Origin of the sequence: Mesorhizobium sp. (genome assembly GCF_004962925.1) — a bacterium.
Taxonomy (GTDB): domain Bacteria; phylum Pseudomonadota; class Alphaproteobacteria; order Rhizobiales; family Rhizobiaceae; genus Mesorhizobium.
Map to the genome: position 1 here is coordinate 7,031 of NZ_SUEO01000006.1, position 49,900 is coordinate 56,930.

Here is a 49,900-nt window from a genome sequence, read left to right on the forward strand (position 1 = left end):
TTGGAGCGCGGTGCCCAACACCGCTCATCTCCACGAGGGAAAACTCGTCGGCAATGGCGGCGTCCACGCCAGTTCCTTTGTCGGTCATCCGGCTCTCAAATGGCCGTCCGACTGGATTGCCGCCCATTCGCACCACCATCACCGGTTCGACGACAACCAAGTGGGTTTCGGAGCCGAGGTCGAGGCGTCCCGCGGCTGCCCCTACAATTGCAGCTTCTGCGCCAAGATCGATTTCCGCGACGCCTACCGCCGCAGGAACCACGATGCGGTCATGACGGAAATCGACCGCCTGATCGGACAGGGCGCCGGCTACATCTACTTCATCGACGAAATCTTCCTGCCGCAGAAGGCGCTGCTGGAGGGATTGGTCGATCGCGACGTCAAGTTCGGCGTGCAGACCCGCATCGATCTTTGGAAGCCGGAGCTCCTCGAATTGCTGGGTGCCGCCGGCTGTGTTTCGATCGAGGCCGGCCTCGAAAGCCTGACCGTGGAGGGCCGGGCCATGCTGGCGAAGCGTTGCCGGCTCGGCACCGAGGAACTGGCCGCGCTGCTGGTCAATGCACGCCGTCACGTCCCGTTCGTCCAGGCCAATCTGATCGGCGTGGTCGAGGATGATCCCGCTCTGGTCGATTACTGGCGCAAGCACCTCATTGACCGTGGTGTGTGGGCCAATGAACCGGTGCCGCTCTATCCCTACCCCAGTTCGCCCAGCTATCGCCAGATTTGGGGCGAGCCGGACGATCTCGCCTGGGAGCGCGCCCACGAGCATTATCTGGCTTCGTTTCGGACATTCAGCGACATCCAGGAGAAGCGTCCGCGTGCGCTGGCCGAGTTGGAGGCTACATGTTGCAATCACTGATCCGGCGTTCGCGGCGAATCCTGATGACCGTCGATGCCGTCGGCGGCGTCTGGCGCTACGCGCTTGATCTGGCGCGGGAGCTGGCTCAGGGCGGCGACAGCATCGTGCTCGCCGGATTAGGCCCGGGGCCGTCCCAGGAGCAAGCGAAGGAGGCGCAGGCTTTCGCAGCCCTGGCGTGGCTCAAGACACCGCCGGACTGGATGACCAGGAATGAGGACGATCTGGACGTGTTGCCGCAGGAACTAGCGCCACTTGTTCGTGATTATGCGATCGACCTGGTCCATCTCAATGCGCCGACGCAGGCGGTGGGACTTGATGTGCCGTGCCCGGTCGTGGCGGTCTCGCATTCATGCGTTGTGACGTGGCTCCACGCCGTCAGGGGACAGCCTGTGGACGGCGAATGGGGCTGGCAGAAAGACCGCAACAGACGCGGTTTCGATTGGGCAAATGCGGTAGTCGCGCCCAGCCGCAGCCATGCCGATATGCTCGAGGCCTGCTATGGGTCGATCGCCCGCCTGAGCGTTGTCAGCAACGGCACGCGGCCGGGTCCAAAGGCAGAGAGGCGGGAATCAGTGGTTCTCGCCGCCGCGCGCTGGTGGGACGAAGGAAAGAATGCAGCTACGCTGGACCAGGCGGCATCGCTGACGAAATGGCCAGTCTTTGCTGCCGGGTCGCTGCAGGGCGCCGATGGGCAACGCGCCAGTTTCAGCAACGTCATCCCTCTGGGTTCTGTCTACCACGACGAGGTGCGTCTGTTGATGGCGCGGGCCGGCATCTTCGTGTCGCCGTCCGTCTACGAGCCCTTCGGCCTTGCCGTGCTGGAGGCAGCCACATCCGCAACACCTCTGGTGCTTGCCGACATCACGACCTATCGCGAATTGTGGGACGGTGCGGCCATCTTCTACGACGCCCACGATCCACGCGATCTCGCCAAATGTATCGATTGTCTCTCATACGACGCCCAGTATAGGCGCCGGCTCGGCGAAGCCGCCGCACGCCGAGCGCGCAAGTTTTCACCGGAAAGACAAGCGGCCGCCATGCACGACATCTACGATCGGGCCGCCCTGGCCGTTGCGGAACGCTGACGATGCGGTTTGTGTTCTATACCCACTCCGTCGTTTCCGACTGGAATCACGGCAACGCACATTTCCTGCGCGGCATCATGCGAGAGCTCGTTGCACGCGGGCACCAGGCGATCGCGCTGGAGCCGGCGGACGGCTGGAGCCGTTCGAACCTGCTGGCAGACAAAGGACCCTACGCGGTCGAGCGCTTCAGGAAGGATTTTCCGGAGCTGATGCCGGTAACCTACGACGCCTCCTTCGACCATGAAATCTGGATTGCCGACGCCGATGTGGTGATCATCCACGAATGGACCGACCCGGACCTTGTCGCGCGCATCGGCAGGGCCAAGGCGAACGGAGGCGGTTTCACGCTTCTGTTCCATGACACCCACCATCGCGCCGTCTCGGCGACGCAGGCGATCTCGGCTCTGCGGCTGGAGCATTATGACGGCGTGCTCGCCTTCGGCGAAGCGTTGCGGGAAAGCTATCTTCGCGCCGGCTGGGGCAAACGTGCCTTCACCTGGCACGAGGCGGCGGATGTGTGCCTGTTCAAGCCGCACCCCGAAATCGACCCTACATCCGACGTCATCTGGATTGGCAACTGGGGCGACGACGAGCGCAGTGCCGAAATCAAGGAATTCCTGATCGATCCGGTGGAAGAACTGTGCCTGAGAGGCACTGTTCATGGCGTGCGCTATCCGTGCGAAGCGCTCGCCGATCTTGCCGCCGCCGGCCTGGGCTACGAAGGCTGGATCGCCAATGCCGACGTGCCTAAGGCATTCGCGGCACATCGCGTTACCGTCCACATCCCGCGGCGACCATATCGGGAGAGTCTGCCCGGAATTCCGACGATCCGCATGTTCGAGGCGCTCGCCTGCGGCATTCCGCTCGTTTCTGCGCCTTGGGCCGATGTCGAACAACTCTTCAGGCCAGGCATCGACTTCCTTTTCGCGCGAGACGGATCCGAGATGTGCCGTCATCTTCGCAACGTGCTGGACGATGCTGACCTGGCCGCCTCTCTGGTGAAATCCGGCCTCGAAACCATCCGGACGCGACACACGTGCCGGCACCGGGCGGACGAGTTGTTCGATGTGCTCGCCGAATGCGGCAACCGCCAAGCCATCGATTCTATCGCCATAGAGGAGACAGTCGCATGAAGATTGCATTTTATGGATCGAGCCTGCTGTCGTCCTATTGGAACGGCGCGGCGACCTATTACCGCGGACTGCTCAAGGCTCTTTCCCAGCTCGGCTACGAGATCACATTCTATGAACCGGACGTCTACGACAGACAGAAGAACCGCGATATGGAGGCACCAGACTGGTGCAACGTCGTCGTCTATGAGGCGACCCCGCATGCGCTGATGCAGGTGGCAGCAAGCGCCGGCGAAGCCGACATCGTCGTCAAGGCGAGCGGAGTAGGTTTCGAGGACGAGGCGCTGCTGCGCGCGGTGCTCGACCACGCCCGCGCCGATGCGCTGACGGTATTCTGGGATGTCGACGCACCAGCCACTCTGGGCCAATTGCGCGACGAGCCGGACCACCCCCTGCACCGCGCGTTGCGGGAGATCGACCTTGTCCTCACCTATGGCGGCGGCGATCCGGTCGTTTGGGCCTATCGGGCGCTGGGAGCGGCCGAGTGCGTGCCGATCTACAATGCGCTCGATCCCGAAACGCATCATCCGGTCGCGAAGGACAAGCGTTTCGCCTGCGACCTCGCCTTTCTCGGCAACCGCCTGCCGGACCGCGAAGCGCGCGTCGAAGCCTTCTTCCTCGATCCGGCCAGCCGTTCGGACGATCAGCGTTTCCTGCTCGGCGGATCGGGTTGGGGCGACAAGCAGCTTCCGGCGAATGTCGCCTGGCTCGGCCACGTCGGCACGCGCGACCACAATGCGTTCAACGTCACACCCAAGGCGGTGCTGAACATCAGCCGCGACAGCATGGCCGCCAATGGTTTTTCACCTGCCACACGCGTCTTCGAGGCTGCGGGGGCCGGCGCATGCCTCATCACCGACGCCTGGCTCGGCGTCGAATTGTTCCTGGTCCCCGGCGAAGAGATCCTGGTGGCGCGCGACGGCGACGATGTCGCCGAAATCATGCGGACCCTCACACCCCAGCGGGCTAAGGCGATCGGCGCATCTGCGCTTCGGCGTGTTCTCGCCGAGCATACCTATGCATTAAGGGCAGCTGTGGCCGACGCTGTCTTCAGGCGTCATTTCGAGCGCCCCACCGTGGAGGCAGCGGAATGACCAAGCGGCTCGATATCGTCTTTCTAGGCCTGTCTTTGTCCTCTTCATGGGGAAACGGCCACGCCACGACCTTTCGGGGGTTGCTGAAGGGTTTGCACGAACTCGGCCATCGCGTCACGTTCCTCGAGCGCGACGTGCCGTGGTACGCAAGCCATCGCGATCTGCGCGACCCGGATTTCTGCAAGTTGCGCTACTACGAAACGACGAACGATCTTCGTCGCACCTATGCTCGCTGCCTGCAGCAGGCCGATATCGTGGTGGTTGGGTCCTTCGTCCCGGAAGGGCGAGCAGTCATCGACATCGTGGCGTCCCTGTGCACGGGCCAGTTCTGCTTTTACGACATCGACACACCGGTCACGCTGGCAAAGCTCGCCGCGGATGATTGCGACTATATATGCCGACGGCAGACTCCGTATTTCGACGTCTATTTCTCATTCACCGGCGGGCCAACGCTCGCCCGTTTGGCGGCGGACTTCGATGCACGGCGCGCCGAGCCGCTCTACTGCTCGGTCGACCCTGAGCGGCATCGCGGAACGGCCGATCCGATCTGCTGGGATCTTGGCTACCTCGGCACCTACAGCTCGGACCGACAGGCGACGCTGGATGCACTCCTGCTTGAACCGGCAAGACGCATGCCGGACCGCCGCTTCGTCGTGGCCGGTTCGCAATTCCCACCCGAAACCGTCTGGCCGAGCAATGTCGATCGGATCGAGCATTTGCCGCCGGCGGACCACGCCGCTTTCTACAGCCGCCAGCGCTACACTTTGAACGTCACACGCAGCTCCATGATAGCGGCTGGATGGTCTCCCAGCGTACGTCTCTTCGAGGCGGCTGCCTGTGGCACGGCGATCATCAGCGATCGCTGGACAGGTCTGGACAGCTTCTTTCCGACAGCCACGATCAACACGGCCGGTCAAGCCGAAGACGTGATCGATATCCTGTCCAGGCAATCCGACCGCGTCAGGCTGGCTATGGCCAAGCGGGCGCGCGGAACGATCCTGGCAACACATACTGGCGCCGCGAGAGCCCGCGAATTCGTTTCGCTGCTGGCGCGGCCAAGATCGGCACGTTCGGCCCTCGATCTGGGCATCGAAAGTGCAGCATGACTGGCAGACAGGAGAAAATAGAGATGCGGCAATCAAGAAGGACGCAACGGACCAAGACGGCGCTTGTCGCCGGCGGCGCGGGTTTCCTCGGTTCGCATCTTTGCGAAACACTGCTTCAGGCCGGGTACCGTGTGATCTGTGTGGACAATTTCCTTACCGGTCGGATGGAAAACATCATCTCGATCGTGGACCGTCCTCGTTTCCGCTTGATCGAGCAGGATGTCTGCCGACCATTGGACCTTACTGAGCCTGTGGACCGCATTTTCAACCTGGCGTGCGCCGCGTCACCGCCGCGCTACCAAGCCGATCCGATTCACACCACGCGAACCTGCGTGATCGGAACGCTAAATCTGCTTGAGCTCGCCGCCCGAAACAGTGCGCGCTTCCTGCAGGCATCGACAAGCGAAGTGTATGGCGATCCCGAACAGCACCCGCAAAGGGAAGACTATGTCGGTCACGTGAACTGCACCGGTCCGCGCGCCTGTTATGATGAGGGCAAGCGAACCGCAGAAACCTTGTGCTTCGACTGTTTGAGAACCGAAATGGCCGACATCCGGGTCGCCCGCATCTTCAACACCTATGGTCCGAGGATGGATCCTGCCGACGGCCGGATCGTCTCGAACCTGGTGATGCAGGCCCTCGAGAGGAGACCACTGACGATATTCGGCGACGGGCTGCAGACCAGGTCGTTCTGCTACGTCTCCGACCTGGTTGACGGTCTGGTCCGCCTTATGGATATCGATCCCAATCCGCGCCAACCGGTCAATTTGGGCAATCCCGGGGAATTCACCGTCCTTCAACTGGCCGGATTGGTGAGAGATATGACCCATAGCAAGTCGGCCTTCAAATTCCTGCCACTGCCGCAAGACGACCCTCGCCGGCGGCAACCGGACATTTCCCGAGCAAAAACCCTTCTCAATTGGTCGCCAAAGGTACCGCTCAGGCAAGGCCTGATGCAGACGATCAGCTATTTTACAGAGCTGGAAGCCAGCCGTAACGAGGCTCGAATTTCCCCAATTGCGACAAGCGTGAGGTCCGCTTCAGGCCGATTGCAAAACCTGCCGGCCTAAGGTCTGGGAGAGCTGTGCGCTCGGGCATGGTCATGCGAGATCATGACGTCCGAACGCACGCGCTCGTTAAGGGATTATGGGAACATCCAGCCGCGCTCGCCGTTTGGGCCATGATACCGGCATGGAGAACGGGCAAGTGCATCGAAAGCGCTCCACCAAGGATATCGAGCAAATGGCCGCAGGGGAAACGGCTGCCTTTCTGCGCCGCGCCTCGATCACCTACCTTGAATGCTGTGTGAGCCTGATGATGACGCATCTTGAGCGCGAGGAAGTGGCCACCATTCTGGAAAAAGAAGCGGATATGCTGCGAAGGCTCGACTGAGGCTTGCAGCGCTCAGGCGTCGATCGGCTCAGACAGCGTCAAACACAGCGCGCAGCTTTCATCCCGCCGTGGAGTTCGTGATTTTTCCAAGTCGCAAGGAACATTCCTGGCAACTGGCAGTTCGGCGCGAGGAACTTACCTTCAACAGCGATGGCGGCAGTTTCGTGGGATCGAAAAAGGTACGGATTGGAATAGCCGGCGTCGGCAATTGCGCGTCTTCCCTTGTCCAGGGCCTCTCATATTATCGGGACGCCAGAGGTAATGAGCCGATACCGGGACTGATGCATGCCGATCTCGGCGGCTATCACGTCGATGACATCGAAGTGGTCTGTGCTTTCGACGTCGCCAAGGGCAAAGTTGGGCGAGATGTGGCGGAAGCCATATACAATCCACCCAACAACACCTTCCGCTTTGCCGATGTCGCAGCAACCGGCGTTCGTGTCGAGCGAGGACCAACGCTCGACGGCATCGGCAAATATCTGCGCGATGAGATCGAGGAGGCAGAAGAGCCGGTCGCGAATATCAGCGCGCTGCTTCGGGAAAGCGGCGCTGACGTATTGGTCTCATATCTGCCGGTCGGCTCGGAAGAGGCTACGCGTTTTTATGCCGAGTGCGCGCTCGAGGCCGGCTGCGCCTTCGTCAACTGCATACCGGTTTTTATCGCGTCGCGGCCGGAATGGCGCCAACTCTTCGAACAACGTGGCCTGCCATTGATCGGCGACGACATCAAAAGCCAGGTCGGCGCGACAATTGTGCACCGGTTGCTCGCCAATCTGTTCCGCGAGCGCGGCGTCCGCATCGACCGCACCTACCAGCTGAATTTCGGCGGCAACACCGATTTCCTCAACATGCTGGAACGCGAGCGGCTGGAATCGAAGAAAATCTCGAAGACACAATCCGTAACCAGCCAGCTCGACGTTCCCCTGCAGGCCGGCAACATCCATGTCGGCCCCAGCGACCATGTGCCTTGGCTCACCGATCGAAAATGGGCCTACATCCGCGTCGAAGGCACGACGTTCGGAGGCGTGCCGCTGAATGCAGAGCTCAAGCTGGAAGTATGGGATTCGCCCAACTCGGCCGGAGTCGTGATCGACGCTGTGCGCTGCGCCAAGCTGGCGCTTGACCGCGGCATTGCGGGGGCGCTGACCGGTCCCTGCAGCTATTTCATGAAGTCGCCGCCCGAGCAATTCACCGATGCCGAGGCACGCCTGCGCACGCTCTCTTTCATCGCCGGAAGGGACGAGCCGATGCTCGATGCCGCCGAATGACGACGACGTTCTTCTTGATCCGCCATGCGGCGCACGACAATGTCGGCGACTATCTTGCCGGACGTATGGCCGGAGTTTGCCTTGGCGAAACCGGCAGGGCACAAGCCTCGCGCCTGGCCAGCCACATGGCGTCGGAGCCATTAGCCACCATCTGTTGCAGTCCGCGTGAACGAACACTGGAAACCGCAAAACCGATCGCAATCGCCTGTAGTCCCGACAAGATCACAATCTGCCAAGAACTCGATGAGATCGACTTCGGTGCGTGGTCGGGAAAGACCTTCGAAGAGCTGAACCAGGACGCCGATTGGCGGGTGTGGAACAGCCGACGTCAGCAGGCGAGGACGCCGGGCGGCGAGACCATGCTGGACGTCCAGCAACGTGTCATCTCGCTGATGCAGCAGCTTCGCAAACGTTACCAGAACCAGTCCGTGGCGCTGGTCAGCCATGCCGACGTGATCAAGGCCGCCGTCTGCAAGGTGCTCGGCTTGCCGCTGGGAGACTGTTTTCGCTTCGACATCGACCCCGCTTCGATCACCACGATCGTATCCGGTGACTGGGGCTCCAAGCTGATCCGATTAAACGAAGCCGCCTGACGAGGACTGCCGGATGCGAATGGTCATTTTCGGTCTCACCGTCACCTCCTCGTGGGGAAACGGACACGCGACGCTGTGGCGCGGGCTTATCCGGGCGCTCGGCGGGTTGGGCTGGTCCGTCACCTTCTTCGAACGCAACACTCCCTATTATGCCGGGGCGCGCGACCTTGACCATCTCGATGGCGGCAATGTCGTTCTCTATCCGGACTGGGAAGACATCCGCAATGTCGCGGAACAGGCGATCGGGCAATCGGACGTCGTCATCGTCACATCTTATTGCCCCGACGCCGTGGAGGCATCGCGCCTGGCGCAGCAGGCCTCTCGCGGACTGAAGGTTTTCTACGATCTTGACACCCCGGTCACACTCGCGCGGATCGAACAAGGTCAACGGCCGGCATATTACGGGCCCGAAGGCCTTCGCGATTTCGATCTTGTCCTGAGCTATACCGGAGGAACCGCAATCGACGCGCTCAAAACACTGCTGGGTGCCCGCCGTGTCCTGCCTCTCTACGGGCATGTCGATCCCGAGCGACACCAGCCGGCAGAGCCCCGGGCCGAATTTGCCGGAGATTTATCCTATCTCGGAACCTATGCCGCAGATCGCCAGGCCGACGTCGAAAAGCTGCTGGTGCGCACGGCAGCGCGCCTGCCGGACCATCGCTTCGTCATCGGCGGCGCCCAATATCCGCACGAATTTCCGTGGGGCGAAAACATCTTTTTTGTCAGGCACCTTCCGCCTGCGGATCATCCGGCTTTCTTCTCCTCGTCGCGTCTGACGCTGAACGTGACCCGCGAGGCGATGGCCAAGAGGGGCTGGTGTCCTTCGGGCAGGCTGTTCGAGGCGGCAGCGTGCGGCGCAGCGATCGTGAGCGACACCTGGCCCGGGCTGAGCAGTTTTTTCCAACCCGGCAGCGAGATCATCCTGGCGGACACCACCGACGACGTGGTTGCGGCAGTCTGCTTGTCCGACAGCGAAGTTGACGCAATCCGGCGCCGTGCGCGCGAGCGGGTGTTGGACGAGCACACCTCTGCGCAGCGCGCCAGGGAACTGGACCGCCTCCTGTCAGATTCATTGCAGACGGCGGGCGAGCCGTTGAAGGAAGCAATCTGATGTTGGGCATCGTGCCTGCTGCCGGCCGCGGCAGCCGCATTCAGCCACTCGGCTTCTCGAAGGAACTTCTGCCGGTCGGCAGCCGCATCGACGGCCAAACCGAGCGTCCCTGCGCGGTGAGCGAATATCTGGTGCGTCGCATGGTGCGCAACGGCGTCGACAAGATCTGCTTCGTCATCGGATCGGGAAAATCGGACATCCTCGAATATTATGCCGCCGGCTATGGCGATGCCGCCGCACTGTTTGTCGTGCAGCCCACCCCTGTCGGTCTTTGCGATGCGATCTTCCGCGCCGCGCCGCTCGTCGCGCCGGATGAGACGGTCCTGATCGGCCTGCCCGATACGATCTGGCTTCCCGAAGACGGTTTCTGCGCCCTGCGGAACGATTGCCTGTCTTTCCTGCTGTTCCCCGTCGACCGTCCGGAATTTTTCGATGCCGTCATTCTCGACAACGACAGCCGGGTGAAGGAAATCCAGGTCAAGCAACAAGACGCCGGATCGAACTGGATTTGGGGTGCATTCAAGATGCCTGGCCGCATCTTTCATCAGCTTGCGATGCTCTGGCGCGAGCGGGATCGCCATGACGAATACGTCGGCACGCTAATCAACGCCTATCTGGCGGCCGGCGGCGAGGCTTACGGCGTCAAGGCAGGCACAGCCTATGTCGACGTCGGCACGTTCAACGGCTACCGCACCGCACTTCGGCTGCTTGAGAACAACAACCCCACGTTGGAGGCTCCGAAAGACCTCCTGTTCGTGCTGCAAGGGCAGTCGCAGATACCAAGCCATCCAGGCGAAGGAGGCTAGCGATGCTGCATTCCAACGCCGAAATCCGCCGCCGCATCGATGCCCTTGGCCCGTGGTTCCACAATATGGAGTTGGCGGGCGTCGAAACCGCCCCTGACCATTTCCTCGGCAATTACCCGCTGATCAAATGGCGCAAGTTCGCCGACGCCATTCCGGCCGATCTGTCCGGCAAGGCCGTGCTCGACATAGGCTGCAACGCTGGCTTCTACTCGATCGAGATGAAGCGCCGCGGCGCCGGCCGCGTCCTCGGCATCGATTTCGATGAAGCCTATCTGGCGCAGGCGCGCTTCGCCGCCGAAATCGCGGACTGCGACATCGAATTTCAGCAGTTGTCGGTCTACGAAGTCGGCGTCCTGCGGGAGAAATTCGACATCGTCCTGTTCATGGGTGTGCTGTATCACCTGCGCCACCCCTTGCTCGCTCTTGATCTGATCCGCGAGCACGTCGCCGGCGACCTGATGATCTTCCAGTCCATGCAGCGCGGCAGCACCGACCTGCCTGCACTCGATGAGAATTATCCTTTCTGGACACACGATCTGTTCGACCGACTAGAGTTTCCGAAGCTGCATTTCGTCGAGCATCGCTACGCCGACGACCCGACCAACTGGTGGATTCCCAATCGCGCCTGCACCGAAGCGATGCTGCGCAGCGCCGGCTTCGAGATCGTGCTGCACCCGGAGCAGGAGGTCTATTTCTGCCGCACCGCCGGTGAGTCGGCCGGCGGCGGCGCCGTTTACCCGTCGAGAGGACAACTTCATGATTGAAGCTGCAATGATCTGGAACGAGCCAAACAACAAGTCCCATTGGGATCCGGAACTCGACCCCGACTGGAGCCGCTTCGCCAATATGGCAACACTGGCCGCTCATGCGATTGCAGCTGAAAACCCCGCCGTGACCAAGATCCTCGGCGGCATTTCGCCGATCGATGCCGATTTCATGGCGCTCATGAAGCAGTATGGCGTGCTGGATTACGTCGATGCCGTCGGCGTGCATGGTTTCCCGCTCGACTGGAATCTTTGGCAGATTCAGGAATGGCCGCAGAAGATCGCCGAGATTTCGACCGTCACCGATCTTCCCGTATGGGTCAGCGAAGTTGGCGTGTCGAGCTTCGGTGCCGAGGAGGTGCAGCGCTGGGGCTTGCGCCGGACCGCCGAACTGCTGCTCGGCAATGCGCCGCGCATACAATGGTACAGCCTCTACGACCTTCCGCGCGAATGGGGGGCAACGACGCGTCACCGCGAAGCGGAAGGCTCCTCCTACTATCGCCACTTCTACATGGGCCTGCTGCGCGAAGACGGTACGCCCAAACCAGCGCTCGAGGAATTCCTGCATTATGCCCCGGCCATGGGACTGGCGCAGTGGTTCCATTTTGAAGATCCCCGGCTGGACGACGCCGTCGCCTGGATGAAGCGGCTGGGCGTCACCAGTCTGCGCACCGGGCTTTCCTGGGCCGACAGTTTCAGGCCGAATGCGCTGGACTGGTACGACCGACAAATGGAAGCACTGGCCGATTTCGACGTGACCGTCACCTTCTGCTTCACGCCCGAGCATCGCGGAGTGATGCCGCATCACACCAGTCCGCCGCTGGTGCCGGAGGAGTTCGCGGAGTTTTGTGCGACAATGATCCGCCGCTATGCTCCCGCCATGGCTGCCTCGCCGGTCAGATCGGTGCGGGCTTCGGCAGCATGAGTGTGTCATGCAACACCAACCTGACAGGTCCGGAACGCTAGCCGAATTCGCGGCTCTTTTGCTAGGTACCGCATCGCACTCATCGGACGGTGCTGAAATCATGATCGTTGTCGCGCATCCTGACGACGAGACCATCGGCATCGGCGGGCATCTTGCCGGCTTGCACGGATCTCGCATGGTTCATGTCACCGACGGCGCGCCGCGAGATCTTGACGACGCCCGGGCGCACGGCTTCGAGACTTGGCAGGACTACGCCGCGGCCCGCCACAGGGAGTTGGAGACGGCGCTCTCGGCGGCGGGTCTTCCGCCGACCGGATTGATCAGCCTCGGTTATCCGGACAAGCAAGCCGCTGGAAACCTTAGCTCGCTCGCGCGGGAACTGACCTGCCTGCTGGCCGATTGCGAGATCAGCTTCGTCTGCACGCATCCTTATGAAGGTGGTCACCCTGATCATGACGCGACCGCCTTTGCCGTCCATGCCGCCTGCCATTTGCTGCGCCGCGATGGACGCCAGGCGCCGGCCATCGTCGAAATGGCGTTCTATTGCGCCGGACCTGAGGGGGCGGTCCTTCAGGATTTCAATAGCGGACCCGGCAGTGAGTGTATCGAACTGCACCTCACGGAAGCCGCTTTCGAACGCAAGCAGTGCATGCTGGCCTGCCACAGGACACAGCAACGGACGCTGGCCCCGTTTACGGCGCGCGCCGAACGTTTCCGGGTGGCGCCCGCCTATGATTTCCTCGCCCTGCCAAACAACGGCAAGCTTTACTACGAGGCGCTGCCGCTCGGCTTCGAGCCGGCGGTTTGGCTCCACGCCGCGGCGGCTGCGTATGAGGAGCTTCGGCTCGACCGGCCATGACCCTCACCGTCCTGAACGTCGCCTACCCTCTCGCGCCAGTCGGCCTGGATGCCGTTGGCGGCGCCGAGCAGGTGCTATCGATGCTCGATCAGGCACTGGTGCGCGCGGGGCACATTTCCATCGTGATCGGTTGCCAGGGCTCCAAAGCGGCGGGCGTCCTCATCGAGACACCTGCTGAACCAGGGGTGCTCGACGATGCGGCGAAAACACGGGCACAGCGGTCCCACCGCGCCGCGATAGACGCGGCGCGCTCCCGTTGGCCGATCGACGTGGTTCATCTACACGGCATCGATTTTCATGCCTATCTGCCTGACCATGGCCCGACACTGGTAAGCCTGCACCTGCCCCTGGATTGGTATCCGGCCGATGCTCTGCGCCCGCTACGCGACGATCTATGGCTTCACGCCGTCTCAGTGGCCCAACAAAGAACCGCGCCACCAGGCGCCAGGCTGGTTGCGCCCATTCCAAACGGCGTCGATATCGATGCGCTGAGCGGCCCGCAGTCCAAGCGCAACTTCGCATTGGTGCTCAGCCGCATCTGCCCGGAAAAGGGCATCCATCTGGCGCTGGACGCAGCCAAACAGGCTGGCGTGCCGCTGGTCATCGGCGGCAAGGTCTACCCCTATGAAACGCATACGCTGTACCTTCGTGACGAAGTCCAGCCTCGCCTCGACAAGCACCGCCGCTTCCTCGGTCCGCTCGGCTTCACCGCCAAACGGCGCTTTCTCAACGCCGCCCGTTGCCTGGTCATTCCCAGCCTTGCCGCGGAAACCAGCTCGCTTGTCGCGATGGAGGCCCTCGCCTGCGGCACACCGGTCGTCGCCTTTCCAAACGGCGCGCTGCCGGACGTGGTCGAACACGGCAAGACGGGCTTTCTGGTGAATGACGTCGCCGAGATGGCGGAGGCCATTGTCGCAGCATCCAGCCTGGATGCCGAGACATGCCGGGCCGAGGCGCGGCGGCGCTTTTCGCTTGACCGCATGATTTCGTCTTACATGGACGCTTACCATGCGCTGGCGGGGCTTGGTGGCGGCCGCAGGCGCCTCGCGGCGGCGCAGTGAGTGGCTTCCATGCTCCGCTCGGAGATCATCGACGATCCGGCCGCCCTTGAGGCCCTGGCGCCGCACTGGTGGGAACTCTGGGCGCATAGCCGGACGGCGACGCCGTTCCAATGCCCCGCCTGGCTCGTGCCGTGGTGGCGAACGTTCGCGCCCGGAGAGCTGGCTACGATCGCCGTCTGGCGTGGCGACGATCTGGTGGGATTGGCGCCTTTTTACCTGGAACACACATCTTCCGGGCCGAGACTGCTTCCGGTCGGAATTTCGTTGAGCGATTATCTGGATGTCCTGTGTTCCCCTGGCATCGAAGCGGCGGTCGCCGCCGTCATCGCCGACCGGGCTCTCGCGATCAATTGGTCGCAATGGATTTTGCCGGATTTGCCGGCGGGTGCTGCGGGTTTCGCCATAACGCACCCTGCGCTGGAGGCGGGTCAACTCGTCGATCACGCCGCCTGTCCCGTGCTCTCGATCGTTGGAGCCGATGCGCTCGCGGTCTGCGTTCCGGCGCGGCGAAGACGTCAGCTGCGCCGCGCGCATAGAGCCGCATGCAGGCGCGGCTGCGTCTCCGTGATGCCGGCGCAGGATGGTCCCAAAGCATTCTTCGATCACTTGATCCGCCTTCATGGCGCGCGTTGGGCCGGGCATGGTGACGGCGTGCTGGCCGATCCGGCTGCGGAAGAATTCCATCGGCAGGCGCTTGCCCTGCTTGCCGCACAGGGTCTTGTCCGATGCTGGCTTGTTGCTATCGATGACGCGGTCGTTGGCGCCTACTATGGATTTCACCATCGCCACCGCGCCTACGCCTACCTTGGCGGTTTTGATCCGGCCTATGCCGAGGAAAGCCCCGGCGCAATCCTGATCGGACACGCGATTGCCGAGGCGGCGCGTGAAGGGGCGCGGGAGTTCGATTTCCTGCGCGGCCAGGAGACTTACAAATATGGCTGGGGTGCCGTCGACCAATGGACAATGCGAAAGGTCTGGACGCGAAGCATGGCTCAATGAGCACGACTGGACGAAAACCATCGCCACCGGCGTCAACAGCAAGAATGGTGCTCGCGGAGTGCATGGCCGACGGCGCTTGCGTCGAAGCCATCATTGCCAGACTGGCGCTTCGCTTCGAGTCGGGGATCGACGCCGCAGAATTGGCCGATGTGGCGCTGAGCATGCATTCAGCCAATCTTCCCAAACGAGACAGGCTGAAACGGATCGCCGAGCTGCTTCGTCACAGGCCTGATATCTTTGCCCTGCTGCGCGAAACAGGCGCGGCGGTTCGTCACGAACGCGGTGAATGGGAAACGGATGCCGCTGTCGTCAAGCGGCTGGCCGCTGGCTTCGATGCAGCGGCGGCGATTTCGCTGGCGGCGAGCGTTCAGCTGTCTTCGTTGGGAGACGAGGAGAAGCTCACCGCCGCTACCGACGAGATCGTCGCATGGCTGGAAAGGCAAGGCCTCACCGGCGCCGACCGGGACATACTGGACATTGGTTGCGGCATCGGGCGTTTCGAAACCGCGCTTTCCAGCGCGGCGCACCGGATCGTCGGCATCGACATATCCTCAAAAATGATTTCGATCGCTCGTCAGCGATGTGCTAGCCTGCGCAATGTGGAACTGCGGCTGACCTCCGGTCTCGATCTTGCCGATTTCGGCAATGCGAGCTTCGATTGCGTGCTGGCTGTCGACAGCTTCCCCTACTTGGTTCTGGCAGGCCTGGCGGAGCGGTATTTCAAGGAAATTGCACGTGTTCTGAAGATGTCAGGCATGGCAGCACTCCTGAATTACTCCTATCGCGGATCGCCAGCGCTGGATCGTGCCGATGTTTGCCGTCTTGCCGAAGCCCACGGCATGCAGGTCGTGGTTGACGGCGAGAAGCCGTTCCGGCTTTGGGATGGCAATGCCTTTCTTCTTGCTGCTTCCGACGGAACATTACGGCCCAATAACTGTTCGGGCGTCAAATAGAAAAGGCACCTGTGAGTGCCCACAATCCAAAGGAGGACTAGGTGGCATACGACGGCAAGAGAGACTTCACCTCGGCCGTCAGAGTAAAGGCTCAGCGAGAAGCGGTTTTGTCCTCCAGAGCCTAGCAGCAGCACACCGAGCAGCGCAGGCTCGATGGCAATCGGATCAAATCCGATCAGTACCATGCCGCAGATCGGCCCTCCCAAGACTGATGGCTGCGACCGCAGACGCGAATCATGACCAGTGGCCAGCGAGGTCGCGAAAGTCGAATTGTCGAGGGCGCCCGGGAATACCGGGGAGGAACGGAGGGAAATGCATGCGCTTTCCCGAAGAAACCAGCGGTTTCGAAACAATATTGTGCAAGGGTCGGCGCCGACGGTGAGGACTGCGCGTGAACCCTTGCAAACCCTGAATGCTGACACCACACTGGTGTAGGGACCAATTCGTTAAGAGAACACGATGTCTCGCTCGAGCGACGATACCATCAGCCCGCGACTCCGGCTGGCAATAGATCGGAAGATCGCAGCTCTGCTGACTGCCATCGAGCAGGAAAAGGTCCCCGACCGATTGACCAATCTTGCGGTGCAATTACAGAACGCGCTTGTCGAAAAACGCCGATGCAAGGCAAAGAACGAGGACTAACTATCGACGCCGGTCGACTGCGAAATTTCCCTGTGCTTCGGACAGGTGATTGCGTCTTTCCACCAATGTCTGCAGTGAACTTTCGCCGAGGTATTCCAGGACGCCGGCGCGCGCTCGGTTAAGGCGGCTCTTTATCGTCCCCACAGCGCAACCGCATATTTCCGCAGTTTCTTCATAGCTGACGCCAAGAACCCCGATCAGCATCAGGACCTCGCGCTGATGCTCCGGCAGCTTCTGGACCGCGCCATAGACTTCCTTGCTCTGAACGGTCCACTCCTGTGTAGCTTCCGAAATCGGGATTAGAGAGGCACAGTCGAGCAGGCCGGGTTTTTCCCTGTCGGCGGCCTTGACGCGCGTGTAGTGGGTGTTGCGCATGATGGTGAAGAGCCATGACTTCATACGCGTCCCAGGCTCGAATTTATCGATGTTGGCGAGCCCTTTGGTCAACGTCTCCTGGACCAGGTCATCAGCATCGTCAGGAACACGGCAGAAGGTGCGGGCGAAGGCTCGCAAGGCAGGTATCAGGTCAACGATGGAAACTTCATCCGTTTCCTGGTTGGCCAAGGAGTAGCCCCTCGAGGACAATGGTCCAGCTCCCAGCAAGAACGAGTTGATGAACAAAGACCTAGCTAAATGCATGAAGGTTTGGATCGTTCCGGACATCGAAATGAGTCGCTAAAAAATCTCGGATCGGCGAAATACGGCTGAGCTCCTGTGCGGCGAATCCCGCTCGCTTGGCGAGAACGACCAAGGGAAATGTCCCGCCCCATTCCTCGGTTTCACGTCGCAAGCCGAGCCGCTGCTGGCCAAGGCAGATGTCGATGCGGATGCTGATGAAGGAGGCGGCTGGGCAATTTGATCCGGGTCTGCCGGAAGTTGCGGCTGTGGGCGCGGGAGGCGGCCGTCAAGCTCTGACGCCGGTGCATGCTGGCCGTCTGTTCGCATGATTGACTGGAGCCGTAGAACCAAGCCGGTGGAAGCATCCCCTCACTCGGACCGGCTGTCTACGACCGGCCGTTGTTTTTGGCCGCCTCCTCTCGCTGCTTTTTCAGGACTTCGTCGGTCCCGACCAGCTTCTTCGATCCGCCGGGAATCGCTGTGGACACCACGGCAGGCGGGTCGCTTGCGGGGAAAGAATCCTCAAGGCCGGCCTGCAACTGGTCTTCCAAGGTTTCCGGCTTTTGCGACCGACCAGCTGTCCTTCGGGTTTCTGCTTCCTCCAGTGGCTGTTTCATGTCAGGTGAAGACTTGACTTCTCGAACACAGGCATAAAGCTGTTCGATGGCAAATTCCTTCAGTGTTTCGAAGTTGGCTTTATCATCATCTTGCATTGCCTCGATCTGATTGATCATTGTTTTCTCGAACCGACCAAGGCTATCGCTTCCGCAAGCCTGGCAAAGCCGCAATAATGCTTCTTTGAGCATTTTCGGGCCAAAGTAGGCCGACGCCTCGAGCTTGAGCCGTTGCAAATCCTCTGGAGTTGCCGCCTGAAGTTTTGACATATGTAGCCCTTTCGCCTGATGAGCATATCAACGGCAATTATCGGCAGATGTTCCATCCACCGGTACCGATGCATCGCTCTCGCTCGGCTCCCCGCCGCCTATCGGCGGAGCCACATCGTGCGGTGGAACATCGAGCCACATCGTCGAAGCCATCGATGAACAATATCACCGGACCATCGCCCAGGTCTTCGTAGGCGAGACGGACGCCGATCACTTCGATATGACAACGATCAAGAGTAGCGGCGTCACTCACGCTCGCCCGCTCTTTCGCTTTCCCGTTGGGTATGCCTGATGAAGTCAAGCATGAGCGGCGCGGCCGCAGCCGCGTGCGTCTCGAGCAGCTTGTGTCCGGCATCGAAAACATGGGCTTCCATCCTCGGCAGCGCCTGCATCCATGACAGGATCTCAGCGAGATCGAAGAAGGGGTCGTGGCGTCCCCAGACCATCAGGGCAGGCGGCTGCCAGCGCGCGAAATAAGCAGCGGATGTCGTCGAACCCGGCGCGCCGATCCGTACCGGCGCGCCATGCGCCTCGATCACCGCCCCGAACGAGATGTGCGTGCGTGGACCGATCGCCACGTCTCCGCAGATCACCGCTGTCGGGGACACATAGGCGGTTGGATCCATGTTCGGCCGCTTGCTCTGGTGCTCGATAAGCATGGCGGACTCCTATACGAAGGATGTCGACTGAAAAAAGCTAACGGGCGAGATCAGCGCGAGTTCCGCTGCGCCCAGCCGATCTGCTTCAGCCGTTGCGTTTGCTAGTCGCGAAACTTGGTCGAGCGCTTCTTCACAAGGGATGCTGGCGTATCGCTAGATGAACCAGGTCGCCACTAGCCCGACTGACGCAGCAAAGATTGCCAATGTCGTCACGCCGCCAAGGACATTTGTGCCGGGGCTGTTCACCTTGTCGCCCATGATCTTGGGGTTGTTAGTCATGATGAGGATCAGGAGCAGCAGAGGCGGAGTGGAGAAACCCTGCACAATACCGGACCAGACCAGGGCTTTCATCGGGTTGAAGCCCATGAAATTGAGTCCCACCGCCAACAGTGTGATCACTCCAGTCGCGATGTAGAATTTGGGAGCCTGGCGAGGTTTGTCGTTCATGCCGTGCTTCCAACCCCTCGCCTGCGCAAGATCAAAGGCGGCGCCGGTCGTCATGACTGGAACGGCCAGAAAGCCGACGCCGATCACCCCGGCTGCGAAGACAATTCCTGCCGCATCACCGGCAAGCGGCCGCAGCGCTTCGGCTGCCTGAGCGGCTGTCTCAATCTGGGTCTGACCTGCCTCGTAGAGGGTTGATCCCGTCGAAAGAATGATGAAATACATAATCAAATTGGAAAACGTCATACCGATCAAGATGTCGCGGCGGGACCGTCGGAGTTCGCCTTCCGTCGCTCCCTTTCGCTCTTTGAGAGTCGTCCTGCCCTCTGCAATCTCTTCCTCGACCTCCTGGTTGGACTGCCAGGTATAGAGATATGCCGAGAGCGTCGTGCCGATGATGGCAACGAGGATGGACAGGTACTCGCGACTGAACTCGATTTTGGGGATCAGAGTGCCGTACAGAACAGACAATGCGTCCGGTTTTGCGAGGATGGCGGAAACCACATAGGCAAGCAGCGTCAGCGCCAGCCATCGGAATGCGTTTCGGATCAATTTGTAGGAGCCGAAAACCTGCAGAGCGAAAATAATGGCCGCGACGCCAACCACGATCCACGGAACCGGCAGTGGGACGAACAAATTGAGGGCCGCGGACATCGCCCCAAGATCCGCGGCAGCCTCAATGGTGTTGCCGATCAGCACCCCCACCAACACCGACCACAAAAGCCATCGCGGGTAAAAGTCGGAAATGACCTGGAAGAGCCCGCGTCCGGAGACCTGGCCCAGCTTCGATGAGAGATACACGACAGTGTACATCATCGGTAGGGTAAGTGGCGCGGTCCAGAGCAGGTCGGGGCCGAACCTGGCCCCGGCGCTGGCGTAGGTTCCGATGGCCGAGCAGTCGTCATCGGCCGCGCCGGTGATCAGGCCGAGCCCAAGAGCCCGCCCGATGCCACTACCCTCCTGTCGGACGTTTTTTCGGCCGAGGTCCTTGCGAGCCGGTTCGCTCATTGAACACGCACTGCCGCCGGCGTGACGTGGAGGCCAATGGAGACATGCATCGGACCAATCATCCTCTATCGCAACAAGCTGCAGCAGGCGATCATCGGACAGCTCTCGTGTTTGGAATCGAACAGCCAAGCAGGCGCTTTGTTCCGTCGGCAGGCCATGCCGCACTGATGGCTACGGATAGAGCCGGATGCACAGCCACGCCGATTGTAGAAAGCGCAGATCGGGCGGCCTGCCAGCAAGTGGGATAGGAACCTTTTCTGAAACACGCCGTTTGCCAGCAGGCGGTTGCATTAGCAACCTTTAAACAACGGAAAGGGTCTTGCCATGAACTACAAGATGATCTGTTTAGGCGCGATGGCGCTTTCTATGGTAAGCGGCGTTTCTCTTGCGGCAGGCGCCGACACAGGCACGTCTGCCTTAGATGACCCCGCAAAGATGGAGCCGTTCTACACCGACTCCAGCATGAAGACTCTGCGGTCCGATGACGAGTTCACGAAGGCATGGAAAGCGCTGACGGACGAGGACCGCATGGCAATGACAAAAGTCTGCGATGAGGAGGCGGCAAACGCCACTGCCGCCAACACCCACCCCGAATTCTGCAGCAGCGTCAAAAAGAACGGCGCCGGGAATAACTGAACCAATGAAGGCGGGCAACGGCCCGCCTTTTGGTTAGCGACAGGGAAGGCAGGAGGGATGCGATAGCCGCGGGGGTTGGCTAACGGGTCGCTCCGCCACTAACGGCCATGCGAATGCCCAGGCCAATGATAAAACAGCCGGCGTGCGCTGTTGCCAGAGCCTTATCTTTGGCTGCTTCAGGACCCACTCGCCAACCGTACCGGACGCGATCGCGTACGCGCCTAGCACCAATACACCCGTGATTTTTTGTGTGCCACCCAGCAACAGCAATTGCAGCGTCACCGATCCTCGAGCCGGGTCAACGAATTGCGGCAGGAACGCAACCATGAACGTCATTGGCCAGGGATTTATGAGGTTGGCGATCATTCCTTCTCGTGCAGCCGCCAGTGGACCAAGATTTCTATGCTCTTCGACGGCAACTTCCGTGGCTGACGAGAGCAATAGGCTTATTCCGAGCCAACACAGGTAAGCGGCGCCAGACCATCGGAGCAAACTGAATGCGAGGGGCGACGCCCCAACCAATGAAGACACGCCTAACGCGAGGAGAGGCAATTGAACGAGCCCCGCACCAACGGTCATGCCCAGCACCGTGAAAAATGCCGTGCTTCGTCCATGAGCAATTCCGCGTGCCGTCACAAGCATGCTGTCGGGGCCGGGCGGGGCCTGCATCGAGATTACTGTCCCAGGAAAGCTATCCACAACACGGGATCCATGATCCTGCTCTCTGCGCCCGACAACTGCGCTATGCCTTTCCTGCAACTGACAGTCAGTCAGGCCGGTACAAGAATTTCGGATGGCAAGCCCGATACCTGCATCTTCGGAGCGGAGCCCTGGCGATCCCTGCCGGGGCTCCGCAAGCCGGTGGCACAAGCAATTATGCGGCCGCTTGAAGAGCGCGTTGGTTGACACCCCCCTCGCCTAGACCCGTCAGCGCTTCGTCCGTTGCGACCTCTTCCTTGAGCGTCGCTTTGAGAAGGGCGGCAACATCGGCCTTTCCCATCTGTTCTGCCCAAGCGATAAGCGTCCCGTACCGGGCGATCTCGTAATGCTCGACAGCTTGCGCCGCTGCGACCAGCCCGGCATCGAGCGCAGGAGCACCTTCATAGTCTTCGAGGATCTCAGAGCCTTCTTCAATGATGCCGTCGATCGCCGGACAGGTCTTGCCGCGTGCTGCCTTGCCGAATTTTTCGAACACTTCCTCGAGGCGATCGACGTGACCTTCCGTTTCCATACGATGTTTTTCGAAGGCAGCAGTCACCTTTTCCGACTCCGCACCTTTCGCCATTTTCGGCAGGGCCCTTAGTATCTTCTTTTCGGCATAGTAAAGATCTTTGAGCCCGTCGAGGAACAGGTCCTCAAGACCCTTGGTTGTCGCTTTCGCGACTTTCTTCGTGGTGGCCATGGTCGTCTCCCGCTGGGTTGGAGCTAACCTCCCTAATTAGGAAGGCGTTCGATAACCCCGCCGGCCGGCAACAAGTTCCCTGAAGATTCGGGCTGCTGGAAAATTTTCAGACACCTCGAGGCGGCATGGTCAGGCGCTGCAATCGGGCCGGTGCCCCGGTCGGCTCGCGCCGCGCAATCGGCTCAATCGATCCGCCTGATACGGCCCTTTTCGAGACGGAATACTCCATCCTGTCCGCCCTGCTTCTCAAAGTCGGTAAGCAGATCGTCCCATGTCCCCAGGAATTCGCCGCAGTCGTCGCAAAAGATCCGGTCCTCAGGACCGGCGTCAGCCGGAATCCTCAGCCTTATTGTCAGGCAAAAAGGGCACTCCAACTGGTGGTTGAGATACTGTTTGGTCATGGACGATGGTGAGAATGCACTGGAAATGTGGGGGCTGCAACCTCGCTCGCGCTGGTCCGACGGGCTTGGTAAGAAAGGTGCAGCGATGGGGGCATTACGGCGATTGTTGCGATCCTCCGGGAATAACGAGCGCGCCTCCATTAGGAGCCGAATATTCAAAGCCGATGAAAAACGCAGCAAGTATTAGCGCGCAGATAAGTGCGATTGCTGCCAGTGCGGTTCTGGACAACGGCTTACGCGGTTCGCGGTTTTGCAACACTGAATCGGTCCGCTCTCTGTTCGAAAACGACGGAGGGATCAAGACACTTGAATCCATTATACGCCGTCTTTGGCCGGAGGCCACCCAGACTGGGCCGTCGGGGGAATGTTGTCGGACGTCAGTTCACCCCGTTTGAGTCTTCTAATGGCTTCGTTGGCTTCGACTTCATCCAGCCCGGAAAGCGGCATGCCGTCAACTATGACGGCTTCCTCGCTCTCGCCGTCATAGATTTCCCACAGACCTTCCGAATCCTGTCGCTTGTTGTAGGTGGTTGGCATGGCCACTCCCTAAGGTGGTCTGAAGATCAGCTAGATGCCGCTATTGGACACCTGCTACCCACTCCCGAGCTTGGGCCTTTTCGTCCTTCGGGAACACCCTCGCCTCGATCTGCGGGAAAAGCGCGCCGTCATCTCCGTAGCTGCCTTGATCCGCTGTTTTTCGGACACCACTGCGGCACGCTGGAAGCGGTGGAATTCGCCAAGTTTGCTCAAGCCGTACTGCAGGTCGCGGCGCAAAGCGTCGCCCGTCATATCCTCCAAATCCGTAAGGTCGGCCAGGACGCCTATCTCCTCATGTTCGCTCAGCTTCTCTTCGATGGCCGGGATGACTTTGTCGTAATCCTGCGCAGTCACGGTACCGACTACGCGAAATGCGGCGACATTCTCAGGAGCAGAAATAACCTCGATCACTTTTTCCTCCTTTCGAATTTGGCTTCAGGGGTTATCCCGAACAACTCAAGCCGCCCATAGATGTTCCCTGGTTTAACAGTTTTGCGATCCTCATTTGACACTCATGAGCCGGCGCAATGTCACAGGGACGATCGCACCAAGCCTAAGATGTTAATCGGCCGATTTCTTCGGCGGGCTCCCGGATCGCATGGGTGACGACGGTATAGCGCGTGATCGGACCTTCATCGGGGTCTTCTCCTTGAAAGTGAACGTCCGCGTTCACCGGTAGCCGGCTGTTGTTGCCGAACTCCTTAACTGCGGACGCGCGGACGAGTTGGATGTCCGGGTTCTGCTTCATGACGTTTATTGCCGCAAGCTCGGCAGTACTGCTGCCGCCAATGCGCCAGCTGGCTTCGAGCACACCGGATCGCCAGACACCCGACGAATCGACGCCCTGGCCGATATCGTAATTGCGCCGCGAGGCGAAAAATCCGGGATAGTCAGCCATCGCCGCGTCATAGGCCCTCGCCTGCACCGTTGCCAAAGCCAGTGCGCGAGGAAGCTGAAGGTCTTCGAGAGCTTCCCATCCGCCGCGCACTACAATGAGATCGGATCCGCCATAAACGGATTGTCCCGCATTATCGGTGGTCGTCCTTTGAGTGCCGTAATACGCGACCATGATCTCATCGATTTCCGTTCTGCCGACGCTCAGCGTGACGATGTCGCGGAGGTCCGCTTCGAGCACCAGACCGCACTCGTCCAAGTCGGAGGAGCGGTACCGCTCAAGCAGCCTCTCGACGTCAGCAACGGTCCGAACAATGCGTTGGTCTTGGCCTCGCGAGGAAAGCGGCGGCTTAAGCCGGGCAACCCCGAGCCTCAGCAGACGTTCGGCCGCCCGCAGCGCATCGTGCCGCGAAAACACCGTGTAGCCAGGCAATACTGCCGCGCTGACAGTTCTGCCGAAGCCGGTTGACCATTCTTTCGGTCGTTTGGCCAAGCCGTCCACCAGTTCATGGGTTATGGCCTTGGTCATTGCGAAACGCCAAGGCACCACGCCGCCGAAGAGGTCTTGCGGTCCGCCGATACCCAGCCGTGCCGCATCGGTGACAAGCAAGCTGTCGTCGGGCACGAAATACAAGCCGCCGCCGTTGCCGCTGCTGTTGCCTAGGCCGCGCCGGAAGGCAAATCCCTTGAGGATTGCAATCGTGCGGGCAACGGCAGCCACGGCTTCCCGTTCGTGAGCGTAGAGGGGCTCGCAGCCCGGCGCTGAGAATGCGATCACCGTTCCCTTTGCCTCGCTAGGCTGAGTGCCTTTGTGCTCGGTCATGTCGCTCGTTCTTTGTGCTACCTCGTTGTGGCCGCGGGTTGCCCGCGTTGCGGTCTGCTCTTCGCTCCGAACCGAGACAACGCAGAAGATGGCAGAAACGTTCAGTCTGGCTTGGCCGGCCCGCCATCTTCTGCGTCGTCTCGAACGATATCCATGGGAACCGCTTCCCAGAGCGCACGATTAGAGAGGATAGACCTCAGGTTCAGGTCGTGTCTGAAGGTGAGCGCCTAGTGGCGAAATTCGAAAACAGTATCGGGTAAATTCGGTGACGTTGCTTGTTCAGCCGCGCCTGATCAACGATCCCTTCTCGGATGCCGGGCTTCTTCTGGATTTCCGATTCGGCAACCGGGCGATGCTCTTCGACATTGGTGATCTGTCGCCACTTTCGCCGCGCGAAATCCTGCGCGTCAGCCACGTATTCGTATCACACATGCACATGGATCACTTCGCCGGCTTCGATCGGCTCCTGCGGTTATTTCTATACAGGAATAGAACAGTGCATTTCTTCGGCCCGCCTGGGTTGACCGAGGCCGTGCAAGCCAAGCTCAGCGCCTACACGTGGAATCTCCTCGACGAACAGTCCCACGACTTCATGATAGCGGCCTGCGACTGGACGCCGACCGGATTTCGTCATTCCCGCCTCTTTCGGGCGCGATCGGGCTTCGCTTGGCAGGATACGGCCTCAACCCCAGCTGAGGGAAATATCCTGCTCGATGATCCCGATTTCCGTGTCGAAGCAGCGATGCTCGACCACGGCGTTCCATGCCTTGCATTCGCGTTTCAGGAAAAGATTCGGGTCAATGTGCAAAAGCCACAACTGGAAGCGTTGGGTTTGCCTGTCGGACCTTGGTTGAACGAAGCCAAGCGTGCGGTCCGGCGCGGAGCTGATCCGGAAACGACACTCGCCCCGACCGCGGATCGGCATATCTCGGTCGGAGAACTCCTCGGTGCCGGAGCCCTGAGAACCGGTCCCGGACAGAGGATTGCCTATGCGACCGATCTCGCGTTCAACGAGGCAAATCTCGCGCGTGTCGTTGCGCTTGCGCACGGCGCGAGCCAGCTGTTTATCGAAGCGGGCTTCCTGCAGGAAGATCGGCGGCTGGCCGCCGCGAAGCGGCATCTCACGACGGCCGAAGCCGGCACTATCGCGCGGCTTGCAGGTGTTGAGCATGCCGTGCCGATGCACTTTTCTCCTCGCTATCTCGGACACGAAGATGAGCTGCATGCGGAGTTCGCGGCAAATCTAGCCGCCGGAAACGCCTTTCAACCGGGGACAATGAATACCGACATGTAAGCAACAGCCGCATGATCCGCGTTTTTGATCACTTGCGTTGAATACCGCTGCGGGCCGTTCGCCGACGTCGTCGGGCAAGGATGACGGGAAGGGTGACCGGTCGAAAATCCCAGCTGTCGACGCCTGCGTCGTACTGGCGTGTAACCGGGGTCAATTTGCCGTGGGAATGGCCATGCAGATCGATCGATTTCTTGCCAATCTGATTCCAGGTGCGAAAAGGATAGTGGCAAAGGATCAGCAACCTGCCGTCTATCGTCAGCTCCTTATAATGTTGTGTGCTGGCCCAACCTGCGGCGCCGATAGTCGCTGCGCCATCGTTGTTGCCGATAATCAAGTGCTTCCGGCCATGAAGAGACGACAGGAGCGATGAAACGAATTCGGCCGATCCCTTCGCGAAATCGCCGAGATGCCAGATCTCGTCGTCCGGGCTGACGGTTTCGTTCCAGAGCGAGATCAGCGTTCGATCGTGTTCTGCCAGCGAGCCGAACGGGCGACGATCGATACGCAGTATGCGGGGATCGCTGAAATGTGTGTCGGCCGTGAAATAGATCATCGAGCAGCTCTTGGCTTAAGCCTGTCTTCCCCAACGCGACGCGATGGTGGGCAAGCTAAGATCATCGGTCACCCGCAGGCAATCTCGACAATTGTCCGAGCGTCCTCATCGTAGCTGATGTTCATCCGGGCCCAGCCGAGATCCGAGATGCGGGCGCATGTCGAGCAGTGGATGCGCCAGATAGCTTCCTTCGGCGCATCCGGCATTTCAGTGAGCGGTCGACCGAGAAGATGCTGGTAACGGGACGCCTGACACTGATCTCCGTAATAGTATCGCTGCGGCTGGCCGGCGACTTGCGCGACCCAAATCGCGGGATTTCGCGGATGGTTGCGTATCGTCGAGCCTTCCGGCGCCCAGTATGTGAACGGCGGCGCAGGGTCGGCCTCGATCACGATCCGCGGCTCCGCCAATTTCACTGGCGTGCTCGAGATACTCTGCTGTTGTTCAGGGGATGCGGTACATGCCGACACGAACAGAGCCAAGCAGGCCGCTCCTGCAATGAGTGATTTCATAATGCTGCCTGGCCTCCTTGAAGCAGCGTCGGTCTGCTCCCTGGCTGGCACCTGATCGCCAAATCCAGCCGACAATGTGGCTGGGAGATCGCCTTCGTGGCGTGACCTTTGCTGCGCGGGGTGGGTGAGATCGCAAAGGCCAGTGGACAGGGCAGCAGCAAGTCCGACAGCAATCAACATTTGAGGTGGCCAAGAAGATCAGACGCGGCTAACATACTGCCGCTTTGGAGAGTGTCGTGCGTACGAGACGTTTCAGAAAGCCGATTGTCGTTCAACCTGGCCGGATCGACCGCGACAGGGTTGTTTTGTCGGTCTCCGACGCGGCTGAAGTGCTGCTGAGGGACTGGCCGGCGCCAGCCTCCAAGACGCGGCTCGCTGCAATCGAGGCCTGCCTTGCTGTTATTCGCGGCGAAAAGCCGCCAAGGGTCGCGCGCCAGGCGTTCATCGTCGCGGCCAAGGATGCGAGAATCCTGCTCGGCGAACAAATCTAGATCGGCGCTGTCAGGCAGAGCCCCGTTGAGGCAGCTCGATCTCTTCTTTGACCTGCCGCTGTAGATCGTCTCGCGCGCGCTTCGCCTCGCCGCGAGGTGCCTCCGATTGTTTCTGTCTGTCCAGTTCGTGTTCCACCGTATCGCGCGAACCTTCTGCCGGATCCTCTTGCGGACGGTTGTTGTCCGGCTCGGCGGCTTGATCTAGTCGATTGTCCTTTCTGCCCTGATGACCATCAGGACTGCGCTCATCGGCGTGCTCGGTATTGTCTGTGCTTGAGCCTATCCGATCTCCGTCAATTGTTTCGTCTGGCATATTGGTCATACTCCGGCTCCCCGATTTTGGCTGCGCGAAACCTTGAAAAGTGCGTCTCGCCTTTGGCGCGTGTTTCGTTGATGAGGCCAACGGCAGATTTGCAGCTTAGTTCCATCCAACCTGGCTGGGGACTAACCGCCACCAGATGTCGGCCGAACCAAGCACTTCCAAGCCTGCGATTATTGTCGCGTCCGGCCGCGACAAAACCGTCGCTGAGGGAACCTTCAATTCCCACCAGGAATAAGGCCGGACAGCCAATTTCGAGGGAGAAATGATCATGGCTAACGCCCAGCAGGAACTGGCCGAATTCGTCATCAGCAAGGCCTTCAATCCGGTCATGCGAGCGAAACCGGATGGAAAATCCGATACCGACCGCAAGTCCCTGGAGCACGTGCAGCAGGCGACCAAGGCCGAGATCGAGCGCTATCGCAATTATTTTGTTCACTGTCGGCAAAATGGAAACATGCCATGAAATCGATCACTGAAATCTACGCAACTGTGAGGCGTGAACGGCCTGCGATACATCGTTCCGTCATCAAGGTGGCAAGCAAATGCCCGGCCTGTCCGATGTCAGTCAGAAACAGGCGATCGCTGAACTTACGGCTTCGTAGAGCCGCGCTAATACTCAGAAACGTGGGCGGAATTGATTTGGATGCGCGAGTTGATGGCTCACTCCCAGGCGCTGACCGAATGCCCTGCAATCACAAACGGCTAAATGGGACCGGTTCCGACCCATAAGAGCGCCCGGAAGAAACCATGGCGCCAGTGACGGCTCTGGTCAGGCCAGGAGGGAACGATCCGGTCCGCCATGAGTTAGCAAATCGTGATGAACACCATGGAACCCCACGGACGCGCGATGGCCGATGCCATGAAGCGCATCAAGCGGACCGAACTCGCGCTTGAACGTACAGAAAAAATGCTGGCCGAGAATATCGCGCTGTGCAGCAGGATACGCGCGCAACGGTGTCTGGTCGAGGCCGCATACCGCTTGGTGGAGATAGGTCGTCCGGCCAGCAATGAAGATGGGCTGAAGGCCTAGCCGTGGGGGAGGCCTGCCGTCCTCCTGCAACGCAGGATATCGAGCGCTTCCGCGTCAGGCAAAATCCATTCAAGAAGCTGTCCGATGAAGTCGTTCCCGTAATGGCCTACCTTCGCCAGATTGGCTTCCAAGGATCCCTTCGCTTTCCCTTCGATAACAGCACGCCGGACTGTTGGATTCGAACGAGCGACGGTGACGAGCGCGGAATTGAAGTGACAGTAGCAAAGGCACGGGAGCGCGTTCTCCTGGCCAAGGAACTAAATGAGACGGGGAGCGGTCGCGGTTATTTGGGTCTGCCAGACGATCTCCACAAAAAGTATTTGAGGAGAAGCTCGCTAGAGGACGCACGATGTTTACGTCCGACGCTGCACTCAGCAGCATCGGCGCGGCTATCAAATCATGCCTAAGCACATGTGGGATTGCTTCCAGTTTCAGGCGAAACGGCAAAATCGCGCCCTTGTTCCGGAATTTAGCTCGTCGGCTCGCCCAGAGACGCAGCCTACTCTTCCCGGAATGCCCGTTGGACTTGGTCCGCCAAAGGTTTCACGAGATAGGACAGCATGCTGCGGCTGCCGGTCGAAAAGAACACCTCGACGGGCATTCCAGGCGCCAAGGTCAGGCCCTTGAGCCTGGTAAGCTCTGTGCGCGGCAAAGCAACATGCACGGTGTAAAAGCCGGCGCCTGTTTTCTCATCGAAATTCAGGTCGGCGGAAATCTTGCCCACGGCACCGTTCAGCTCCGGTGTTGTTTGCCGATTGAATGCCGACAGCCGCAAGGTCGCGCTTTGCCCTGGCGTCAATTGATCGATATCTTGGGGTGCCACGTGCGCCTCGACGGTCAGGTCGTCGGTCACCGGGACTATCAGCATGATGAGTTCTCCCGGAGAAATCACACCACCGACCGTATGTACGCCGAGCTGATGAACGACGCCGGTCTGCGGACTGCGAACGTCGATACGCTTGAGCTGATCTTCAGCCGAGACCTTGCGCTCGACGAATTCAGAGATCCTTGCCTGGACGTCACGTAGTTCGGCCGCCACCTCGCTGCGCAAATCCTGGTCGATCTGAATGATCTGCAAACGGATCTCCGATGTACGACCCTTCGATTGCGCTATGGCCGCAGTCAGTTGCCCGTGCTCACCTTTAAGCCGCACGGCATCGCGTTCAAGCGCAGTTATGCGATCAATTGAAACCAGCTTGCGTTGCCAAAGTCTGCGCATGCCTTCGAGCTCAAATCCGATCAGCTTGATTTCCTGGCTCTTGGCATCTCTTTGCTCGGTCAGGCCGGAAACTTCTTCGGCAAGCTGCGCGATGCGCTCTTCCAACTGAGCCTTCTGGCCGGCGCGTGCCTGTCGGCGAAATTCGAACAGTGATTGCTCGCCGGCCATCGCCCGACCAACCTCAGGGGCATCCTGCCGTGACACAAGCGAAGCTGGAAAGGTGATGCTTCCTTTGCCGTCGCGCTCGGCCTCAAGGCGAGCCAGTCGCGCCTCGAATTCGTCCAAGCTCTTCGTGACGATCGCCAAATTGGCCCGAGTGATCGTCTCGTCGAGGCGGATCAAAACCTTGCCCGATTGCACGGCATCACCTTCCCGGACGAAGATTTGACCGACCACGCCACCGGTCGGATGCTGGACTTTCTTGACGCTGGAATCGACGACCAATTTTCCCGAAGCGATAATGGCTCCGGAGAGCGTGGTGACGGCAGCCAAACTCCCCGCCCCGCCGACCAGCAGGATGCAGGTTGCGACACCGCCAAGCAGATAGCGTCGAATAGTGCGATCCGCCGCGAATATCGTGCGTTGCGCCATCAGGATGCCGTCTCTTCAAGCCCGCCATCACCAGAACCTGATCCAGGCTTGCCAGCGCGCTCGGCCGGTGTGCGACCACGATGGCAACGCCGCCTCGAGCGCGGACATTTTGAATTGCTTCCGTCAACGCGGCCTCGCCTTCCGCATCGAGGTTGGAGTTAGGCTCGTCGAGAATAACAAGAAACGGGTCACCGTAGAGAGCCCGTGCAAGCGCCACCCGCTGCCTCTGGCCAGCCGAAAGTGCCGATCCGGCCTCGCCGATCCGCGTCTCATAGCCTTCCGGAAGATGAATGACGAGATCATGAACGCCGGCCGCGCGCGCAGCCGCCAGTATCTTGTCCGAGGGCGCTTGCGGTTCGAAGCGCGCGATATTCTCGGCAATGGTGCCGTCGAACAATTGCACATCCTGCGGCAGATAGCCGACATGGTTGCCCAGCTCTTCCGGCGACCACTGGTCGAGCGTTGCGCCATCCAGCCTGACGGTTCCACGAACGGGGAGCCATATACCGGCAATAGCGCGCACGAGCGATGACTTGCCAGAAGCGCTCGGCCCGACAATACCAAGGCCGACGCCCCTTTCCAATGCAAAGGTGGCGTCTTGCACGACCAAACGGCGCTCTCCCGGCGGTGTGACACTGATATTTTCGACCGAAAGAGCAGATCTCGGTGCAGGCAGCGAGACACTTATGGCAGTTTCGGGAAGCAGGACCAAAAGCTGGGTCAACCGGGTCCAGGCCTGGCGGGCGGTGACGAAACCCCTCCAGTGCGCGATAGCCAGTTCGATTGGTGCGAGCGCCCGGCTCATCATGATCGAACTGGCGATCATGATGCCGCCAGTCGCTTCCTGATGGATGACCAGATAAGCGCCTATGGCCAGGATACCCGATTGCAGCATCATGCGCAGGATCTTCGAGATCGTTCCGAGTGTCCCGGCAAGGTCACTCGCCGTGGCATTGGTGTCGAGATAGTCAGCATTGATCCCTGACCAGCGCTCGGCGATGCGTGATCCAAAGCCCATGGCCTGCAGAACCTCGACATTGCGACGTGTCGCTTCGGCAAGCGTGTTGCGTGCCGCCGCTTGACTGTTTGCCTTTCTGGCGGGCTCTCTGGTGCGAATTTCGGCAAGCAATGTCAGGCTGAAGAGAATCACCACGCCGGCCAGCGCCGTCATGCCGATCCAGAAATGGAACAGGAAGCAAATTGCCAGATACAGCGGCATCCAGGGTAGGTCGAAAAGCGCGGTTGGACCGGCGCTCGACAGAAACGATCGCACCTGATCGAGATCGCGCAAGGATTGAAGCCCGTCGCCTGCGACCTTCGTGCGCAACGGCAAACGCATGAGAACGGCATAGACCTGTCCGCTCAAGCGCGCGTCCAGCGCCATCCCGATGCGCACCAGCAGCCGCGATCGGATGAGTTCAAGAACGCCCTGAAAAACAAAGAGCGTGCCGGCAAACACGGCAAGTCCGACGAGCGTCGGCACGCTGCGGCCAGGTATGACGCGATCATAGACCTGCAGCATGAAGAACGAGCCGGTCAACGCCAGAACGTTGACGACGCCGCTGATCAAGGCAATTGCGGCCAACGCGCGACGGAAGGAAGCCAGAACTGCTGCGAAGGTCGTTCGCGGCGGCTCGGATGGATGGGGATGCGACATCGCCTTCACATCAGTCCCGGTTCAGGCTCAGGCGGCAATGACCGCGCCCGAAATCAGGCCTGATGACGAACGTGTCCGTGCCGAGCCCACCGTCAGGTGTTACGCCTAGATAATCCAATCGTTCAACGCATAGGCATGGATGTAGTCAATCTGCATTTCCGCCGGCGTCGCAAGCCCGTCGGCAGGCGCTCCCGCGACGCCACCAACCGCCAGATCGACCAGCATATACATCGGCTCGTGCATATCGGCAGGCGTTGCGGCACGAGCAACTTCGACGTCATCGAAATACCAAACGAGTTCGTCTTCTGTCCACAGCACGCCATATGTGTGGAACCCTTCGGTATCCGAGGCATACGCCGTCGAGGTCACTGTCGTCTGAGTCCCCGTCTCGTTCGAGTGGCTCGTCAGCACGAGCTTGTTTGGATCCTGACCGACCATCTCCACGACGTCCAGTTCCGGTGGCCAGGAGCCGTCTGCCGGGAGAAGCCAGAAGGCCGGCCATACACCCTGTTTTTCGGGCATGTCGGCCCGAATTTCGAAATAGCCGTAGGTCTGCGCGAAGGATTCGTAGGTCGTCAGCAAACCCGACGTGTATTGGTAGTTGTTTATCTCGGGCCGGATCGCCGCAGGAGCCTTGGCGGCGGTAATCGTAAGAATACCGTCGTCAACGCTGAACGGGTTGACGGAACTTGTCGGGGCGTAGTTGGTATCGATATACCATTGAAGCTCTTTGTTGCTCGTGAGCGAGCTGCCGTTTGCGTCCCCCCACCAGAAATTCGAGTCCCAGGTGCCGCTCGAGCCATTCCACAGGTCCAGCGTATCGAATTCGTCCGAAAAGGTGAGTTCCAGAGCTGACCTGTCCACGGCCAGCTTGAACTGACTTGCGGTAAGCTCGCCGATGGTCTTGTTGGCGAAGACGAGAAACTCGCTGTCGGACAGATTAAGTCGGACATTCGCTCCCGACTGGACCATGTTGACGCGCACCTCCTCGAAGGAGGTGAAGCCGTAGCTCCCGACGCGCACGGTATCCTGAGCGCCAAAGTCCAGGATCAGATCACTGCCGTTGCCGGGGTTCACGACGAAAATGTCCGCCCCTGATCCGCCCTTCAAAACGTCATCGCCCTGTAAGCCGTCGAGCGTCTGTTGGCCGGAGCCGCCAGTAACGATGTTGTTCAGCTCGTTTCCGAAAGCATAGCGTTTGTCGCCCGTGACCGTCAGGTTCTCGAAATTCGCTGGGAGCTTATAGCTCATCCAGGTCGAGATGGTGTCGACACCCTCGCCGGGCCGCTCAACCGCCTTGTTTTTCGAGGAATACAGATAATAGATATCATCGCCCTTGCCGCCATACATTGTGACGGTGACGCTGCCGTCCCCATATATCGAGTCGTTGGACGTGCTGCCATAAAGTGTTGGGCTGGAATTCGTCGCTGAATACCACTTTACGGAGGACCCGCTGTAGGGAAGTGGAACGCCCTTGGCGTTCAGTACCGTGGCCATCCCGGTCTTTTCTCCTTTATCTCGCCTCGATGGCAGCCCTAACATTTATCACGGCAAAAGGAGCCAGTGCGTTTTGGCTTTCGACTTAGGAGAGTTACCAAACGCTTAACACGCCGTAGGACCGGTGTGCGAAATCCGGATCCCAGTCCCAAGCACCGGGTTGCAATTCTCGGTCTCGACATCCGGAGGATCCGACCTTGCCGCGCAATACTGAGCGGCGCGACAAGGTCAGCAGCGACCTATTTAGCTGAACCCAATAGAACGTCGAGATCGACCGCGTCTGCCATCGCCTTGTATCCCGCGTCGTTGGGATGAAGATTATCGCCGCAGTCGTAGTCGTCGCGCAGATACCCTGGCTTGGCCGGGTCTTCCATCACCTTGTCGAAGTCGATCACGCCATCGAAGCCGCCACCGGTGCGTATCCATTCGTTCACAGCTACCCGTTTCTTTTCCTTCTCGGGTGTGTAGTAACCCTCGGTGGGAAGTCCTTTGAAGGTGTCGGCGAAGGGGGTCAACGTCGCGCCTACAATGCGTATGCCATGGGCATGCGCGCGGTCGATGAGCTGTTTGTATCCGGTGATGATATCTTCGGCGGTCGGTTCCTTGTCGTCCGGCGTGATTGCATTTTCGCCGGGCCAACCGATATCGTTGATGCCCATCATCACGACGACGGTCGAGACTTTTGGATGGCTCAGGATATCAGAATCAAAACGCGCCAGAGCATTGACACCCATACCGTCGGTCAACACGCGATTGCCCGAAAAAGCTTCGTTAACCACCGCGACCTTGTGGGCGGTCTCCTGCAATCGCTTGGCGATATGGTCTGGCCAGCGGTTGTTGGCGTCGGGGGTCGAGCAATTCCCATCCGTGATGGAATCCCCGAAAAACACGATCGCTTGGGATTCCGGCGCGGCGTCAACCCATATGTCGCTCAGAAAAAGGCGTGATTTGAGTGTGCTGACCGCCTTGAACGCCGCGTCGTTTGTGAAATTTCCCGGGCCGGAGATGTAGGCGGTTTGCACACCATCCCAATGCACCGATGACAGCGCCGTCTTCTTCGGCAGGAAGATGCTGACCGAGATTTGGGAAAGCGCTTCTGCCGGGAGGTCGACGGGATCGCTGAGGATCGGGGCTCCCGGCGGAACGACCGCAGAACTCTTGCCGCCCCATGTGAGGGGCTTCAGGGTCGCCTGATCGACGTCGCCGTCCTTGCCTGCTATTCCGACGCTGCCGGCACCGATAGTCAGCGGCTTAGCGCCGAAAGCATTCGATAGGACGACCCGGACGGTATTGCCGCCAACGCTGATGCGGGCAACTTGGCGGACGGTCTGATTCTCCAATACCTCCGGCACTCCAAAAGGCGCAGGAAGATCATCCGACCAACGCGGAGCAGGTGTGGCAGCCCAACTGGTGATCCAGGTTCCCGTTTCGGCGCCTTGTGCCCCGAAACCAACCGTCGCGGAACCGGCCGCCACAGCGGCGCATATCAGGATAGTCTGACGCAGGCGCCGTTTCCTCCCTGCTGCGGGAGAAAGCACCGATGAAAGTTCACCTGCAAAAGTGAAACACCTATTGAACCGCATTTTCATCTCCTCCTCGAGACATGCTGGTAATGCCGCCGCCGGCCTAATTATGACGGGCTTCAGAGGAAATGAAATTGAACTTCCGTTGCGATCTTGGACCAGCGCCAGGAGCAAGATGCCGTGGCAGAGGGATGCCGCCTGCCTGCTTCTTGCGAGCGGCGGACTGAGCAGGCCGTTCGACCGTGACCGCGGTACTATATCAAAGTCATCGCTGCGGTTCGGTTGAAGGCCTCCAGAACCAGACTTGGCGTGCGGAAGGCGTCAGCTTTGCCCCAAAAGTGCACGCGCTAACTCTTGCCATTCCTCATCAAGCGTCAAGGTCGACGGCGCGGCGCCGCAGCGACGATACCAATATTCCGCATTCGATTGATCGCCTTCCTTGCGATGGACGTAGGCATGCACGCGCATACCCGCGGTATCGTCGAGCGCCTGCGCGCGCTCGTGCGCTTTATCCCAATCGCCCTTTGCATCCCACCACAGCGCCTCCAGGGCGGGGCTCAAGCCGGCGGGCGGCTGTAATTGCACAATCGAATCGCTGAAGGCTTGCAGATCCATCTCTCTACCGACGTAATGTACGTGGGCGTCGCCGATGATAGTGTAGCCCCGAATTCTCCAACAGCGAAGTCGTGCCGTGCACGGCAAAGAGGCGGTGCTCTTTGTGCCTGCCATTGTCCAATCTCGGGCGGTACAAAAGCGCCGCCGATTACGGTTCGCTTCCTTGCGGTAACTGATGGCCGGTGAGCTAGGACCCGAGCCCATCGGATCACACCGTGAGGCTCACATTCATTCGGCTCCCGCGATCAACTGATCGTTATCTCCGTGCCGGCATGGTGATGAGGCCTGTCACAAGCCGCTCGTATTGATGGCCATAATTCTCGCCGAGAATTATAGAGAGGACTTCCATGCGTATTCCAGCCAGCGCAGCAATCTTTTTCACCATATCGACATCGGCTCTCGCCCAGGACGCCGGCGCGACCGCCTCCAGTGCCGTCTACGGGCCTCGGCTGGAGGGCTTCAGCTATGCCCATCCGGTCAAGATCTACCGCTTCGCTTCGCAGCGCCAGCCCATCGAAATGGCTTATCTCGATGTTCCAGCGCGCGGGAGAGCGAACGGCAAGACCGTCGCGCTGTTGCACGGCAAGAATTTCTGCGCCGGAACCTGGGAAGCGACCATCGACGTGCTGACGAAGGCGGGATACCGCGTCATTGCGCCGGACCAGGTCGGCTTCTGCAAGTCCACCAAGCCGCAGAAATATCAATTCTCGTTTCAGCAACTGACCACCAACACCGCTGAGCTCATTAAATCCCTCGATGTGTCACGCGTCATTCTTGTCGGCCATTCCATGGGCGGCATGCTGGCAGCGCGCTACACCCTGCTGTTTCCTCAAACCGTGGAGCGCCTGGTGCTGGTGAATCCGATCGGTCTCGAGGACTGGCAGGCGAAAGCTGTCCCCTATGCCACTCTCGACACGGCCTACGCGAACGAACTGAAAACCAGCTTCGCCAGCATCAAGGGCTACCAGCAGCGCTTCTACTACAATGGCGACTGGAAGCCGGAATACGACCGTTGGGTGAGCATGCTGGCTGGCATGTACGCCGGCCAGGGCAAGGAGATAGTGGCGTGGAATCAGGCCCAAACCTCGGACATGATCTTCACCCAACCTGTGATCCATGAGTTTGGCAATATCTCCGTCCCGACAACGCTGATCATCGGAGGCAAGGATCGCACAGCCCCGGGCAGCAATCGCGCCAGCGCGGAGGTCGCGAAGACGCTCGGCCAATATCCAAAACTCGGGCGCGCCGCAGCCGCGGCCATTCCAAACGCGACGCTCGTGGAGTTCTCAGAGCTTGGACATTCACCACAGATAGAGGCACCTGGCGAGTTCCACTCAGCACTCGTGGAAGCGATAAAGTAGCGGCCTGCCCGGACTTTGGCTCGACGTGCGGGAACGCCCGTCGTGGCATTCCGCTGCCCGAAGCCATGCAGCAGTCGCAGCATCGCTCGGTGAAACCGCCGTCCTCTACTACAACGACAACGCCCCGATCGAGATCGCCGGCTGCCCACGCATGTGGCAATTCAGCCGTTCATCGTTCGATCACCGCGATCTAGGACATACCGCTATGGTGACATGGCACCGGATCTCCAGGGCTGCCACCGGTATACCACGCAACGCTAAAATTGCCTCCGGTCGCGGTGGCCACCTGCAACTGGAACCATGACGGGCATTGCTGTGACGAACAGGATATAAGCCTATTTGGCAGCAAGCTGGTTGATGAAAGCCCCACCGTCATGAAGCCAATGAACGAACAACATCTCGCAGTTTTACGCCGACACATGGTCGAGATGATTGCGATCCATACGGACCTTGCAAGCGACGAACTCGGCAAGGCGGCGCTCGATGAACGGGTGATGGCAACGATGCAGCGGGTGCCGCGCCATCTCTTCGTGCCAAGCTCAGTCGCTCCTTATGCCTATCAGGACATGCCACTGCCGATCGGCTTCGACAAAACCGTCTCGCAGCCGTTCATCGTCGCTCTCATGACCGATCTCCTTGCTCTTCAACCGCGCGAGGCGGTGCTTGAGATCGGCACTGGCCTGGGCTACCAAACCGCAATCCTCGCGGAACTCGCCGGGCACGTTTGGAGCGTCGAAATCATCGAGGAATTCGCGAGCCATGCCGAGGCTCTCCTGCAGGGCCTCGGTCTATCCAATGTCAGCATTCGTGTCGGAGACGGGTCTCGCGGCTGGCCCGAGCACGCCCCGTTCGACAAGATCCTAGTCACCGTGGCGGCTGGGCGGGCGCCGTCGGCTTTGCTTGAGCAGCTCAAGCCGGGGGGCCGCCTGGTTATACCTGTGGGGCCCGAGCAAGGGCAGTTGCTGACGGTCATCGACAAGGATTCGGTAGGGCAACTGAAGACCCGCAAACTCATCCCAGTTCGGTTCAGCCGGCTCGAAACGGTCTAATGAGGGTGCGGACATCGGGCCCACAGGGTCAGCAACTTAGCTATACTAGAGGACGCAGGTCGCGCGTGGATCGTTTCTAACCCGACTGTGCCCGTGACAGCGCCTCGCCCTGGCCCATCTGCGTCGTACACGACAAGGTAAGGGGGTCTCGGCATTATGTTGGACGACGCGGCTGCGGCTGTCATCGCCGGGGTGTCGCCGCTCCTGCTGAACAATTTGGTTCAACGTTTGGCGTAAGGGCGACATTTCAGGCCTCACCTGCCACAGTCGCGAGCTCGAGGCGGCGAATGGGATGAAACCAGGACGATCGACAGGCAATCCCTCAGCCCTCGCACAGCTGCCACCAATCCGCTGCCAGTGGCTCAGGCATCTCTCCACTAAAAATCTGCCAAAGCAGTGCTAGGCCGCGGCGCCGCGCGGCCGCGCCAAATCGTTCGTTCCCTCCGGATCGGGCGCTCGGCCATAGCTCATCTTCTTCATCTGCTCGATCACCCGGGCCATCTCCTCGTCGGAAAGGACCGGCGGCTCGCCAAGGGTAAGCGCCTGGACATACATGCGCGACAGGGTTTCGACCTCGTTCGCCAGCCACAACGCGGCTTCCATGGTCTTGCCGAGCGAAATCTGCCCGTGCTGGCCGAGCAGGCAAGCGAGGCGATCCTTGAGTGCAACCAAGGCATTGTCGGACAAGGCCTGCGTGCCAAAGGTTGCGTAGCCCGCGCAGCGGATGGTCGTACCGCCCGCCACTCCTGTCATATAGTGGAAGCTCGGGATCGTCTTATGATGGCAGGCCAGCGTCGTGGCGTAGAGCGAATGACAATGCAGTACGACGTTGATCTCCTGCCGCTCCCTCAAAATGTCACGGTGGAAGCGCCACTCCGAGGAGGGTCGTCGGCCGACATAGGTACCGTCAAAGTCCATCTCGACGATGTCTTCGGGAGTCATCGTTTCGTAGGGCAGCGACGAGGGCGTGATCAAGAAACCGTCGCTGGAGCGCACCGACAGGTTGCCGGCATTGCCCTGGTTGATACCGCTGGAGTTCATCCGGCGGCAAACATCCACCATCTCGCGGCGCAGAGCGCTGTCATCAGTCATCGATCGTTCCTTTTGCTGGTCTTGCCCTGTTGCAAGTTGTTTCGCTTCGCCAGTTCGCGCCACCGCCGTGCATAGGCTGCGAGCGCCTGACGATCGCCGGCAAAGGCGGCCGGTAGGCTGAGTGCGATGGGAGCCGGCGTGTCACGAGTTTCATGTTCGCCAAGTAACGCCGCGCCCGAAGCGGTGCCGTAGGAGTCGAGGTTGTAGACCGTTTCGGCGTTTGGCCGCAGCGCGGCAACCAGTGTGGCGTAGAGCGGATCCCTCAGGAAGGCGCCATCCAATGCAACCAGCCCGTTTTCGTTCAGCGCATCGATACATCCCACCGTCAGCAGCGCGGCATAGAGCACCGCGAGCGCCTTGCGCTCTGCAGGGGTTTCTGCAGGCGGCCCTTCAAACCGGCCGCGCCCAGCGCTGCCAGGAAACAGGCCGTCATCGTCGCCGAACGACGGCAATGCGAAAGTGCCCCGCTCAATCAGCAAACTGACCAGCGCAGCGTCGGCTGCATTTCCTTCTTGCCCCTGCCCTGCCACATGACTGAACTCACGTCCGCCCATGGTCAAAACGCCGCCGACCGGGCGTCCCGTCACGTCGCTGTTCAGCACCATTCCACGATTTTCATCGAGTTGGTCGAAAGGTGTCGCCGCGCACATTCCGACAATCCAGGTTCCGGTCGAGATCACGCAGGCGTCGCGCATGCCTGCTGCCTGATAGCGGTAGAGGTTCAGGCTGCTGTCGTGGCCGCCGGTCAGAACAGCCAGCTTTTCCGGTATGCCGTGCCGGCGCGCCAGATCCTGGCGGATTGGCCCAAGCGTCTCCCAGGCCGAATGGAATGGTGGCATGAGGCGCTGCCACCCCTGCCCCGCCACAATGGGTGACCAGTGCTTGCGCACATTGTTCCACAGATGTGATTGTGCCGAGAGGATCGTCGTTTCAGCCGATGGCACACCTGACAGCCGCCAGGCCCAATATTGGGGCAAGCCGAGATACCAACGAGCCTGAGCGACGCGCTCCGGATCAACCTGATGCATCCAGTACAGCTGGCGCGCCTGGTGGGCGGCCTTCAGCATGATCGAGCTGCCGCGATCGAAGAAATCGCCCGAAAGCGGCGCGTAGCCATCGCGAATTGCAGGCGGCAGGTCCTGCTCATAGTCAATCATCGGCAGGGCGGAAGTGTCGTCGGGATCTGCGTTCACCAGAACCCCCGCGGAGCCATGTCCGGTGCCGACCACCTTTTCCAACGGATGACGGCGGCACAAAGTGGCGAGCGAGCCGAACAGCCAGTCGCTAATGCCATTGAGATCGTGGTGCTGCCAAGGCGGACCGGGCCGCACTTCGTTGCTGACGCAGAGGCTCTCCGCAAGCGTGCCGTCGAACGTCATCGCGGAGAGCTTTATGTTGGTCTTGCCGACGTCGAAGACCGCGATCCTCGCGCCGTCCACCTTCTGCCCGTCACCCATCGTGTCAGATCAGACCGTATTGGCGAGCCTTGTTGCGCAGGAACGGCAAGCCATTGCCCATCACTTCGGCCTCGTCCTTGGCGACTGGCCGCCAGACCGAGAGACCGTAGGAGACTTCCGGCGGCATGTTGATGAAGCTTTCCATGGCAAGTCCGCCCTTGAAGCCGATCGCCGCCAGCGTCGCGTAGATCTCGTCCCAGGGGCAGTTGCCGGTGCCTGGTGTGCCGCGGTCGCTCTCGGACAAGTGGATATATTTCAGGTGATCGCGTGCGGCCAGAATGCCATTGGCGGCCCCCTTCTCCTCGATGTTCATGTGGTAGGTATCGAGATGAACAAAGATGTTGTCGGCCCCGACCTTCTCGACCATCCAGACGGCCTGCGCGCCGGTGTTGATCAAATGGTTCTCGTAGCGGTTCACCGCCTCGATTCCGAGCTCGATGCCGCGCTTCTTGGCGTGCTTGGCGGCGACGGTCAGCACATGCGCGATGTTGTCGTATTCCTTCTCGGTCGGTGGCAGGCCGGTGCGTTCGCCGATACCGCCGAAAATCACGCCGGAAAGCGCCAGCGCGCCCATCTCGGCGGTCTTGTCGATCGCCACTTCGAGATGTTCGATGGCAGCATCCGGCCGCACCGAGGCCCAGGCGCGCTCCGGCAGGCCAAGCGAGCAAACGGCAGGAAGATTGTGCTTTTCGAGCAAGGCGCGTGTATGCGCGGCATCGACCGCCAGCGCGTTCAGAAGCGCGATCTCGATAAAGTCCATCCCGTATTTGACCGAAGCCGCGATCGCCTTCTCAGCGCCGGCCCGATCCCAGTTCATCGTCCACATCGAGGTGTGGACCCCAAAACCATGCATCTAACTCACCCTCTGTTTGTGTTTAGGAATTTGAGGCGCCCGGCAAGCCAGCGCAGGATCATCACCGTGATCATCAAAATGCCCCAGACCGCCGTCGCAAGATGCTGGTTGGCGCCCATCAGATTGAGTCCCGAGGACAGAAGCTGGAGCACAACCAGCGCAACGAATACCGGGATCACCCGACCGAAGCCGCCGAACGGATTGACCCCACCAAGAAAGCAGGCAAGCACGGTGATCAGCAGGTAAGACTCGCCGTGGCCGACACGCACCGAATTGAAGCGCGCCAGCATGATGATACCGGCGACCGCGCACATCGCGCCGGACAATGTGTAGACGAGAATCTGTACCTTGCGCGTATTGATACCGGAATAGCGCGTGGCTTCGATGTTGGAGCCGATCATGTAGGTGTTGAAGCCTAGCTTCATGCGCGTCAGCAGGAGGTGCCAGACAAGCACGCTAGCGATGAAGATGAGCAATGGCACCGGAATGCCAAAAATCGAACTGTAGCCGATCCGCGCCAGGAAGCCGGGGATGCCGGACACGTCGCCGCCGCGCGTCAGGAATTCGCCGAGACCGCGCAGGAAGATCATCATCGACAGCGAGACCAGGATCGGGTGAGCCTTGGTGTGGGCGATGACGAGCCCCATGATCAGCCCACTCAGTGCTCCGACCGCGACGGCAAGGACCGAGCCGAGGACAAAGGCGCCGATGCCCGCGTCGACGCCTCCCTGGCTTTGCAGTACCCAAGCCAGCGTCAGGCCGGCCATGTTGGCGGTGAAGGTGATGGCCAGGTTCAGGCCGCCGGTCAGGATCGGCAGCAGCATGGCGAGTGTGAGGAGGCCGAGCTCCGGCAACTGGAAGGCGACGGATCCGAAGGTGGCGCGGGAAAGGAAGTTCGGCGCGGCAATTCCGAACACGACCATGACCACCGCGAACGCGGCAAGCGGACCTGCCAGTTCGGGGCCAAGCGCATTGCGGGCGCGGTCAATCAAAACCGTCATGAAGGCACCCGTCGGCTTTTCAGGAACGGCAGCAGGCGTTCGATGCTGGTGTTCGACAGAGTGATGGCGGCAAGAATGATGGCGCCGACGATCATCTTGAACGCGAAAGGCGACACACCCATCAAATTGAGTCCGTTCTGGGTGATCGAGACCAACAGAACGCCCAGAATGCAGCCGAGCACGCTGCCTTTGCCGCCGCCGAGCCGCGCACCGCCGAGGACTACGGCTGCCAGAACGTCAAGTTCGCGCCCATAAAGGGCGTTCGGCACGACTTCCTGCGCGTAATGCGCTTGGACGAGACCGGCGATGCCCGCCATCATGCCAAGCCAGCCGAAAGCGATAAATTGCATGGCACCGATATTGATGCCGAAGCGGCGCGCGCCCTCTGGATTGTCGCCAAATGCGTAGAGCTGGCGACCAGTGGTGGTGCGCGTGATCAACGCCCAGGTAGCGAACACGCATATGGCCATAATGAGTACAGGTAGGGTGATCTCCGCCCAGGTCCCGTCAGCCATTTCTCGCTCGAACAGCACGACGCGGGTGGTGAGCCAGTCCGGCAGATTGTAGATCGACACGCCGCCTGTGAAGAACATCAGCAAGCCGAAGAAAATGTTGAAGGTCGAAATCGTGGCGACGATCGAGATGATCCTGAACCCGTGGATCAAGAAGGCATTGATGCAGCCCAACGCGACGCCCAAAGCGCCAGCGATGATGAGGCCGACAATCCAATTCCCGCCGCCGACCCAACCGAGGACGGTCGCCGTCAGATATTGCACAACGGAGGCAGCAACCGCGAAGGAGATGTCAATGCCGCCGGCAATCAGCACAACGAGCAGGCCGACAGCGAAGATGATGTTGACCGAGCTGGTGTTGAGAAGGTCAAACGCGTTGCCGAGGGTGAAGAACCGGTCTGTCGCAAACGAAAGGAAGACGCAGATGACCGCGATCACGGCGAGCAACGCCAGTTCCGTAGCGTGGGAGCGGACAAACCTACGCATAGACCGCCTCCTCGATCGTCTGGAGGGTCGTAGCTCCCGGTGCATATTCGCCGACAATGCGCCCCTGAGCCATGTGCAGCACACGGTCCGCGTTGAAATAGACTTCAGGGACCTCATCCGAGATCAGGATAATAGCCAGGCCGCTGTCCGCCAGCTTGGAAACGATGTCGAAAATGCCGGCGCGCGCGCCGACATCGACGCCGACTGTCGGTGCGTCGAGGATAAGCAGTTTCGGATCGGTCGCCAGCCATTTTGCAATGGCGACACGTTGCTGATTTCCCCCTGACAGGGTCGAGATCGCGTCGTCCTGCTTTCCGATCTTGACGCCGAGATCCCCTATCCAGCGATTGACCAGAGATCGCTTGCGATCGCTCGAAATGAAACCGCGCGAAAGGATCTTGTCTAGCGACGCGATCACCATGTTATCGGCGATTGCCTGGGGCTGAATGAGACCGAGCGACAGCCGGTCTTCCGAAAGATAGGCGACGCCGGCGGCGATCGCGTCACGGTTGGAACTGAAGCGAACGGGGTTGCCATCGAGGACGACAGAGCCGGACTTCGGCTTGCGCATGCCAAACAGCGTCAGCGCGAGCTCGGTGCGCCCTGCCCCGAGAAGCCCGGTGATGCCGAGCGTCTCGCCGCGCCGGACCGTCAAGGACACATCCTGGAATTCGCCGGGCCGCGACAGCCCCTTGACCTCAAGCATAACCGGGCTCGTGCCTAAATCCCGGCGCAGAACGGAATAGCCGAAGGTCTTGCCTGTCATCAGCTCGGTGATGCGCGATTGGGTCAGGCCTTTGGTTGGATAGACGCCAACGAGCCCGCCGTCGCGCAGCACGGTCACGCGGCTGGAGATTTCAAGAACCTCCGCCAGGCGATGGCTGACGAACACAACGGCGACGCCCGACGCCGACAGATTGCGCACGATATCCAGCAGATAGTCGGTTTCGGATTGAGTGAGCGATGCCGTCGGCTCGTCCATGAAGACGAGCTTCGCCTGGCCGACGAGGGCGCGCGCGATTGCTACGATCTGCCGCTGTGCGATGGGAAAATGGTTTAGTGCGAGATCGACATCGAGGGTAACACCAAGACGTTGCAAGGCGTTGGTCGCGACACGGCGCATTTCGGCATAGTTCACCAGCCGCGGCCAGCGGCCGATGACAGTCTGGAACGCGATGTTCTCGGCGACAGTCATCTCGGGAAACAGGGCGAGGTCCTGCCAGATAACCTGAATCCCGCCGGCCTGCGCCGCTACCGGCGACATGTGGGAGTAGCTCTGGCCGTCATAGTTGATCACGGCGCCCGCCTCGGGCTTGTACACGCCTGTAATGACCTTGATCAGCGTGCTCTTGCCGGAGCCGTTCTCGCCGGCCATGCAATGCACCTCGCCCGGCAGCACCTCAAAGCTGACATTCTTCAGCGCCTTCACGCCGCCGAACGTCATGTTGACGTTGCGGAGCGACAGCAACGGCCGTGATGCGGCGCCATCGAGTGCCTGATCAGCCATCGAGTTGAAACCCTGGATCCAATCGGTTGCAATCCTGCAGCCGGGCGGCTCAAGGCCAGCCCGGCTGCCATAGCCTTGGGAGGCTTTACAGGCCCATCGCCGCGAGGTCGTCGACAGTATCCTTGTTGATGGGGACCAGCTGATCAACGATGATGTTACGGTTTTCGAAGTCGGGCTTAACTGTCCCTAGCCCTTCGATCGTATCACCATCCTTGATCTCGTTGCCCTTCATGAGATGGTCGGCCAGCGTGACGAAAACCTCGCCCGCCTGCTTCGGATTCCACATGAAGCCGCCGGAGATCGCGTCGCTTTTGATGAGCTTCTGGCCCTGGCCTGGCGAGAATGGCCCGAGCACGAAAATTTCGCCCACCTTCCGGCGCTCTTCGATTGCGCGGCCAGCGCCGATCGGTCCTTGGCTGCCGAAGGCGAGAAAGCCCTTCAAGCCGGGATTGGCGGAGATCAAGTCAAGTGCAGTGCTGCGGCTCTTGTCCACATCCTCGGCGACGCCATAACGTTCGCCGACAAGTTTCATGTCGGGATTGTTCTTCTTCAGATACTCGATTGCCGCATCGGCCCAGGCATTGTGCAGCGGCACCGTCAGCGAGCCGACGAACACTGCATACTCACCCTTGCCACCCATCTTCTTCGCCAGGAGCTTGGCATGAGCTTCGCCGAAGCCGGTGGCGGACGCGAGTTCGAAGTCCCAGTCGGCGCCCTTCTGGCCAGGCGATTCATGCGTGATGACGATGATGCCGGCGTCCTTGGCCTTCTGCAGCACTGGTTCAAGCACTTTTGCATCATTCGGCACGACGCCGATGACTTTGACGCCCTGAGCGATCAGATCCTCGATTGCGCGAACTTGCAGTGCCGGATCAGCGCTGGTCGGGCCGACCATGAACGCGTCGATCCCGAGCTTCTGGCCGCGCTCCTTGATACCCGCCTCCATTGCGTTGAACCACGGAATGCCGCCGATCTTGACGACGACGCCGACCTTGCCGGCCTGCTGTGCCATCGCAGCGAATGAACCGCCAAGCATAAGGGTCGCGGCAAGCGCCGCGATCATGAGCTTTTTCATCTGTATTCCTCCCATAACGTTCCTAGTGGAAACACACTCGAGCCGTCGAACGACGGCGGCCGTTAGAAACCTCCCCGAAAAGACGGGACACTTCCCCATCGATCATCCACCGGTTTTCGCTTGCACAATCGATGGTGCAAAAACTATTGTGCATCGAGAAGCTCTCGTCAAGCGGGATGTTGCTCTAAATAGACGCGCCGGAGGCGCCAGATGGATCAGCGGGTCAAGAAGAAGGCGACGATCTATGATTTGTCCGTGCTATCGGGCAGTTCGCCGTCGACCGTGAGTGCCGTGCTGAACGGCACTTGGCGCAAGCGCCGTATCAAGGAAAGTACGGCGCAAACAATTCTCGGCCTCGCCGAACGCCACCAGTACACCACCAATCTGCAGGCGCGGGGTTTGCGACGCTCGCGATCGGGCCTGGTCGGCCTTATGCTGCCCGTCCACGACAACCGCTACTTCTCCTCCATGGCGCAGACGTTTGAGGGGCATGTGCGCAGCCGCGGTCAATGTCCGGTCGTGGTCAGCGCCAGTCGCGACCCGGAAGAGGAACGGCGGACCGCGGAGACGCTGATCTCGTATTCAATAGACCAGCTCTTCATCGTCGGCGCCACCGATCCGGACGGCGTGCATGAGGTCTGCGAATCGGCGGGGCTGAAGCATGTCAACATCGACCTGCCGGGAGCGAAGGCGCACTCGGTGATCAGCGACAATTATGAGGGCGCGCGGATGCTGACGGAAGCAATCATCCACCACTTCGGCAATGACGATCCCCTACGGCCGGACGAGCTGTATCTGTTTGGCGGCCGCAACGACCACGCCAGCCGCGAACGCATCGCCGCTTTCCACGCGACCAAGAAGGCACTGCTGGGCGCCGACCCTGAAGACGGAGTGCAGTCCTCCGGGTATTCGCCTGATATAACTTTGCGTGCCTTCGAGGTGTTTTACCAACGCCATGGCAAACTGCCGCGCGCGCTGTTCATCAATTCGTCGATCAACATGGAAGGTCTGCTGCGTTTCATGGCGGGCCGGCCGGCGGAGATGTTTAGCGAGCTTGTCGTCGGTTGCTACGACTATGATCCGTTCGGGTCATTCCTGCCCTTCCCGGTAATCATGGTGCGGCAGAATGTTGAGGCGATGATTGCGAAGGCGTTCGCGCTTATCGATGAACCAACGACGCCGCCGCAGAGCTTCCTGATTACGCCAGAGCTGATCCAGCCCAGGTCTGCGCTGAAAGGGCCGCTGGACACGCTCAAGGATATGGCGTGAGTGTGAACGGGGCTACGGGGTGACCCCACCCGCCCTGAGATTTCAATGGTTTATCGCGCCGGTCGGCATTGAGACCCTTTGCCCAACCACACCTCGCCACAGATGACGCAGAATCTGTTCTCCGGAAATGCCATCGCCCCTTCTCCTGGCGGCTTTGCTCACAATGATCCTAAATTGGAGCCACGCTCGCCATCTCCCGTGCCGAGCCCTCACGAGAGTGTCGCCGTTCCCAACACGGGGGGCACGTGGGCGCCTGCAAAAGGTCTCCAGCACCGGGCGTTAGAAGCGATAACGGACTCCAAGAGTGTTCGCATTAGAACCCTCTTTCATATTTCCAAATGTACCGTCGGCGCCGGATCTATGGTGGAGTTGGTAGACAAGTTCGACATTGGGTGCTTGCCTAACTCTGAAAGAAAGCTCCGCACCAACGAAGCCGAGGAATGATGCATCGCCATCGTCGCGGATTTCGCGGCCGCGCTCGATCTCGGTAGGGCCTGTAACGGTACTAAATCCAGCTGTCACTGCAGGCGCAATCGCCAAATCACCAATGACAAGACCGTGATGGCGAAGTCGCCCTCCAGCCCAAAGTTCGCCAGACGTATCATCGTCCTCGCCGAATCTTATGGCCGCGCCGGTGACGCCACCAAGAACAAAACCAGCGCCTATATCGACGAGATCGCGACCATATGCGGCCCCGATTATGTAATTGTCTGTATAGTTGGCATCAAAAAGGTCGATTGTATCCCCGAAGGACCCGCGCGCAAAGACGCCCCCAAAGACATAAAGATCATTCTTCGTCGGCAGACCGTCTGTGAAAGGGTCCTGGGTCGCAAAATAGATAAAGCGGGAGTTGTCATCGGCGCGTCCAGGACTGACTGAAGTGCTCAAGATCACCGCAGCCAGGGCCACTTGCAGTCCGCGCATAGGCAAGCTCCGAATCGATCCCTCAGTCGATCATCCATCCTTCCTGAATTTCACGAGGAAGAACAAGGTGCGAATTGGTTTATCGCCAGAATGCTGAATGCGGGTACGTTCTGGTAGCTCGAACGCTTTCTTTAGGCTTTGCCGGCCGGTGCGCAACGACAATGGCCGCAGTCAGACGGCCGGTCCGACGGAACGGGCTTTCTTGAGAAGAGCGGAGCGAACTCGAAACGCCGTCCATCTTCTGTTCTTATCGCGACGGCCAAGGAACCCGCCGCCGACCAGTTCGTTTCGCGATATCTGACGCAGACTAACCGGAGGCAAACATGCTCGACATGCCGCATGCTCGCAACCGCATCGTCGACGCGCTTATAATCCGGCGGGACTTCGCTCGGGCCGGATCATGCCAAGACCGGAGCACCCGATACCTATCCCTTAATGCTTTAGACCGCCGCTATGCTGCGCGACGTTGATTATATCTTGCGAAAGCTCGATTGGATGCGCGCCGAAGGCATCTGGCCCAACGGTCTGCGCTATCTCTGGACCGATGCTTTCGGGGTCGTGCTCTATATCTCGCTTTACAAGGAGCTCGGCGACGAACGTTGGCTGGGTGAGGCCGAGCGGCTGGTGGCGGAGGTCGAGCTTGTGCTCGGTCGTTCGCGCGGATTGAGGATCGGCGAAGCGGCAGATCGCGACGGACAGTATTTCCACTACCTGGCGATGTGGCTGTTTGCCTTGGCGCGTCTTGGTGACCTGAAGCCGCGATATCGCGCGCGTGGCATCGCGCTGGCGCGGGACATTCATCCGGCTTTCGTGATCCCCGGGCGCGGCGTGATCTGGAAGATGCAGGAGGATTTGAGCAGCCCCTATCCCGGTTACGGCCTCGGCAGCATGGACGCCTATGATGGCTACGTCTCCTACCGGACGCTCGACGAAGACGCACTTGCGCCCGAGATCGCACAGATGCATGACCTGGTGGAGCGCGACTGGCGCACGCTCGACATCGAACAGGACCTGGGCCTCGGCATGATGCTGTGGCTCGCGCACTTCTTTCCTACCG

At 60.2% G+C, this 49,900-nt stretch carries 49 protein-coding genes and 2 pseudogenes; 26 read left to right on the plus strand and 25 right to left on the minus strand.

The window, feature by feature from the left end; all coding sequences use genetic code 11:
- From E5W87_RS02940 to E5W87_RS03020, 17 genes are all read left to right on the plus strand, one after another.
- The coding region (locus tag E5W87_RS02940; RefSeq protein ID WP_292393817.1) for a TIGR04295 family B12-binding domain-containing radical SAM protein at window positions 1-859 on the plus strand (859 nt) is incomplete at its 5' end.
- Between the two features lie 23 nt (window positions 860-882).
- Window positions 883-1,944 (plus strand): glycosyltransferase family 4 protein, encoded by a 1,062-nt coding sequence (locus E5W87_RS02945; protein ID WP_292393819.1) that lies wholly within the window; start codon window positions 883-885, stop codon window positions 1,942-1,944.
- A gap of 2 nt (window positions 1,945-1,946) precedes the next feature.
- A complete protein-coding gene (locus E5W87_RS02950) occupies window positions 1,947-3,077 on the plus strand; it encodes a glycosyltransferase (protein ID WP_292393821.1) in 1,131 nt (376 codons plus the stop codon).
- Window positions 3,074-4,168, plus strand: coding sequence for a glycosyltransferase (locus tag E5W87_RS02955; protein ID WP_292393822.1), 1,095 nt, complete (start codon window positions 3,074-3,076; stop codon window positions 4,166-4,168). Before E5W87_RS02950 ends, E5W87_RS02955 begins: the two co-directional genes overlap by 4 nt.
- A complete protein-coding gene (locus E5W87_RS02960) occupies window positions 4,165-5,274 on the plus strand; it encodes a glycosyltransferase (protein ID WP_292393824.1) in 1,110 nt (369 codons plus the stop codon). Before E5W87_RS02955 ends, E5W87_RS02960 begins: the two co-directional genes overlap by 4 nt.
- Window positions 5,275-5,297: 23 nt before the next feature.
- Entirely contained in the window at window positions 5,298-6,344 is a 1,047-nt protein-coding gene (locus tag E5W87_RS02965) for a UDP-glucuronic acid decarboxylase family protein (RefSeq protein WP_292393826.1), read from the plus strand.
- A 121-nt stretch (window positions 6,345-6,465) separates the two neighbouring features.
- Entirely contained in the window at window positions 6,466-6,666 is a 201-nt protein-coding gene (locus E5W87_RS02970) for a hypothetical protein (protein WP_292393832.1), read from the plus strand.
- A 164-nt stretch (window positions 6,667-6,830) separates the two neighbouring features.
- Complete coding sequence (locus tag E5W87_RS02975; RefSeq protein WP_292393947.1) at window positions 6,831-7,934, plus strand: inositol-3-phosphate synthase; 1,104 nt, start codon at window positions 6,831-6,833, stop codon at window positions 7,932-7,934.
- A complete protein-coding gene (locus E5W87_RS02980) occupies window positions 7,931-8,527 on the plus strand; it encodes a histidine phosphatase family protein (protein WP_292393833.1) in 597 nt (198 codons plus the stop codon). Before E5W87_RS02975 ends, E5W87_RS02980 begins: the two co-directional genes overlap by 4 nt.
- A 13-nt stretch (window positions 8,528-8,540) precedes the next feature.
- Complete coding sequence (locus E5W87_RS02985) at window positions 8,541-9,638, plus strand: glycosyltransferase (protein WP_292393834.1); 1,098 nt, start codon at window positions 8,541-8,543, stop codon at window positions 9,636-9,638.
- Entirely contained in the window at window positions 9,638-10,444 is an 807-nt protein-coding gene (locus E5W87_RS02990) for a sugar phosphate nucleotidyltransferase (RefSeq protein ID WP_292393836.1), read from the plus strand. Before E5W87_RS02985 ends, E5W87_RS02990 begins: the two co-directional genes overlap by 1 nt.
- Window positions 10,445-10,446: 2 nt before the next feature.
- The gene (locus tag E5W87_RS02995) at window positions 10,447-11,208 is read left to right on the plus strand and encodes a TIGR04290 family methyltransferase (protein ID WP_292393838.1); all 762 of its coding nucleotides are present in this window, start codon (window positions 10,447-10,449) and stop codon (window positions 11,206-11,208) included.
- Window positions 11,201-12,133: a beta-xylosidase gene (locus tag E5W87_RS03000; RefSeq protein ID WP_292393840.1), complete on the plus strand. Its 933-nt coding sequence runs from the start codon at window positions 11,201-11,203 to the stop codon at window positions 12,131-12,133. The genes E5W87_RS02995 and E5W87_RS03000 overlap by 8 nt, the downstream gene beginning before the upstream one ends.
- A 100-nt stretch (window positions 12,134-12,233) precedes the next feature.
- Window positions 12,234-12,992 carry a PIG-L family deacetylase gene (locus E5W87_RS03005; RefSeq protein WP_292393842.1) on the plus strand — a complete coding sequence of 253 codons (759 nt, stop codon included), beginning with the start codon at window positions 12,234-12,236 and terminating at the stop codon, window positions 12,990-12,992.
- On the plus strand, window positions 12,989-14,053 hold the full coding sequence (locus tag E5W87_RS03010) for a glycosyltransferase (RefSeq protein WP_292393844.1): 1,065 nt from the start codon (window positions 12,989-12,991) through the stop codon (window positions 14,051-14,053). Before E5W87_RS03005 ends, E5W87_RS03010 begins: the two co-directional genes overlap by 4 nt.
- Before the next feature lie 9 nt (window positions 14,054-14,062).
- Window positions 14,063-15,052 carry a GNAT family N-acetyltransferase gene (locus E5W87_RS03015; RefSeq protein WP_292393949.1) on the plus strand — a complete coding sequence of 330 codons (990 nt, stop codon included), beginning with the start codon at window positions 14,063-14,065 and terminating at the stop codon, window positions 15,050-15,052.
- A gap of 62 nt (window positions 15,053-15,114) precedes the next feature.
- Window positions 15,115-16,005: a class I SAM-dependent methyltransferase gene (locus E5W87_RS03020; protein WP_292393846.1), complete on the plus strand. Its 891-nt coding sequence runs from the start codon at window positions 15,115-15,117 to the stop codon at window positions 16,003-16,005.
- A gap of 642 nt (window positions 16,006-16,647) precedes the next feature.
- Here the strand turns inward: E5W87_RS03020 and E5W87_RS03025 are convergent.
- From E5W87_RS03025 to E5W87_RS03040, 4 genes are all read right to left on the minus strand, one after another.
- Window positions 16,648-17,211, minus strand: a complete 564-nt coding sequence (locus E5W87_RS03025; protein ID WP_292393848.1) for a sigma-70 family RNA polymerase sigma factor — start codon at window positions 17,209-17,211, stop codon at window positions 16,648-16,650.
- A gap of 440 nt (window positions 17,212-17,651) precedes the next feature.
- Entirely contained in the window at window positions 17,652-18,149 is a 498-nt protein-coding gene (locus E5W87_RS03030) for a hypothetical protein (protein WP_292393850.1), read from the minus strand.
- Between the two features lie 245 nt (window positions 18,150-18,394).
- Window positions 18,395-18,808 (minus strand): alpha/beta fold hydrolase, encoded by a 414-nt coding sequence (locus tag E5W87_RS03035; RefSeq protein WP_292393852.1) that lies wholly within the window; start codon window positions 18,806-18,808, stop codon window positions 18,395-18,397.
- 153 nt (window positions 18,809-18,961) lie between these two features.
- Window positions 18,962-20,260, minus strand: a complete 1,299-nt coding sequence (locus tag E5W87_RS03040) for an Nramp family divalent metal transporter (protein WP_292393854.1) — start codon at window positions 20,258-20,260, stop codon at window positions 18,962-18,964.
- Window positions 20,261-20,584: 324 nt separating this feature from the next.
- Here E5W87_RS03040 and E5W87_RS03045 point away from each other — a divergent pair, with 324 nt between their 5' ends.
- The gene (locus E5W87_RS03045) at window positions 20,585-20,896 is read left to right on the plus strand and encodes a hypothetical protein (RefSeq protein WP_292393856.1); all 312 of its coding nucleotides are present in this window, start codon (window positions 20,585-20,587) and stop codon (window positions 20,894-20,896) included.
- A 33-nt stretch (window positions 20,897-20,929) separates the two neighbouring features.
- Here the strand turns inward: E5W87_RS03045 and E5W87_RS03050 are convergent, their stop codons facing one another.
- The 5 genes from E5W87_RS03050 to E5W87_RS03070 all read right to left on the minus strand — a co-directional run bounded on the left by E5W87_RS03050 (window position 20,930) and on the right by E5W87_RS03070 (window position 24,953).
- Window positions 20,930-21,565: a LysE family translocator gene (locus E5W87_RS03050; protein ID WP_367118788.1), complete on the minus strand. Its 636-nt coding sequence runs from the start codon at window positions 21,563-21,565 to the stop codon at window positions 20,930-20,932.
- Window positions 21,566-21,770: 205 nt separating this feature from the next.
- A complete protein-coding gene (locus E5W87_RS03055; RefSeq protein WP_292393858.1) occupies window positions 21,771-22,298 on the minus strand; it encodes a ferritin-like domain-containing protein in 528 nt (175 codons plus the stop codon).
- Between the two features lie 716 nt (window positions 22,299-23,014).
- The gene (locus E5W87_RS03060; RefSeq protein ID WP_292393859.1) at window positions 23,015-23,236 is read right to left on the minus strand and encodes a hypothetical protein; all 222 of its coding nucleotides are present in this window, start codon (window positions 23,234-23,236) and stop codon (window positions 23,015-23,017) included.
- Between the two features lie 54 nt (window positions 23,237-23,290).
- Window positions 23,291-23,647, minus strand: a complete 357-nt coding sequence (locus tag E5W87_RS03065; RefSeq protein ID WP_292393861.1) for an STAS/SEC14 domain-containing protein — start codon at window positions 23,645-23,647, stop codon at window positions 23,291-23,293.
- Between the two features lie 142 nt (window positions 23,648-23,789).
- Entirely contained in the window at window positions 23,790-24,953 is a 1,164-nt protein-coding gene (locus tag E5W87_RS03070) for a DUF3182 family protein (protein ID WP_292393863.1), read from the minus strand.
- 265 nt (window positions 24,954-25,218) lie between these two features.
- Between E5W87_RS03070 and E5W87_RS03075 the strand changes: the two genes are divergently transcribed.
- Complete coding sequence (locus E5W87_RS03075) at window positions 25,219-26,247, plus strand: MBL fold metallo-hydrolase (RefSeq protein WP_292393866.1); 1,029 nt, start codon at window positions 25,219-25,221, stop codon at window positions 26,245-26,247.
- 28 nt (window positions 26,248-26,275) lie between these two features.
- Here E5W87_RS03075 and E5W87_RS03080 read toward each other — a convergent pair whose 3' ends face one another.
- Both E5W87_RS03080 and E5W87_RS03085 read right to left on the minus strand, forming a co-directional pair.
- Window positions 26,276-26,800, minus strand: a complete 525-nt coding sequence (locus tag E5W87_RS03080; RefSeq protein WP_292393868.1) for a metallophosphoesterase — start codon at window positions 26,798-26,800, stop codon at window positions 26,276-26,278.
- Window positions 26,801-26,868: 68 nt separating this feature from the next.
- Window positions 26,869-27,312, minus strand: coding sequence for a hypothetical protein (locus tag E5W87_RS03085; RefSeq protein ID WP_292393870.1), 444 nt, complete (start codon window positions 27,310-27,312; stop codon window positions 26,869-26,871).
- Window positions 27,313-27,548: 236 nt separating this feature from the next.
- Here E5W87_RS03085 and E5W87_RS03090 point away from each other — a divergent pair, with 236 nt between their 5' ends.
- The gene (locus E5W87_RS03090) at window positions 27,549-27,803 is read left to right on the plus strand and encodes a DUF982 domain-containing protein (protein WP_095486599.1); all 255 of its coding nucleotides are present in this window, start codon (window positions 27,549-27,551) and stop codon (window positions 27,801-27,803) included.
- A 10-nt stretch (window positions 27,804-27,813) separates the two neighbouring features.
- Here the strand turns inward: E5W87_RS03090 and E5W87_RS03095 are convergent, their stop codons facing one another.
- On the minus strand, window positions 27,814-28,125 hold the full coding sequence (locus E5W87_RS03095; RefSeq protein WP_292393873.1) for a hypothetical protein: 312 nt from the start codon (window positions 28,123-28,125) through the stop codon (window positions 27,814-27,816).
- A gap of 268 nt (window positions 28,126-28,393) precedes the next feature.
- Between E5W87_RS03095 and E5W87_RS03100 the strand changes: the two genes are divergently transcribed.
- Together E5W87_RS03100 and E5W87_RS03105 are read left to right on the plus strand one after the other, a co-directional pair.
- Window positions 28,394-28,588: a hypothetical protein gene (locus tag E5W87_RS03100; RefSeq protein ID WP_292393875.1), complete on the plus strand. Its 195-nt coding sequence runs from the start codon at window positions 28,394-28,396 to the stop codon at window positions 28,586-28,588.
- A 354-nt stretch (window positions 28,589-28,942) separates the two neighbouring features.
- Window positions 28,943-29,155 (plus strand): hypothetical protein, encoded by a 213-nt coding sequence (locus E5W87_RS03105; RefSeq protein WP_292393877.1) that lies wholly within the window; start codon window positions 28,943-28,945, stop codon window positions 29,153-29,155.
- A gap of 499 nt (window positions 29,156-29,654) precedes the next feature.
- Here E5W87_RS03105 and E5W87_RS03110 read toward each other — a convergent pair whose 3' ends face one another.
- From E5W87_RS03110 to E5W87_RS03130, 5 genes and pseudogenes are all read right to left on the minus strand, one after another.
- Window positions 29,655-30,965: an HlyD family type I secretion periplasmic adaptor subunit gene (locus tag E5W87_RS03110; protein WP_292393879.1), complete on the minus strand. Its 1,311-nt coding sequence runs from the start codon at window positions 30,963-30,965 to the stop codon at window positions 29,655-29,657.
- A 22-nt stretch (window positions 30,966-30,987) separates the two neighbouring features.
- Window positions 30,988-32,622 (minus strand): annotated as a pseudogene (locus E5W87_RS03115) (type I secretion system permease/ATPase); the annotation flags it as partial.
- A gap of 105 nt (window positions 32,623-32,727) precedes the next feature.
- The gene (locus E5W87_RS03120) at window positions 32,728-34,119 is read right to left on the minus strand and encodes a family 16 glycosylhydrolase (protein ID WP_292393881.1); all 1,392 of its coding nucleotides are present in this window, start codon (window positions 34,117-34,119) and stop codon (window positions 32,728-32,730) included.
- A gap of 239 nt (window positions 34,120-34,358) precedes the next feature.
- A complete protein-coding gene (locus E5W87_RS03125; protein ID WP_292393882.1) occupies window positions 34,359-35,708 on the minus strand; it encodes an SGNH/GDSL hydrolase family protein in 1,350 nt (449 codons plus the stop codon).
- Between the two features lie 255 nt (window positions 35,709-35,963).
- Window positions 35,964-36,257, minus strand: coding sequence for a hypothetical protein (locus E5W87_RS03130; RefSeq protein WP_292393884.1), 294 nt, complete (start codon window positions 36,255-36,257; stop codon window positions 35,964-35,966).
- A gap of 518 nt (window positions 36,258-36,775) precedes the next feature.
- Between E5W87_RS03130 and E5W87_RS03135 the strand changes: the two genes are divergently transcribed.
- Window positions 36,776-37,618 carry an alpha/beta hydrolase gene (locus tag E5W87_RS03135; RefSeq protein ID WP_292393886.1) on the plus strand — a complete coding sequence of 281 codons (843 nt, stop codon included), beginning with the start codon at window positions 36,776-36,778 and terminating at the stop codon, window positions 37,616-37,618.
- A gap of 374 nt (window positions 37,619-37,992) precedes the next feature.
- Window positions 37,993-38,667: a protein-L-isoaspartate(D-aspartate) O-methyltransferase gene (locus E5W87_RS03140; protein WP_292393953.1), complete on the plus strand. Its 675-nt coding sequence runs from the start codon at window positions 37,993-37,995 to the stop codon at window positions 38,665-38,667.
- Between the two features lie 399 nt (window positions 38,668-39,066).
- On the opposite strand, the gene E5W87_RS03145 is transcribed toward E5W87_RS03140, so the two are convergent.
- The 7 genes from E5W87_RS03145 to E5W87_RS03175 all read right to left on the minus strand — a co-directional run bounded on the left by E5W87_RS03145 (window position 39,067) and on the right by E5W87_RS03175 (window position 46,650).
- Window positions 39,067-39,759: a class II aldolase/adducin family protein gene (locus tag E5W87_RS03145; protein ID WP_292393888.1), complete on the minus strand. Its 693-nt coding sequence runs from the start codon at window positions 39,757-39,759 to the stop codon at window positions 39,067-39,069.
- A complete protein-coding gene (locus tag E5W87_RS03150; RefSeq protein ID WP_292393891.1) occupies window positions 39,756-41,138 on the minus strand; it encodes an FGGY family carbohydrate kinase in 1,383 nt (460 codons plus the stop codon). The genes E5W87_RS03145 and E5W87_RS03150 overlap by 4 nt, the downstream gene beginning before the upstream one ends.
- Window positions 41,139-41,220: 82 nt before the next feature.
- Entirely contained in the window at window positions 41,221-42,069 is an 849-nt protein-coding gene (locus tag E5W87_RS03155) for a sugar phosphate isomerase/epimerase (protein WP_292393893.1), read from the minus strand.
- 5 nt (window positions 42,070-42,074) lie between these two features.
- Entirely contained in the window at window positions 42,075-43,070 is a 996-nt protein-coding gene (locus tag E5W87_RS03160; RefSeq protein WP_292393896.1) for an ABC transporter permease, read from the minus strand.
- A complete protein-coding gene (locus E5W87_RS03165) occupies window positions 43,067-44,068 on the minus strand; it encodes an ABC transporter permease (RefSeq protein WP_292393898.1) in 1,002 nt (333 codons plus the stop codon). Before E5W87_RS03165 ends, E5W87_RS03160 begins: the two co-directional genes overlap by 4 nt.
- The gene (locus E5W87_RS03170; RefSeq protein ID WP_292393900.1) at window positions 44,061-45,575 is read right to left on the minus strand and encodes a sugar ABC transporter ATP-binding protein; all 1,515 of its coding nucleotides are present in this window, start codon (window positions 45,573-45,575) and stop codon (window positions 44,061-44,063) included. The genes E5W87_RS03165 and E5W87_RS03170 overlap by 8 nt, the downstream gene beginning before the upstream one ends.
- 85 nt (window positions 45,576-45,660) lie before the next feature.
- Window positions 45,661-46,650 carry an autoinducer 2 ABC transporter substrate-binding protein gene (locus tag E5W87_RS03175; protein WP_292393903.1) on the minus strand — a complete coding sequence of 330 codons (990 nt, stop codon included), beginning with the start codon at window positions 46,648-46,650 and terminating at the stop codon, window positions 45,661-45,663.
- Between the two features lie 210 nt (window positions 46,651-46,860).
- Between E5W87_RS03175 and E5W87_RS03180 the strand changes: the two genes are divergently transcribed.
- Window positions 46,861-47,919: a LacI family DNA-binding transcriptional regulator gene (locus E5W87_RS03180; protein ID WP_292393905.1), complete on the plus strand. Its 1,059-nt coding sequence runs from the start codon at window positions 46,861-46,863 to the stop codon at window positions 47,917-47,919.
- A gap of 279 nt (window positions 47,920-48,198) precedes the next feature.
- On the opposite strand, the gene E5W87_RS03185 is transcribed toward E5W87_RS03180, so the two are convergent.
- Window positions 48,199-48,843, minus strand: a complete 645-nt coding sequence (locus E5W87_RS03185; RefSeq protein WP_292393907.1) for a hypothetical protein — start codon at window positions 48,841-48,843, stop codon at window positions 48,199-48,201.
- 477 nt (window positions 48,844-49,320) lie between these two features.
- Between E5W87_RS03185 and E5W87_RS03190 the strand changes: the two are divergent.
- Window positions 49,321-49,900 (plus strand): annotated as a pseudogene (locus tag E5W87_RS03190) (hypothetical protein); the annotation flags it as partial.

What these genes read in the sequence shown, in the direction of transcription:
- E5W87_RS02980 (WP_292393833.1), top strand. Translation starts at nt 7,931, where the DNA reads ATGACGACGACGTTCTTCTTGATCCGCCATGCGGCGCACGACAATGTC.
- E5W87_RS02985 (WP_292393834.1), top strand. Translation starts at nt 8,541, where the DNA reads ATGCGAATGGTCATTTTCGGTCTCACCGTCACCTCCTCGTGGGGAAAC.
- E5W87_RS03170 (WP_292393900.1), bottom strand. Translation starts at nt 45,575, where the DNA reads ATGGCTGATCAGGCACTCGATGGCGCCGCATCACGGCCGTTGCTGTCG.
- E5W87_RS03175 (WP_292393903.1), bottom strand. Translation starts at nt 46,650, where the DNA reads ATGAAAAAGCTCATGATCGCGGCGCTTGCCGCGACCCTTATGCTTGGC.
- E5W87_RS02965 (WP_292393826.1), top strand. Translation starts at nt 5,298, where the DNA reads ATGCGGCAATCAAGAAGGACGCAACGGACCAAGACGGCGCTTGTCGCC.
- E5W87_RS02950 (WP_292393821.1), top strand. Translation starts at nt 1,947, where the DNA reads ATGCGGTTTGTGTTCTATACCCACTCCGTCGTTTCCGACTGGAATCAC.
- E5W87_RS03185 (WP_292393907.1), bottom strand. Translation starts at nt 48,843, where the DNA reads ATGCGCGGACTGCAAGTGGCCCTGGCTGCGGTGATCTTGAGCACTTCA.
- E5W87_RS03105 (WP_292393877.1), top strand. Translation starts at nt 28,943, where the DNA reads ATGAACACCATGGAACCCCACGGACGCGCGATGGCCGATGCCATGAAG.
- E5W87_RS03035 (WP_292393852.1), bottom strand. Translation starts at nt 18,808, where the DNA reads ATGCTTATCGAGCACCAGAGCAAGCGGCCGAACATGGATCCAACCGCC.
- E5W87_RS03130 (WP_292393884.1), bottom strand. Translation starts at nt 36,257, where the DNA reads ATGGATCTGCAAGCCTTCAGCGATTCGATTGTGCAATTACAGCCGCCC.
- E5W87_RS03010 (WP_292393844.1), top strand. Translation starts at nt 12,989, where the DNA reads ATGACCCTCACCGTCCTGAACGTCGCCTACCCTCTCGCGCCAGTCGGC.
- E5W87_RS03030 (WP_292393850.1), bottom strand. Translation starts at nt 18,149, where the DNA reads ATGTCAAAACTTCAGGCGGCAACTCCAGAGGATTTGCAACGGCTCAAG.
- E5W87_RS03040 (WP_292393854.1), bottom strand. Translation starts at nt 20,260, where the DNA reads ATGAGCGAACCGGCTCGCAAGGACCTCGGCCGAAAAAACGTCCGACAG.
- E5W87_RS03020 (WP_292393846.1), top strand. Translation starts at nt 15,115, where the DNA reads ATGGCCGACGGCGCTTGCGTCGAAGCCATCATTGCCAGACTGGCGCTT.
- E5W87_RS03015 (WP_292393949.1), top strand. Translation starts at nt 14,063, where the DNA reads ATGCTCCGCTCGGAGATCATCGACGATCCGGCCGCCCTTGAGGCCCTG.
- E5W87_RS03000 (WP_292393840.1), top strand. Translation starts at nt 11,201, where the DNA reads ATGATTGAAGCTGCAATGATCTGGAACGAGCCAAACAACAAGTCCCAT.
- E5W87_RS03055 (WP_292393858.1), bottom strand. Translation starts at nt 22,298, where the DNA reads ATGGCCACCACGAAGAAAGTCGCGAAAGCGACAACCAAGGGTCTTGAG.
- E5W87_RS02995 (WP_292393838.1), top strand. Translation starts at nt 10,447, where the DNA reads ATGCTGCATTCCAACGCCGAAATCCGCCGCCGCATCGATGCCCTTGGC.
- E5W87_RS03085 (WP_292393870.1), bottom strand. Translation starts at nt 27,312, where the DNA reads ATGAAATCACTCATTGCAGGAGCGGCCTGCTTGGCTCTGTTCGTGTCG.
- E5W87_RS03100 (WP_292393875.1), top strand. Translation starts at nt 28,394, where the DNA reads ATGGCTAACGCCCAGCAGGAACTGGCCGAATTCGTCATCAGCAAGGCC.
- E5W87_RS03045 (WP_292393856.1), top strand. Translation starts at nt 20,585, where the DNA reads ATGAACTACAAGATGATCTGTTTAGGCGCGATGGCGCTTTCTATGGTA.
- E5W87_RS03095 (WP_292393873.1), bottom strand. Translation starts at nt 28,125, where the DNA reads ATGACCAATATGCCAGACGAAACAATTGACGGAGATCGGATAGGCTCA.
- E5W87_RS03140 (WP_292393953.1), top strand. Translation starts at nt 37,993, where the DNA reads ATGAAGCCAATGAACGAACAACATCTCGCAGTTTTACGCCGACACATG.
- E5W87_RS02990 (WP_292393836.1), top strand. Translation starts at nt 9,638, where the DNA reads ATGTTGGGCATCGTGCCTGCTGCCGGCCGCGGCAGCCGCATTCAGCCA.
- E5W87_RS03080 (WP_292393868.1), bottom strand. Translation starts at nt 26,800, where the DNA reads ATGATCTATTTCACGGCCGACACACATTTCAGCGATCCCCGCATACTG.
- E5W87_RS03120 (WP_292393881.1), bottom strand. Translation starts at nt 34,119, where the DNA reads ATGGCCACGGTACTGAACGCCAAGGGCGTTCCACTTCCCTACAGCGGG.
- E5W87_RS03050 (WP_367118788.1), bottom strand. Translation starts at nt 21,565, where the DNA reads ATGCAGGCCCCGCCCGGCCCCGACAGCATGCTTGTGACGGCACGCGGA.
- E5W87_RS03070 (WP_292393863.1), bottom strand. Translation starts at nt 24,953, where the DNA reads ATGACCGAGCACAAAGGCACTCAGCCTAGCGAGGCAAAGGGAACGGTG.
- E5W87_RS03155 (WP_292393893.1), bottom strand. Translation starts at nt 42,069, where the DNA reads ATGCATGGTTTTGGGGTCCACACCTCGATGTGGACGATGAACTGGGAT.
- E5W87_RS02960 (WP_292393824.1), top strand. Translation starts at nt 4,165, where the DNA reads ATGACCAAGCGGCTCGATATCGTCTTTCTAGGCCTGTCTTTGTCCTCT.
- E5W87_RS02945 (WP_292393819.1), top strand. Translation starts at nt 883, where the DNA reads ATGACCGTCGATGCCGTCGGCGGCGTCTGGCGCTACGCGCTTGATCTG.
- E5W87_RS03145 (WP_292393888.1), bottom strand. Translation starts at nt 39,759, where the DNA reads ATGACTGATGACAGCGCTCTGCGCCGCGAGATGGTGGATGTTTGCCGC.
- E5W87_RS03125 (WP_292393882.1), bottom strand. Translation starts at nt 35,708, where the DNA reads ATGAAAATGCGGTTCAATAGGTGTTTCACTTTTGCAGGTGAACTTTCA.
- E5W87_RS03060 (WP_292393859.1), bottom strand. Translation starts at nt 23,236, where the DNA reads ATGCCAACCACCTACAACAAGCGACAGGATTCGGAAGGTCTGTGGGAA.
- E5W87_RS03180 (WP_292393905.1), top strand. Translation starts at nt 46,861, where the DNA reads ATGGATCAGCGGGTCAAGAAGAAGGCGACGATCTATGATTTGTCCGTG.
- E5W87_RS02970 (WP_292393832.1), top strand. Translation starts at nt 6,466, where the DNA reads ATGGAGAACGGGCAAGTGCATCGAAAGCGCTCCACCAAGGATATCGAG.
- E5W87_RS03135 (WP_292393886.1), top strand. Translation starts at nt 36,776, where the DNA reads ATGGCTTATCTCGATGTTCCAGCGCGCGGGAGAGCGAACGGCAAGACC.
- E5W87_RS02955 (WP_292393822.1), top strand. Translation starts at nt 3,074, where the DNA reads ATGAAGATTGCATTTTATGGATCGAGCCTGCTGTCGTCCTATTGGAAC.
- E5W87_RS03005 (WP_292393842.1), top strand. Translation starts at nt 12,234, where the DNA reads ATGATCGTTGTCGCGCATCCTGACGACGAGACCATCGGCATCGGCGGG.
- E5W87_RS03165 (WP_292393898.1), bottom strand. Translation starts at nt 44,068, where the DNA reads ATGCGTAGGTTTGTCCGCTCCCACGCTACGGAACTGGCGTTGCTCGCC.
- E5W87_RS03160 (WP_292393896.1), bottom strand. Translation starts at nt 43,070, where the DNA reads ATGACGGTTTTGATTGACCGCGCCCGCAATGCGCTTGGCCCCGAACTG.
- E5W87_RS03110 (WP_292393879.1), bottom strand. Translation starts at nt 30,965, where the DNA reads ATGGCGCAACGCACGATATTCGCGGCGGATCGCACTATTCGACGCTAT.
- E5W87_RS03150 (WP_292393891.1), bottom strand. Translation starts at nt 41,138, where the DNA reads ATGACGTTCGACGGCACGCTTGCGGAGAGCCTCTGCGTCAGCAACGAA.